59 protein-coding genes and 1 tRNA gene (2 of these 60 only partly in view) are annotated in these 57671 nt (G+C 43.6%); 34 read left to right on the forward strand and 26 right to left on the reverse strand.

What is annotated here, in order from left to right:
- Both POW22_RS04080 and POW22_RS04085 read left to right on the forward strand, forming a co-directional pair.
- Window positions 1-522: the end of an agmatine deiminase family protein gene (locus POW22_RS04080; RefSeq protein ID WP_272831347.1), read on the forward strand. Its footprint begins 1221 nt before the window's first position; only the last 522 of its 1743 coding nucleotides appear in the window; the start codon falls outside the window, past its left edge; it ends in the stop codon at window positions 520-522.
- A 198-nt stretch (window positions 523-720) separates the two neighbouring features.
- Window positions 721-1080, forward strand: a complete 360-nt coding sequence (locus POW22_RS04085) for a hypothetical protein (RefSeq protein ID WP_272831348.1) — start codon at window positions 721-723, stop codon at window positions 1078-1080.
- On the opposite strand, the gene POW22_RS04090 is transcribed toward POW22_RS04085, so the two are convergent.
- Window positions 1064-1651, reverse strand: a complete 588-nt coding sequence (locus POW22_RS04090; protein WP_272831349.1) for a DNA-3-methyladenine glycosylase I — start codon at window positions 1649-1651, stop codon at window positions 1064-1066. The two genes, POW22_RS04085 and POW22_RS04090, sit on opposite strands and share 17 nt — an antisense overlap.
- Before the next feature lie 74 nt (window positions 1652-1725).
- Here POW22_RS04090 and POW22_RS04095 point away from each other — a divergent pair, with 74 nt between their 5' ends.
- Window positions 1726-2340 (forward strand): thioredoxin family protein, encoded by a 615-nt coding sequence (locus tag POW22_RS04095; RefSeq protein WP_272831350.1) that lies wholly within the window; start codon window positions 1726-1728, stop codon window positions 2338-2340.
- On the opposite strand, the gene POW22_RS04100 is transcribed toward POW22_RS04095, so the two are convergent.
- From POW22_RS04100 to POW22_RS04130, 7 genes are all read right to left on the reverse strand, one after another.
- Window positions 2337-3014, reverse strand: coding sequence for an energy transducer TonB family protein (locus POW22_RS04100; protein WP_272831351.1), 678 nt, complete (start codon window positions 3012-3014; stop codon window positions 2337-2339). The two genes, POW22_RS04095 and POW22_RS04100, sit on opposite strands and share 4 nt — an antisense overlap.
- A gap of 105 nt (window positions 3015-3119) precedes the next feature.
- A complete protein-coding gene (locus POW22_RS04105) occupies window positions 3120-3893 on the reverse strand; it encodes a hypothetical protein (protein ID WP_272831352.1) in 774 nt (257 codons plus the stop codon).
- A 44-nt stretch (window positions 3894-3937) separates the two neighbouring features.
- Window positions 3938-4630, reverse strand: a complete 693-nt coding sequence (truB, locus tag POW22_RS04110; RefSeq protein WP_272831353.1) for a tRNA pseudouridine(55) synthase TruB — start codon at window positions 4628-4630, stop codon at window positions 3938-3940.
- 1 nt (window position 4631) lies between these two features.
- Entirely contained in the window at window positions 4632-5423 is a 792-nt protein-coding gene (locus POW22_RS04115; RefSeq protein ID WP_272831354.1) for an undecaprenyl-diphosphate phosphatase, read from the reverse strand.
- Between the two features lie 6 nt (window positions 5424-5429).
- Window positions 5430-5684 carry a DUF3098 domain-containing protein gene (locus POW22_RS04120; RefSeq protein ID WP_272831355.1) on the reverse strand — a complete coding sequence of 85 codons (255 nt, stop codon included), beginning with the start codon at window positions 5682-5684 and terminating at the stop codon, window positions 5430-5432.
- Entirely contained in the window at window positions 5685-6041 is a 357-nt protein-coding gene (locus POW22_RS04125; protein ID WP_272831356.1) for a hypothetical protein, read from the reverse strand.
- A 9-nt stretch (window positions 6042-6050) separates the two neighbouring features.
- On the reverse strand, window positions 6051-6929 hold the full coding sequence (locus POW22_RS04130; RefSeq protein WP_272831357.1) for a cell division protein FtsX: 879 nt from the start codon (window positions 6927-6929) through the stop codon (window positions 6051-6053).
- A 206-nt stretch (window positions 6930-7135) separates the two neighbouring features.
- Here POW22_RS04130 and leuS point away from each other — a divergent pair, with 206 nt between their 5' ends.
- From leuS to POW22_RS04145, 3 genes are all read left to right on the forward strand, one after another.
- Window positions 7136-9973: a leucine--tRNA ligase gene (gene leuS / locus POW22_RS04135; RefSeq protein WP_272831358.1), complete on the forward strand. Its 2838-nt coding sequence runs from the start codon at window positions 7136-7138 to the stop codon at window positions 9971-9973.
- Window positions 9973-10497, forward strand: coding sequence for a hypothetical protein (locus POW22_RS04140; protein ID WP_272831359.1), 525 nt, complete (start codon window positions 9973-9975; stop codon window positions 10495-10497). The genes leuS and POW22_RS04140 overlap by 1 nt, the downstream gene beginning before the upstream one ends.
- An 83-nt stretch (window positions 10498-10580) precedes the next feature.
- The gene (locus POW22_RS04145; RefSeq protein ID WP_272831360.1) at window positions 10581-11273 is read left to right on the forward strand and encodes a zinc metallopeptidase; all 693 of its coding nucleotides are present in this window, start codon (window positions 10581-10583) and stop codon (window positions 11271-11273) included.
- On the opposite strand, the gene POW22_RS04150 is transcribed toward POW22_RS04145, so the two are convergent.
- Complete coding sequence (locus POW22_RS04150; protein WP_272831361.1) at window positions 11270-12640, reverse strand: saccharopine dehydrogenase family protein; 1371 nt, start codon at window positions 12638-12640, stop codon at window positions 11270-11272. The two genes, POW22_RS04145 and POW22_RS04150, sit on opposite strands and share 4 nt — an antisense overlap.
- A 59-nt stretch (window positions 12641-12699) precedes the next feature.
- On the opposite strand from POW22_RS04150, the gene POW22_RS04155 reads away from it, so the two are divergent.
- Window positions 12700-13092 carry a DUF423 domain-containing protein gene (locus POW22_RS04155; protein WP_272831362.1) on the forward strand — a complete coding sequence of 131 codons (393 nt, stop codon included), beginning with the start codon at window positions 12700-12702 and terminating at the stop codon, window positions 13090-13092.
- 82 nt (window positions 13093-13174) lie between these two features.
- Complete coding sequence (gene pckA / locus POW22_RS04160) at window positions 13175-14782, forward strand: phosphoenolpyruvate carboxykinase (ATP) (protein WP_272831363.1); 1608 nt, start codon at window positions 13175-13177, stop codon at window positions 14780-14782.
- A gap of 48 nt (window positions 14783-14830) precedes the next feature.
- On the opposite strand, the gene POW22_RS04165 is transcribed toward pckA, so the two are convergent.
- Both POW22_RS04165 and POW22_RS04170 read right to left on the reverse strand, forming a co-directional pair.
- The gene (locus POW22_RS04165) at window positions 14831-15580 is read right to left on the reverse strand and encodes a uroporphyrinogen-III synthase (RefSeq protein ID WP_272831364.1); all 750 of its coding nucleotides are present in this window, start codon (window positions 15578-15580) and stop codon (window positions 14831-14833) included.
- A 27-nt stretch (window positions 15581-15607) separates the two neighbouring features.
- On the reverse strand, window positions 15608-16267 hold the full coding sequence (locus POW22_RS04170; protein ID WP_272831365.1) for a DUF4271 domain-containing protein: 660 nt from the start codon (window positions 16265-16267) through the stop codon (window positions 15608-15610).
- A 101-nt stretch (window positions 16268-16368) separates the two neighbouring features.
- Between POW22_RS04170 and POW22_RS04175 the strand changes: the two genes are divergently transcribed.
- The 3 genes from POW22_RS04175 to POW22_RS04185 are packed head-to-tail and all read left to right on the forward strand — an operon-like array spanning window position 16369 to window position 19018.
- Complete coding sequence (locus POW22_RS04175) at window positions 16369-17100, forward strand: polyprenol monophosphomannose synthase (RefSeq protein ID WP_272831366.1); 732 nt, start codon at window positions 16369-16371, stop codon at window positions 17098-17100.
- 23 nt (window positions 17101-17123) lie between these two features.
- Entirely contained in the window at window positions 17124-18464 is a 1341-nt protein-coding gene (locus POW22_RS04180) for a dihydroorotase (protein WP_272831367.1), read from the forward strand.
- Window positions 18464-19018: a DUF4296 domain-containing protein gene (locus POW22_RS04185; protein ID WP_272831368.1), complete on the forward strand. Its 555-nt coding sequence runs from the start codon at window positions 18464-18466 to the stop codon at window positions 19016-19018. Before POW22_RS04180 ends, POW22_RS04185 begins: the two co-directional genes overlap by 1 nt.
- Here POW22_RS04185 and POW22_RS04190 read toward each other — a convergent pair.
- Entirely contained in the window at window positions 18996-20009 is a 1014-nt protein-coding gene (locus POW22_RS04190; protein ID WP_272831369.1) for an NAD-dependent epimerase/dehydratase family protein, read from the reverse strand. The genes POW22_RS04185 and POW22_RS04190 overlap by 23 nt on opposite strands.
- A 99-nt stretch (window positions 20010-20108) precedes the next feature.
- Between POW22_RS04190 and tyrS the strand changes: the two genes are divergently transcribed.
- Complete coding sequence (tyrS, locus tag POW22_RS04195) at window positions 20109-21404, forward strand: tyrosine--tRNA ligase (protein WP_272831370.1); 1296 nt, start codon at window positions 20109-20111, stop codon at window positions 21402-21404.
- 227 nt (window positions 21405-21631) lie between these two features.
- On the opposite strand, the gene POW22_RS04200 is transcribed toward tyrS, so the two are convergent.
- From POW22_RS04200 to POW22_RS04220, 5 genes are all read right to left on the reverse strand, one after another.
- Window positions 21632-22144 carry a DUF350 domain-containing protein gene (locus POW22_RS04200; protein ID WP_272831371.1) on the reverse strand — a complete coding sequence of 171 codons (513 nt, stop codon included), beginning with the start codon at window positions 22142-22144 and terminating at the stop codon, window positions 21632-21634.
- A gap of 6 nt (window positions 22145-22150) precedes the next feature.
- Window positions 22151-23194, reverse strand: coding sequence for a hypothetical protein (locus POW22_RS04205; protein ID WP_272831372.1), 1044 nt, complete (start codon window positions 23192-23194; stop codon window positions 22151-22153).
- Window positions 23195-24169 carry a LuxE/PaaK family acyltransferase gene (locus POW22_RS04210; protein WP_272831373.1) on the reverse strand — a complete coding sequence of 325 codons (975 nt, stop codon included), beginning with the start codon at window positions 24167-24169 and terminating at the stop codon, window positions 23195-23197.
- A gap of 85 nt (window positions 24170-24254) precedes the next feature.
- The gene (locus POW22_RS04215) at window positions 24255-25217 is read right to left on the reverse strand and encodes a T9SS type A sorting domain-containing protein (protein WP_272831374.1); all 963 of its coding nucleotides are present in this window, start codon (window positions 25215-25217) and stop codon (window positions 24255-24257) included.
- 76 nt (window positions 25218-25293) lie between these two features.
- Complete coding sequence (locus POW22_RS04220) at window positions 25294-26250, reverse strand: T9SS type A sorting domain-containing protein (RefSeq protein ID WP_272831375.1); 957 nt, start codon at window positions 26248-26250, stop codon at window positions 25294-25296.
- 315 nt (window positions 26251-26565) lie between these two features.
- On the opposite strand from POW22_RS04220, the gene POW22_RS04225 reads away from it, so the two are divergent.
- Entirely contained in the window at window positions 26566-27249 is a 684-nt protein-coding gene (locus POW22_RS04225; RefSeq protein WP_272831376.1) for a response regulator transcription factor, read from the forward strand.
- A gap of 15 nt (window positions 27250-27264) precedes the next feature.
- Entirely contained in the window at window positions 27265-28305 is a 1041-nt protein-coding gene (locus tag POW22_RS04230; RefSeq protein ID WP_272831844.1) for a sensor histidine kinase, read from the forward strand.
- On the opposite strand, the gene POW22_RS04235 is transcribed toward POW22_RS04230, so the two are convergent.
- On the reverse strand, window positions 28288-29340 hold the full coding sequence (locus POW22_RS04235) for a glycosyltransferase (protein ID WP_272831377.1): 1053 nt from the start codon (window positions 29338-29340) through the stop codon (window positions 28288-28290). The two genes, POW22_RS04230 and POW22_RS04235, sit on opposite strands and share 18 nt — an antisense overlap.
- A gap of 76 nt (window positions 29341-29416) precedes the next feature.
- On the opposite strand from POW22_RS04235, the gene trmB reads away from it, so the two are divergent.
- The 7 genes from trmB to POW22_RS04270 all read left to right on the forward strand — a co-directional run bounded on the left by trmB (window position 29417) and on the right by POW22_RS04270 (window position 34052).
- Window positions 29417-30094: a tRNA (guanosine(46)-N7)-methyltransferase TrmB gene (trmB, locus tag POW22_RS04240; protein WP_272831378.1), complete on the forward strand. Its 678-nt coding sequence runs from the start codon at window positions 29417-29419 to the stop codon at window positions 30092-30094.
- A 31-nt stretch (window positions 30095-30125) separates the two neighbouring features.
- A complete protein-coding gene (locus POW22_RS04245) occupies window positions 30126-30755 on the forward strand; it encodes a lysine transporter LysE (RefSeq protein WP_272831379.1) in 630 nt (209 codons plus the stop codon).
- Window positions 30755-31090 carry an MGMT family protein gene (locus POW22_RS04250; RefSeq protein ID WP_272831380.1) on the forward strand — a complete coding sequence of 112 codons (336 nt, stop codon included), beginning with the start codon at window positions 30755-30757 and terminating at the stop codon, window positions 31088-31090. The genes POW22_RS04245 and POW22_RS04250 overlap by 1 nt, the downstream gene beginning before the upstream one ends.
- A 115-nt stretch (window positions 31091-31205) precedes the next feature.
- A complete protein-coding gene (locus POW22_RS04255; protein ID WP_272831381.1) occupies window positions 31206-32345 on the forward strand; it encodes an Mrp/NBP35 family ATP-binding protein in 1140 nt (379 codons plus the stop codon).
- Window positions 32346-32347: 2 nt separating this feature from the next.
- On the forward strand, window positions 32348-32584 hold the full coding sequence (locus POW22_RS04260; RefSeq protein ID WP_272831382.1) for a NifU family protein: 237 nt from the start codon (window positions 32348-32350) through the stop codon (window positions 32582-32584).
- 71 nt (window positions 32585-32655) lie between these two features.
- Complete coding sequence (locus POW22_RS04265) at window positions 32656-33714, forward strand: NAD(P)/FAD-dependent oxidoreductase (RefSeq protein WP_272831383.1); 1059 nt, start codon at window positions 32656-32658, stop codon at window positions 33712-33714.
- A gap of 5 nt (window positions 33715-33719) precedes the next feature.
- The gene (locus tag POW22_RS04270) at window positions 33720-34052 is read left to right on the forward strand and encodes a 2Fe-2S iron-sulfur cluster-binding family protein (protein WP_272831384.1); all 333 of its coding nucleotides are present in this window, start codon (window positions 33720-33722) and stop codon (window positions 34050-34052) included.
- Here POW22_RS04270 and POW22_RS04275 read toward each other — a convergent pair.
- The 3 genes from POW22_RS04275 to POW22_RS04285 form a co-directional block, all read right to left on the reverse strand.
- Window positions 34049-34945: a metallophosphoesterase family protein gene (locus POW22_RS04275; RefSeq protein WP_272831385.1), complete on the reverse strand. Its 897-nt coding sequence runs from the start codon at window positions 34943-34945 to the stop codon at window positions 34049-34051. The genes POW22_RS04270 and POW22_RS04275 overlap by 4 nt on opposite strands.
- Window positions 34946-35031: 86 nt before the next feature.
- On the reverse strand, window positions 35032-36210 hold the full coding sequence (locus tag POW22_RS04280) for an acyl-CoA dehydrogenase family protein (RefSeq protein WP_272831386.1): 1179 nt from the start codon (window positions 36208-36210) through the stop codon (window positions 35032-35034).
- Between the two features lie 86 nt (window positions 36211-36296).
- Complete coding sequence (locus POW22_RS04285; protein WP_272831387.1) at window positions 36297-37388, reverse strand: aromatic ring-hydroxylating oxygenase subunit alpha; 1092 nt, start codon at window positions 37386-37388, stop codon at window positions 36297-36299.
- A gap of 72 nt (window positions 37389-37460) precedes the next feature.
- On the opposite strand from POW22_RS04285, the gene POW22_RS04290 reads away from it, so the two are divergent.
- Entirely contained in the window at window positions 37461-38771 is a 1311-nt protein-coding gene (locus tag POW22_RS04290) for an amino acid permease (RefSeq protein ID WP_272831388.1), read from the forward strand.
- A gap of 2 nt (window positions 38772-38773) precedes the next feature.
- On the opposite strand, the gene POW22_RS04295 is transcribed toward POW22_RS04290, so the two are convergent.
- From POW22_RS04295 to POW22_RS04305, 3 genes are read right to left on the reverse strand one after another with little or no spacing between them, the layout of a single operon-like run.
- Window positions 38774-39484: a tRNA1(Val) (adenine(37)-N6)-methyltransferase gene (locus tag POW22_RS04295; RefSeq protein WP_272831389.1), complete on the reverse strand. Its 711-nt coding sequence runs from the start codon at window positions 39482-39484 to the stop codon at window positions 38774-38776.
- On the reverse strand, window positions 39484-40014 hold the full coding sequence (gene rimM / locus POW22_RS04300) for a ribosome maturation factor RimM (protein WP_272831390.1): 531 nt from the start codon (window positions 40012-40014) through the stop codon (window positions 39484-39486). Before rimM ends, POW22_RS04295 begins: the two co-directional genes overlap by 1 nt.
- Before the next feature lie 19 nt (window positions 40015-40033).
- Window positions 40034-40546, reverse strand: a complete 513-nt coding sequence (locus tag POW22_RS04305) for a 30S ribosomal protein S16 (RefSeq protein ID WP_272831391.1) — start codon at window positions 40544-40546, stop codon at window positions 40034-40036.
- 128 nt (window positions 40547-40674) lie between these two features.
- Here POW22_RS04305 and POW22_RS04310 point away from each other — a divergent pair, with 128 nt between their 5' ends.
- From POW22_RS04310 to POW22_RS04335, 6 genes are all read left to right on the forward strand, one after another.
- Window positions 40675-41478 (forward strand): DUF6252 domain-containing protein, encoded by an 804-nt coding sequence (locus POW22_RS04310; protein WP_272831392.1) that lies wholly within the window; start codon window positions 40675-40677, stop codon window positions 41476-41478.
- A gap of 145 nt (window positions 41479-41623) precedes the next feature.
- On the forward strand, window positions 41624-45970 hold the full coding sequence (gene dnaE, locus POW22_RS04315) for a DNA polymerase III subunit alpha (protein WP_272831393.1): 4347 nt from the start codon (window positions 41624-41626) through the stop codon (window positions 45968-45970).
- Complete coding sequence (locus POW22_RS04320) at window positions 45970-46344, forward strand: VOC family protein (RefSeq protein ID WP_272831394.1); 375 nt, start codon at window positions 45970-45972, stop codon at window positions 46342-46344. The genes dnaE and POW22_RS04320 overlap by 1 nt, the downstream gene beginning before the upstream one ends.
- A 114-nt stretch (window positions 46345-46458) precedes the next feature.
- Window positions 46459-46779 carry a thioredoxin gene (gene trxA, locus POW22_RS04325; protein WP_272831395.1) on the forward strand — a complete coding sequence of 107 codons (321 nt, stop codon included), beginning with the start codon at window positions 46459-46461 and terminating at the stop codon, window positions 46777-46779.
- A gap of 63 nt (window positions 46780-46842) precedes the next feature.
- Window positions 46843-47772 (forward strand): DUF58 domain-containing protein, encoded by a 930-nt coding sequence (locus tag POW22_RS04330; protein ID WP_272831396.1) that lies wholly within the window; start codon window positions 46843-46845, stop codon window positions 47770-47772.
- Between the two features lie 156 nt (window positions 47773-47928).
- A tRNA-Asp gene (locus POW22_RS04335) sits at window positions 47929-48002 on the forward strand.
- 266 nt (window positions 48003-48268) lie between these two features.
- Here POW22_RS04335 and POW22_RS04340 read toward each other — a convergent pair.
- Complete coding sequence (locus tag POW22_RS04340) at window positions 48269-48532, reverse strand: hypothetical protein (RefSeq protein ID WP_272831397.1); 264 nt, start codon at window positions 48530-48532, stop codon at window positions 48269-48271.
- A 619-nt stretch (window positions 48533-49151) separates the two neighbouring features.
- Here POW22_RS04340 and POW22_RS04345 point away from each other — a divergent pair.
- The 5 genes from POW22_RS04345 to POW22_RS04365 all read left to right on the forward strand — a co-directional run bounded on the left by POW22_RS04345 (window position 49152) and on the right by POW22_RS04365 (window position 54976).
- Entirely contained in the window at window positions 49152-49346 is a 195-nt protein-coding gene (locus POW22_RS04345) for a cold-shock protein (protein WP_272831845.1), read from the forward strand.
- A gap of 391 nt (window positions 49347-49737) precedes the next feature.
- Entirely contained in the window at window positions 49738-52839 is a 3102-nt protein-coding gene (locus POW22_RS04350; RefSeq protein ID WP_272831398.1) for a sigma 54-interacting transcriptional regulator, read from the forward strand.
- A gap of 187 nt (window positions 52840-53026) precedes the next feature.
- Window positions 53027-53443 (forward strand): DUF7793 family protein, encoded by a 417-nt coding sequence (locus tag POW22_RS04355; RefSeq protein WP_272831399.1) that lies wholly within the window; start codon window positions 53027-53029, stop codon window positions 53441-53443.
- 20 nt (window positions 53444-53463) lie between these two features.
- Window positions 53464-54618, forward strand: coding sequence for a PAS domain-containing protein (locus tag POW22_RS04360; protein ID WP_272831400.1), 1155 nt, complete (start codon window positions 53464-53466; stop codon window positions 54616-54618).
- A complete protein-coding gene (locus POW22_RS04365; protein ID WP_272831401.1) occupies window positions 54545-54976 on the forward strand; it encodes a response regulator in 432 nt (143 codons plus the stop codon). The genes POW22_RS04360 and POW22_RS04365 overlap by 74 nt, the downstream gene beginning before the upstream one ends.
- Before the next feature lie 147 nt (window positions 54977-55123).
- Here the strand turns inward: POW22_RS04365 and POW22_RS04370 are convergent, their stop codons facing one another.
- On the reverse strand, window positions 55124-56455 hold the full coding sequence (locus POW22_RS04370) for a M24 family metallopeptidase (protein ID WP_272831402.1): 1332 nt from the start codon (window positions 56453-56455) through the stop codon (window positions 55124-55126).
- Between the two features lie 119 nt (window positions 56456-56574).
- On the opposite strand from POW22_RS04370, the gene POW22_RS04375 reads away from it, so the two are divergent.
- Window positions 56575-57671, forward strand: the 5' portion of a protein-coding gene (locus POW22_RS04375) for an MFS transporter (protein WP_272831403.1). The gene runs 76 nt beyond the window's last position; 1097 of the gene's 1173 nt are visible here — the first part of the coding sequence; it begins with the start codon at window positions 56575-56577; its stop codon lies beyond the right edge, outside the window.

Here is a 57671-nt window from a genome sequence, read left to right on the forward strand (position 1 = left end):
AATGTCAGTTTTGATGCTATGATCAAGCACAACTCCGGAGTGAGTCAAGCTAAGGTATTCTGGCGAGAAGTGGGAGCAGGATCTTATAATGAGATCGACATGACTGCTGCTGGCGGAGATGATTGGACAGCGAGTTTGACCATCCCATCAGACCTAGATATTGAATATTACATCTGGGCCGAGGCTAATTCTGGAAAGGAAATTACACGACCAATCGTGGCACCAGAAGGCTATTGGACCATTGACGTGAGCACATTATCTACGTCAGAATGGGCAGAGAACAACATCATTGGACCTTACCCGAACCCTGCTGATGATCGCGTAAACTTCAGACTCAACAATATTGGCGGACCTGTAACTGTAGAGATCCACAATATTTATGGACAGCGTTTGTATACCACTCAGGTGCAAAACAGCAACGGAGTGATTCAATTGGATCTAAATCCAATTTGGAGCGGAACATTGATCGTTAGTTTTAAAGGCAACTTTGGTTCTGTGCAACGCAAGCTCATCAAACAATAGCACACTTATTTAACCGCTGAGGCCCTTTGTATTACGCATAGGGCCTACGGTTTTCCCGTAATTAATAGCAGGCGGGTACCCCTAGGATTTTTGAATAAAATTCATATATTGCAGAAAATTCCTACAAAACTGTTCAGAGGACGTTTTGTTATGGCTTTCTGAAACAGATGCTGGAATTTTGTTTAAAATTCATCCCCGATGCAAAAGTATTTGTGTGTTCTAGCCCTCTCTCTGGTGGCATTCAGCGGAGCGGCTCAATCCGGCGACCGCGATCTAGCCGTAAATTCAAATGTACAGATTGATGTTTTAGCTGTCTATGAAGACGTAGTGGCTCAGGGCTATCATTCTGCCCAAGTATACCGCAAATTGGCTAATGGCCGCTACTTAGAACAGAAATTTGACGAGGCCAAGAAGTGGTATTCAAAACTTTTTGAGATGGATGAAGCTCCAGAGGCAATTGAATATTTGCGTTATGCAGAGACCCTTGAGGCCTTAGAGGAATTTGATTTGGCGCAATCTTACAAAGCCCAGTACGATCAACTCAAAGATCAGGATTAAGTTCTAGCAACTCTTTATACCGGAAACAAGAGGTGATGTGGTCATTGACCATGCCAGTGGCTTGCATATGGGCATAAACTACAGTGGTGCCCACAAATTTAAATCCGCGTTTCTTTAGATCCTTACTTATTTTATCACTTAATGGGGTATTGGCGGGAACCTCACTCAACTTTTCAAAGCTGTTTACTATCGGTTTGCCTCCAGTAAACCCCCAAATGTATTTGCTAAAACTTCCGAACTCCTCCTGCACTTTCATAAAAGCCTGAGCGTTACTGACCGTAGCCCGAACTTTCAATTTATTGCGGATGATGCCCGGGTCAAGCAACAACTCTTGAATTTTATTCTCGCTGTATTGGGCAATCTTTTGATAATCAAAGTTGTCAAACGCCCGTCTGAAGTTTTCGCGCTTGCGCAAGACTGTGATCCAACTCAATCCGGCTTGAAAGGTCTCCAAGATCAGAAATTCAAACAAGGTGGCATCGTCATAGACGGGAGTTCCCCATTCTTTATCATGATAGTCAACATAAAGCGGATCATCTCCACACCACGAACACCTATTGATTTTATCCATGCTGCAATAATTAAGGAATTTCTAATGCAGCTTCAAGGTAGTAAGTTTTTTGTTTTATTTGCGTCTTAAAGGCTATGGAAGCAACTATGGAAACCCCAACACTAAATTTGATCAAAGAAGGTCTTAAAGAGGCCATGTCTTATCAAGAATATAAAGAACTGGTTGATAAACACGCTGCAGAAGGATCAAACACGGGTCCTGAAGTGACGGAAGCTTTGGCGCAATACACACTGCTCAATCAACGCCGAATGAAGCGTTGGGCCAAGACCTTTAAATTAGATGCTGCTGCTCAAGAAGCAATTGCTGATCGCGATCAACCCCTTACTTGGTTGGTGCTCACAGAAAGCTGGTGTGGAGATGCGGCTCATGCCACACCCATTATGGATGCCTTTGCCCAAGCCAATCCTAATATTGAGCTAAAGGTTTTGTTACGTGATGAACATTTAGCCTTGATGGATGCTTTTTTGACCAATGGAGCGCGTTCTATTCCAAAGCTCATCGCCTTTGATGCAAAGCAGGAAACCGTTGTTGGGACCTGGGGACCACGGCCAACTCCGGCCACTGCTATGGTCAATATCTACAAGGCAGAGCACGGAAAACTAACTCCCGAGTTTAAACAAGATCTTCAAGTTTGGTATAACAAGGATAAAGGAAAGGCCATTGCGGCAGATCTTTTAGAGTTGCTCTAACCCTGTCCGGGAAAGTAGTAGGTAATGCTACCCAATTGAGAAGCACGCTGTGCTTTTGAAAAGCGGGTTTGAGAGGCGTACTCCAAAGCGGCATCCCAAAGACAACCGTCTGTGGTATCGCTTGAGTTCTCATTGATCTGCTGGCCAATTACTCGTCCCTGATTATCCACAGTAATGTTCACTACCACGGTTCCCGACTTAGAACAGGTGTAAACCGGGTTTGGGACATAAAGCGCATTGCGGTCTACCAAACGGTAACGTATGCTAGTATTGCCATCATTGCCATCAACAGCTTTTTGTTCAGCTGCTTCATAAGGGTCTGCTTTTTCAATGCTTGGATTATCCTTAGCGGCTTCGACATCTTTGATAGCCTCGTCAAGAGCCTTTAGTCTTTGATCAAAATCATCTTGATCCTCTTGACTATCATTGTTTAGTGCGGTTAGTTCTTTACGAGTCTCGTTAAAGGCCTTGTGTGTGGTAGTTTGCGAGCTGCTTTGTGCTAATTCCTCTTGCAGTTCTTCTTCGAGCAAGTCTGCGAGAACTTCAATGTCGTATTCAGTTTCTGTTTCTAACGTTTCCCTTTTACCGATCTGATATCCCCAAAGCAATAGCGCCAAATTCCCAGTGATGAGAAATGATAAAATGAACGCTTTTATGGAGGTGTTGAACTTCATGGGGCTGAATTCGTATTGCGAATATACACCGAAAAAGATTAGTTACTTTATTGTGTATGAGGATCTTCGGAAGAAAAAGCAGAAATACAAAAGAGCAACTAGCTATTAATTGCTACAATCTATAGATTTTGTAATGATATTTTTCTTTTCAAAACCGATTAGAACTATACCAACGGCTTCTTTAAAGTCCCATCCTTGTAAATCTGTAGGGGTTGCAACAATCTTATAATATCCGGGTTTTAGCACTTTAAATGTGAGAACGTCTGTTGTGCCACTAGACGTTTGAGTTTCGACTAGTTCCCATACGTCTTCCGAATCTGATGTATTCACTTTATGGTATAAGTTTACATCAGACTCAGGGCATAATGCAGAGATCTCTAAAAGTCTATATTTCACTTCATACTCATTGTCTAGTAGGTTTTCGATTTCTTTATAGAGTTCATTCAATGTATCTATATCACTTCTAAGCAAGGAATAGTTTTTTCTTATTTCCGTCACCCTACCTTCTTTGGAAGAAGAGTCTCCATTACATAAAGCTTTTGAATTTTCAACGATCTTTCTGGATTTATGATAACTTGAAGCTAAATAGTCACCAAAAGTGTTGTACAGAGAGATCTTCTGTTTTTGTTTTGGATCATTCGAATCAAAAGTGCCCAAGGCTTTATACAATTCGTTTCCACAATTATCAATGCGGGATAGGATTCTTTCAGAGTATTCTTGAATTTTACAAAATTCTCCCCTGCCTATTGCATCCACAGGCTCACCAAGAGAACCCATTAAATTCTCTTGAGAAATCATCTTAAAATCATCAAACTCATTCTGAGCATAATTCAACTGAGTTGTTCCAAACAGTAGAATTAGGATAATTAGCTTTTGCATGTGTTTCATTTTTATTGGTGTTTACCAAGGGGATCAGAGTCTAATTACAAGCCTTTTATGAAGGCTTCAAAAGTATCTATATCCATTGCATCTTCAACGCTGTAGTCCCCAATTTTAGTACGTCTTAGGGCAGAAAGATAGGCGCCGTTATCCAAAGCTTTTCCAAAGTCATTGGCCAAAGAACGGATGTAGGTTCCTTTGCTGCAGGCTACAAGAAAATCAACCTCAGGCAGTTCAATACGTGTGAGTTCAAACTTTAAGATGTTTACCTGTCGGGATTTGATTTCGGTTTGCTGTCCTTTACGCGCCAATTCATAAAGGCGTTTTCCGTCTTGTTTTACGGCGGAGAAGATCGGCGGGTATTGAGTGATCTCGCCTTGAAATTGTTTTGTGGCCTCTTCAATCATGGTGGAGGTCAATCCGCTGAGGTCAAACTCTTGATCGATCTCCGTTTCCATATCAAAGCTCGGGCGTGTAGCCCCCAAGGTGAAGGTCCCGGTATATTCTTTGTGTTGCGCCTGGAACTCATTGATGCGTTTGGTGAACTTTCCGGTGCAGATTAAAAGCAATCCTGTGGCCAATGGGTCTAGCGTTCCGGCATGTCCCACTTTGATCTTTTTAAACCCAAATTGTTTCTTAATGAGCCATCGTACTTTATTGACGGCCTGAAAGGAGCTCCATTCCAAAGGCTTGTCAATGAGTAATAATTGTCCGTCTAAAAAATCTTGTCCTGTCATCTTAGAAGTAACTCACGGCAATAGCAATAAGGCCGACGATCAAACAGTAGATCGCAAAATAGGAGAGTTTGGATTTTTTAACCAATTGGATCATCCACGTACAGGCAATGATTCCGCAGACAAAGGCTGTGATAAAACCTGCGCTTAGCGGTATTATGGGTGTGTCTGGACTACTCAGAGCGCCGTCCAAAATGTCTTTAGCGATCTTTCCAAAGATCAGCGGGATCACCATCAGAAATGAAAAACGCGCGGCTTTTCCTTTGTCATTTCCTAGTAAAACAGAGGTGGCAATGGTGGAGCCAGATCGAGATATCCCTGGCAACATAGCCACGGCTTGGGCCACTCCAATTACAAAGGCATTGCTATAGGAAACTGGCTTTAAGGTGTTTTTGGCTCTGTCGGCTAACCAGAGTAGCGCCGCTGTACATATGAGCATAGCGCCTACAAAGGCAATACTTCCTCCAAAGAAGGCTTCTAACTCGGACTCAAAGAAAAACCCGATCAAGGCCGCTGGGATCATGGAGATCACAATTTTTAGAGAAAACTGCGTTTGCTCATTCCACTTAAAGGAAAATAAACCTGTAATGATTTCCAGAATGTCTTTTCTAAATACTACAATAGTACTCAGGGCTGTAGCAAAATGAAGCACAACTGTAAAAAGCAGGCTTTCTTCTGGGACAGCATTACCACCTAGAATGGCTTTCCCCAGCTCTAAATGTCCACTAGAGGAAACGGGTAAAAATTCTGTAAATCCTTGGATGATACCCAGAATAATAGCATCGAGAAGTTCCATGGCTGATTACTTCTTATCTGTTTTGAGTAAGATGGCGTAAACCTCAATTCCGAAGCCTAGCAAAACTAAGAACGGTGCCAAACGAATGCGGCGCCAATGGTAGATGTCTGGGTTAAAAACGTTTGGGTCGTCACTGCCACCGCCGGCCATAAGGATAAACCCTAATGCGATGCAGGCAAGACCGATCAGCATGAAGCGATAATTCTTCTTGTTAAACACAAACTGAGGCTTGGACTGTTGTTTTCGTTTTTGTTCTCCCATCTAATCGAATTCAGTAAAAATAATAGAGTCTCCAACCTGCAATTGTGCAATATGATTGGACACGCCTATGGCAAATTTAGCTAAATGTACGCTAGCGGTCCGATTCAAGGCAATCTTTTTCAAAGAATTTAACGTCAATCCCTGTTCCAGCCCGCGATTGATGTAGTAGCGCTCTCCATCATCTGCCGTAAAAAATATGTCGTAACTGCTGCCTTCATTTATGGCAGTGATCTTGATTTCTTTCACCACGCAGTCTTCAGGCTGGGTGTCTTCAATCACAAATAATTTTAAAGCTAAATAGCCCAAAAGGATCAAAAGGGCAAAGAATCCGAGTAGTGTGAGTAAGGTCTTTCGCATCTCAAAGAGTTAATTGTATAACTCATCGATGCGTAAATTTAAAAAGCGTTGCGTTGCAAAATAGGTGCTGGCCCAAGAGATCAAAAACCCAAAGAGCAGTACGCCGGCAAATAATCCACCGAGCAAGACCTTGTCATCCAGGAGGTTTAATTCTGCAAAACTCTTCTGTAAATAGTACAGCACTCCAACCATACCACCCATAGCCAGTAGGGCGCTGAGCAGTCCCAGTTTTATGTTTTGCCAAATGAACGGGCGACGAATAAAGGCCTTTGTAGCCCCCACCATTTGCATCGTTTTAATGGTAAAGCGCTTGGCGTAAACAGAGAGTCTGATGGAGCTGTTGATAAGTAGCACAGCGATCACCAAGAAGATTCCGGTGATGACCAGCATCCACAAACTGATCCGTTTTACATTGCTTTCCAGCTTTTCCACTAAGGGTTTATCGTATTCCACCTCTTCTACAAAAGGCTTGTCTAAAAGTTCGTTGGTGATCTCTTCAAAGGTGTCAGCCGTGACATAATCGGCATTGAGGTATACGTCAATGCTGTTCTGAAGTGGGTTGTAACCCAAGTAGTCCATAAAGTCTTCTCCAATGGCTTCTGAGTGCGCCTCGGCTGCTTGTTGCTTGGAGACGTAAGTGGCCGATTTCACGTAAGCTGCCATAGCTAAGCCTTGGCGAAGCTGAGTGACATCGGCCTCTTTGGCATCGTCCTTTAAATACACCGAGAAAGGGATCTGTTCCTTAAAGTAGTCGCCAACTTGCTTGGAGTTCAACACGATCAATCCCAACATGCCCAAAAGGAAAAGCACCAAAGTGATACTCAAAACCACAGAGAAGTAGGAGGAGATCAGGCGTCTTTTTTGAAACTTTTCGTACTTGGAACTCATAAATGATCGGCTTTGCAAGGATAAAAATACACCCTTTTTTGTGTTGTGCCTTAATAACGTCCAAAGAATTGATTTTCGTCTGTTTAATTTTCAAAAACCCCAATAATGTTGCTCACCCACTATAGCCTATTGGCACAATAATTTTTACCTTTGCGGCTGTTGTTTACTCAACGTTCAGAATACAAATCAGTCCACAGAATCAGGCAATGAGCAGTTATCATTTTAATGCTATTGAGAAAAAATGGCAAGACTATTGGGCCACCGAGCAGTCCTTTAAGGCTTCTAACAATTCAGAAGATCCCAAATACTATGTTTTGGATATGTTCCCTTACCCTTCTGGGGCGGGACTTCACGTAGGACACCCGCTGGGCTATATTGCTAGTGATATCTACTCGCGTTATAAAAGACACCAAGGATTCAATGTCTTGCATCCTCAAGGGTATGATTCCTTCGGATTGCCTGCAGAGCAGTACGCCATACAGACGGGGCAGCATCCTGCCATAACTACCAAAGACAATATTGCGCGATACCGTGAACAATTGGACAAAATGGGCTTCTCTTTTGATTGGTCCCGAGAGGTGCGTACTTCAGATCCGGAGTACTACCGTTGGACCCAATGGATCTTCCAACAGTTGTATGAAAGCTGGTATTGTGAGGCCCATGAGCAAGCCTATGGCATTGCAGAATTGGTGAAAGTATTTGAAGAAGAAGGTAATATAGGTATTAACGCCCGTTGTGATAGTGAAGTGGTGCCTTTTACCGCCGAGACTTGGAACAATTATAGCGACGAACGCAAACAAAAGGTGCTTTTGCAGTACCGTTTGGCCTATTTGGCAGAGACCGAAGTGAACTGGTGTCCTGGTTTAGGAACCGTTTTGGCCAATGATGAGATCGTTAACGGAGTAAGTGAGCGCGGTGGATTCCCGGTGATCCGTAAAAAGATGCTCCAATGGAGTATGCGAATCTCTGCCTATGCAGAACGCTTGCTGCAAGGATTGGAGGCCATTGATTGGACGGATTCTCTAAAAGAGTCACAACGCAATTGGATCGGTAAATCGGTTGGAGCTTCTGTGATCTTTAAAGTGATCTCTGAGGATGTGAATATTGCCGATGCGCCAATCGAGGTATTTACTACCCGTCCTGATACCATTTTTGGAGCCACCTTTATCACCTTGGCTCCAGAGCATGATCTGGTTGGAAAGATCACCACCCATCAGCAGCGCAAAGCTGTTGCAGAATATATAGAGGCTACTGCCAAGCGCTCTGAGCGCGACCGTATGGCCGATGTAAAAAATATTACTGGTGTATTCACGGGAGCTTATGCCAAGCATCCATTGACTGAGGAGCCAGTACCGATCTGGATTGGAGATTACGTTCTCGCAGGTTACGGGACTGGAGCGGTTATGGCCGTTCCTTGTGGAGACCAGCGCGATTGGGACTTTGCCCGTCATTTTGATATCCCAATCACCAATATCTTTGAAGGTGTTGATATTTCAGAAGAAGCACACACGGACAAAGAAGGTACCGTGATCGCCAATAGCGACTTTGTAAGTGGTATGCCTTATAAAGAAGCTTTTAATGCGGTTATAGAAAAATTAGAAGCTTTGGGCAGCGGGAAACGCAAGGTGAATTACCGTCTGCGCGATGCTGTTTTCTCTAGACAGCGTTATTGGGGAGAACCTTTCCCGGTCTACTATGTAAAAGGATTGCCACAAATGATCCCGAGCGAGCATTTACCGCTTGTTTTACCAGAGGTTGAAAAATATTTACCCACAGAAGATGGAGACCCGCCATTAGGCCGTGCCGATATCTGGGCTTGGGATACTGAAAACAATACCGTAGTTCCAAATGACAAGGTCGATCATATGACGGTCTTTCCTTTGGAATTGAATACCATGCCGGGTTGGGCAGGAAGTAGCTGGTACTTCTTCCGTTATATGGATGCTCAAAATTCAGGAGCCTTTGCAAGTGAAGAAGCACTTGACTATTGGCAAAACGTGGACCTCTACATTGGAGGGAGCGAGCATGCTACAGGTCACTTGCTCTACAGTCGTTTTTGGGTGAAATTCCTGTATGACCGCGGTTTCATTAAAGTAGATGAGCCTTTTAAAAAGCTGATCAATCAAGGAATGATCTTAGGGACCAGTGCTTTGGTTTATCGTAAGAAAGGAACGAACACTTATCTGTCTGCAGGTTTAACCAAAGAGGCCGATACAGATGCCTTGCGCGTTGATGTGAATCTGGTCAATGCTTCAGACGAATTGGACGTGGAGGCTTTAAAGAAATGGCAGCCGCAGTTCCAAGACGCCGAATTTGAGTTAGAAAACGGTAAATATGTAGTTGGACGTGAGGTAGAGAAGATGTCCAAGCGTTGGTTTAACGTAGTCAACCCAGACGATATCTGCGAGCAATACGGAGCCGATACCTTGCGTATGTATGAAATGTTCTTAGGGCCGTTGGAGCAAGCCAAACCCTGGAACACTGCTGGAATCACTGGAGTCCACAGTTTCTTGAAAAAGCTCTGGAAGCTCTACCACTCTGGACCAGAAGGCAGTTTCAATGCTACAGATGCAGAACCGACTGCGGAGCAACTTAAGACCTTGCATAAAACCATCAAAAAGGTAACAGAGGACATTGAGGCCTTTAGCTTTAATACCTCGGTTTCTACCTTTATGATTGCCGTGAATGAGCTTACCGCTTCTAAATGCAACAGCCGTGCAATTTTGGAACCTTTAGCTGTATTGATTTCGCCTTATGCGCCGCATATTGCAGAGGAACTTTGGGAGAAATTGGGTCACGAAGGCGGTGTCTCTAAAGTGAAGTATCCAGAGTTCAAGCCAGAGTATTTGGTGGAGAGCACCAAGGCTTATCCTATTTCCTTTAACGGAAAGATGCGTTTTACTATGGAGTTGCCAATGGATATGGACAAGGCGGAGATAGAAGCTACAGTATTGGCCGATGAAAAAACACAACAGTATCTAGAAGGCCGCACACCAAAACGTGTGATCGTGGTACCCGGAAAGATCGTAAACATTGTGGGATAATGAGAATCTTGTTTGTTTTTCTGCTCATGAGCGCTGCGGTCTTTGGACAAGACGAGCCGGCCGATTCGGTGGTATTTCCAGACGACTTTTTTGGGCGATACACGGGAAAGCTGACCATAGATAACGGCAACAATGTTCAGGAGATCGACATGAGTTTTGAGCTTTCTGCTACAGATCAAGAAGGCGTATACAATTATGTATTGGGTTATCAAGGGCAACCGCCAAGACAGTATTTGCTAAAAACAGTGAATGCGGAGAAGGGCTTGTATCAAGTGGATGAACAGAATGACATCATCTTGGATGCTCGACTTAACGATTGGACCCTGACAAGCATCTTTGAAGTACAGGGCAATTTGATCACTACACGAGAAGAGTTCTTTACCGATGGACGAATGATCTTCGAGATCACTATGGTTCAAACAGCTGCTCCGGTTTTGACTGGAGGAACGTCAGACGAAATCCCAGAAGTGAAGAGCTATCCCATCCGTGTGGTGCAAAAAGCATTTCTGACGCGTCGCGACTAAAAATCTGACAAAATTTCCCCTTTTTTATTTGGCAGACATTTTGTGGTCTCTTTGTATATTTAATTAGTTAAAAAAGACAACAGATGTTTGGATACTATATATTGGGTGGAATCATCTTCTTGGTGAGTGCCTATGTGAGCAACACCCTCAAAAGCAAGTTCAAGAAATACTCAAAGGTCCGTTTGCAAAATGGTATGAGTGGAGCGGAGATCGCTCAAAAAATGCTCGATGACCACGGCATTCGTGATGTGCAAGTTATTTCTACCCCTGGAATGCTTACGGATCATTATAATCCAATGAAGAAAACGGTTAACCTCAGTGAAGGAGTGTATAATCAGCGTAACGCTGCAGCTGCGGCAGTGGCAGCCCATGAAGTGGGTCACGCCGTGCAACACGCCACTGCCTATTCTTGGCTAACCATGCGTTCTAAGATTGTACCCGCGGTTGGCATTGCGAGTAAGCTTTCCAATATTGTGATCATTGCAGGAATTGTTTTGGCGTCCATGGGGAATGCATTAGGAACGCCTGTTTTTGGAATTGGGATTGGCCTTTTTGCGGTAACTACACTTTTCGCCTTTATCACTTTACCTGTTGAGTTTGACGCTTCAAACCGTGCTTTGGCTTGGTTGGAGCGTGAAAACATGGTAACCCAACAAGAATACGCAGGTTCTAAAGACGCTTTGAAATGGGCTGCTCGTACCTATGTGGTAGCGGCACTAGGATCATTAGCGACCTTGGTATACTTTATTATGATGTTTATGGGAAGCAGAGACTAACCGATGATATTGTCTGGGTTGTATCCTAGATAATCGGCAAAGTTCTCCTTAAAGATGATCCCGTAATCCTCCAGTTCTTTAAGAATGGGTTCATAGACTTCCTTTGCGATAGGAATTTGAACTCCTGGAGTAGTGATCTCACCATTTAAGATCTTTAAAGCGGCTATGGCTACCGGCAGTCCCACTGTTTTGGCCATGGCCGTTTCTACAGTATCTTCTCCAATAATGACCATATTGGAATCGATCTGTTTGCGTTTGCCATTGAGTTCGTAACCAAACTTATGGTACATCACAATCATGTCCTTGTCATTTTCATCCAAGGTCCATTTGTCCATTAATATCTTTTGAAGCGCCTGCGCAGGAGTAGCGTTTTCAATGCCGATTGTCTTTTTGTTGTTGAACAGATCCAGTTCCATGAGTTTGTCCCACATCACATCGTCTTGATCAATTTTCAAATTGTGACGCATTTTGAGCTCCACGGAATCAGTGGGCGAATAGGGTAGAAAACAATTCACAAATTCCCGATAGGTCATATCTTCCGTGTTTTGCAACTGATAACTATCGTCTGTCATTCCAAGCTGCACAAACATATTCCAAGCGCGTGAGTACCCCACACGTCTTATGGTTCCACGGTAAAGCGTTAAAACATCTTCCAAACCATAGGCCTCACGATACTTCAGTGAATTTCGGTTCGCGTAGGCTTCAAATCGCCCATAACCTTCAATGTCCAAGAATTCAGTCCTTCTAAACAATCGGTGGTAAGGAATGTATTTATAGGTGCCTTCTTGAATGAACTCCGCAGCGCCTCCCTGACCTGCTACAACTACGTTACGTGGATTCCAGGTGAACTTATAATGCCAAAGGTTGTTGTCGCTTTCTGGGGCGATCAAACCACCAGTAAAGGATTCAAACAAAAGCATCTTCCCACCGCCATCTCTAATGCGGTCAATGACCTGCATGGCACTCATGTGATCAATCCCAGGGTCCAATCCAATCTCATTCATAAAGACCAAACCTTTGGATTTTACCTTGGTGTCTAAACTCAACATTTCATCACTCACATAAGATGCAGTAACCATATGTTTGCCAAATTCTAGGCAGTCTTTAGCCACCTCAATATGAAAGCGTGCAGGCAACATGGAAATCACAAGATCTGCACTCTCAACGGCTGCTCTTCGGTCTTCTTCATTAAAAACATCGAGCAAGATTGCACGTGCATTAGGATGCCCTTCGGTAAACTTTTGAGCTGCTTGTATAGACTGATCGCCTATAGTAATGCTTAAATTTTCTGAGGCTGATTTGTCCAGCAAATAGTTGATCAAACTGCTGGCAGAACGACCAGCTCCAATAATTAAAATTTCACGCATGGCGGCTTAATTTTGTACCTTCGTAGTGGTGCGAAAATACAAATTGTACCTCTTAGCTCATGCGCATTGAACACAAAAATTTCGCTCTCGCGGGAATAATCTTCACCGCCCTTTCTATTGTTTTAGGCGCCTTTGGGGCTCACGCTCTTGAGGCTGTGCTATCTACCGATAAACTCGCGAACTTTGAGGTTGGTGTGCGCTATCAGGTCTATCAAGGCTTAGCCATGCTTTGGCTTTCGTTGGTCAGTTTAAAGAGTCAAAAAGCGCAAAAGCAGGTTTATTGGCTCTGGGTCATCGGTGTTGTTTTCTTTTCAGGGTCCCTGTATATCTTGGCTATGAATGAGTATTGGGATTTTAAGCCCGGCCCCTTGGTTTTTATTACGCCTTTAGGCGGTACCTTATTGATAATCGGCTGGCTGCGACTGCTGTTCGCGGTATGGCGTAAATCCTAAGTAAAAAGGCAGATTTCATGCCTTGTTTGCGCATTAATTTCTATTTTTGTAATCGAATTAGACATCTAATAAATTAAAAATAATGGTCGACAACACTCCTTCCACGAAAACGATTTCGTTAGACAACTACGGAATAAAGAACGCGAAGGTTAACTACCAACTAACGCCAGAACAATTACACGACATTACCATTGCCAAGGGCATGGGTCGCGAAGCCTATAACGGCGCACTTGCGGTAAATACAGGAGAATTCACAGGACGGTCCCCCATGGACCGTTTTATCGTTAAGGACGATATTACCCGCGATAAGATCTGGTGGGGTCCTATCAATATTCCTTTTGATTCCGATAAGTTTGATGCGCTCTACGATAAGCTTGCAGCCTATTTGAGCGACAAGGAGATCTATGTGCGTGATTGTTACGCTTGTGCAGATCCCAACTACCGAACAGACATCCGTGTGATCAATGAATATCCTTGGTCCAATATGTTTGTATACAATATGTTTTTGCGTCCAGAAGCTAATGAGCTAGAAGGCTTTACTCCAGAATGGACTGTGATCAATGCGCCTGGATTCATGGCAGAAGCAGAACTAGACGGAACGCGTCAGCATAACTTCGCCATTTTGAACTTTACCAGAAAGACTGCCATTGTAGGGGGTACTGCTTATACTGGAGAGATCAAAAAAGGAATTTTTAGCTCTTTGAACTTTACATTGCCTGTATTTGAGAACACCTTGCCAATGCACTGTTCTGCAAACGTGGGGAAAGAAGGAGATACCTCTATTTTCTTCGGACTTTCGGGTACCGGTAAAACTACGCTTTCTGCAGATCCGAATAGAAAACTTATCGGAGACGACGAGCACGGCTGGACAGCAGAGAACACGATCTTCAACTTTGAGGGTGGATGTTACGCTAAGGTGATCAATATGTCTCGTGAAAGCGAGCCAGAGATCTATGATGCGATCAAAAAAGGAGCGATCCTTGAGAACGTGATTATGGACGATGAAGGAGTTGTGGATTACACAGACTCTTCAATCACACAGAACACGCGTGTAAGCTATCCGATCTATCATATTGAAAATATTCAGGTTCCTTCCATCGGAAAGAATCCTAAAAACATCTTCTTTTTAACGGCCGATGCTTTTGGTGTGCTGCCTCCAATTTCAAAACTGACTCCAGGTCAAGCCGCATACCACTTTATTAGTGGATACACCGCTAAGGTTGCTGGAACGGAAGCGGGGATTGATGAACCAGTACCGAGTTTCTCAGCTTGTTTTGGGGCGCCATTTATGCCATTGCACCCAACCAAGTACGCAGAAATGCTGAGCAAGAAGATGCAAGAAGCAGGAGTGAATGTTTGGCTGGTCAATACGGGATGGACCGGAGGACCTTATGGTGTTGGTAAGCGCATGAAGCTTAAATACACTCGTGCAATGATCACCGCGGCTATGGACGGAAGTCTAGAAGCCGCCAATAAGGACAACTACCACATCCACTCGGTATTTGGAGTGCATCAGCCTAGAACCTGTCCAAATGTTCCTGATGAGGTATTGAGCCCTCGTAAGACTTGGAACAACGATGAAGGGTATTACAAAACAGCAGCTAAACTGACCACAAGCTTTAGAGAGAACTTTAAGCAGTTTGAAGATATGGCGAGTGAAGAAATTCTAGCTGGAGGTCCTTTGAAATAATGAAGGACTACGATAAAACAAAAAAGCTCCGCAATGGCGGAGCTTTTTTTATTTCTTTTTGTTGACTTCGGCGATGTACTTTTCAAGCGCCATGGTCATGGAAGGCGTTTCTGGAGTCGGGGCTTGGATGTTGATGTCCAATCCGCGTTCTGAAGCCGCTTTCACTGTGGTATTACCAAATACAGCAATACGTGTATCGTTTTGTTCAAAGTCTGGGAAGTTCTCAAATAGTGACTTAATCCCACTCGGACTAAAGAACACTAAAATGTCGTAGTATACATTGCGCAGGTCTGACAGATCACTCACTACCGTTTTGTAAAAAGTAGCTTGCTTCCAGGTCACACCAAGATCGTTAAGCAAAGCAGGAACCGTTGGCTTCAACATATCTGAAGAAGGCAATAGGAAAGATTCGTTCTTGTACTTTTTGATCAACGGAGTTAATTCTGCGAAAGTTCGTTTACCAACATAGATCTTACGCTTGCGGTAAACAACATATTTTTGAAGGTAGTAGGCAACGGCCTCAGACTGGCAGAAGTATTTCAAAGTGTCGGGCACTTTAAAACGCATTTCCTCGGCAATTCTAAAGAAATGGTCTACAGCATTACGGCTCGTCAATATAATTGCAGTATAACTGGCAAGATCTACCTTTTGGGAACGTACATCTTTAGCAGATACACCTTCCACGTGGATAAAAGGTCTAAAGTCTATTTTAACCTTGTGCTTATCAACCAAGTTGAAGTATGGAGAATTCTCCACTTTAGGCTCTGGTTGAGACACCAAAATTGTTTTCACTTTCATATCCCCGTTTTTTTCTTTTTCGTCCCTTTAATTCAGCGCTTTAAACAGCAGAATAAAGGGTGAAATTTCAAGTGCGCAAAGATATAAAATAAAATAGAAGAAATTGCGAAAAATGAGGTTTTCGTTGTTTTTGTAGCTGTAAATCAGTCCCATGAGGTAACCGAGGCCAGCAAGCCCTGCAGCGACATACAGAACCCAAGTATTTCTAAGGGGTCCAAAATAGTACAATACGCTAGCCAATAACAGGCCAAGTCCAATCAGGTTGAGGAAATTCAATTTTTCAAAGACATAGGCCTGAACCAAATTTTCCAATTTAAAAACGATCCCGATCAAACGAGTCAAAATCATTTTAATGCTAAAAAAAGCGAAGATCCCTGCGGTCATTTGCAAAAACAGGGCAATTCCTAGAGATTTTTGCGGTTGCGTACCGGCGCTTATCAATGCCGCAAACAAGCCGGCGCCAATCAAACCCACAAAGAATAATAAGATGCTAAATGGGTTTGCCGTATTCTGATGTTTACCCGAGAGTATAAAATAGCGATTGGTATAGGGAAGTTGCAAAAAGCTCCTAAAGCTTTCGCGATAATTATAAGCCGCCACGGACATCACGACCAAACAGCCTACAACCAGGCTGATGATCCAAGTGTCGGAATTGATTTCGCGTAGATTGAGCTGGCTTATTTCCACGAGTTAAAGGTAGGTTAAATGCGGCTTTTTTAGGACTCATCAATTACAAAAATCTTCACATTTCTTTAGTCGAAAACAACTACATTTGCCTCAAAACAGGCATGTCAGACGGACTTGTAGTCATACCCACCTATAATGAGGCCGAGAATATCTCGCGCCTGCTGCGCAATGTGTTCTCGCTGCAACGAGCGCTAGATGTGTTGGTGGTAGATGACAATTCTCCAGACGGTACCGCTCAAATCGTAAAGGATCTTCAAAAAGAGTACGAGGGTCGTTTGTTCTTGGAGCAGCGCGAAGGCAAGCAAGGTTTGGGTACAGCCTATATCCACGGTTTTAAATGGGCATTGTCTCATGATTACGCGTATATTTTTGAGATGGATGCCGATTTCTCCCACAATCCCAACGACCTATTGCGCCTGTACAACGCCTGTGCGAAGCAGGGTGCTGATCTGGCTGTCGGATCTCGTTATAAAACGGGAGTAAATGTGGTCAATTGGCCTATGAGTCGGGTGCTTTTGAGCTGGATCGCCTCTAAATACGTACGATTCATAACCCGAATGAATGTTTGTGATACCACTGCAGGCTTTGTGTGCTACAAGCGCGAAGTCTTGGAAGCAATTCAATTGGATAAAATACGCTTTGTGGGCTATGCGTTTCAGATTGAAATGAAGTACAAAGCTTACTTATTAAATTTTAAAATCACAGAGGTTCCCGTTATCTTTACCGACCGAACTCAGGGGGAGTCTAAGATGAGTAAGGGAATTATTTCTGAAGCCATATTTGGCGTGATAGGGATGCGGCTCAAACGCCTATTTGGACGTTTAGAACTCTAGTCGCTCCTCAATAATACCAAACAATGAGAGATATACTGATAAAGAACGCCCAGATTGTCAACGAGGGGCAGGTAACCAAAGGCGACGTACTTATACAAGGAGAACGCATTGCTGAAGTTGCTGATAGTATAAGTGTAAAATCTGCAGATACTAAAGTGATTGATGCTGACGGTTCTTTCTTAATTCCTGGGATGATAGATGATCAGGTGCATTTTAGAGAGCCTGGACTTACGCATAAAGCAGATATTGAGAGTGAATCCAAAGCCGCTGTTGCTGGAGGGATCACCACTTTTATAGAACAACCTAATACCATTCCGCAGGCAACCACTATTAAGTTATTGGAAGAGAAATTCAGCCGAGCCGCTGAGGTTTCTTGGGCCAACTACTCCTTTATGTTTGGTGGTACCAATGACAATTTGGAAGAATTGAAGCAGGTAGATCCGCAGAAGGTTGCAGGAATCAAACTCTTTTTAGGTTCTTCTACAGGAAATATGTTGGTAGATGACCCTGAGGTTTTAGAGGCTATCTTTTCGAGTACTGATCTTAGAATTTCCTTGCACTGTGAAGACGAAGACACCATCAGAGAAAATCTAAGAAAGCATGTTGAGATCTACGGAGACGATATCCCCATGGAGCTCCACCCAAAGATCCGTAGCGAAGAAGCTTGTTATATCTCTTCGAGTCAGGCTGTGGCTTTGGCAAAGAAAACAGGAGCACGTATACACGTGTTTCATTTGTCTACAGCGAAAGAGACCAAACTCTTCAGCAATAAAAAGTCCTTAAAGGATAAGCAGATTACGGCAGAAGTGTGTGTACACCACTTGCACTTTACCGATGAAGACTACAAGACCAAAGGTTCCAAAATCAAATGGAATCCAGCGGTGAAAACGGCTAAAGACAAAGAAGGACTTTGGAAGGCCCTACTCAATGACAAGATAGACGTGATCGCTACAGATCATGCGCCACATACTATAGAAGAAAAGGCCAATCCTTATACTTCTGCGCCTTCTGGTGGACCCTTAGTGCAACACGCCGTTGTAGCTCTTATGGAGTACGTGCACCAAGGCGTGATTTCTATTGAAAAGTTGGTGGAGAAAATGTGTCACAACCCTGCTATTCTCTTTGAGATCTCAGAGCGTGGGTATATTCGTGAGGGGTATAAGGCGGATTTGGTTTTGATCGATCCAAGCGCACCTTGGACGGTGAACAAGGACAATATCATGTACAAATGCGGTTGGTCTCCTTTTGAAGGAACCAGTTTCAAATCTCGAGTGACGCACACCTTTGTCAACGGTACCTTGGCTTATGAGAACTTCCACCTTTTGGAGAAACCCAAAGCAGAACGTTTGACCTTTGATCGTTAATGAAAAGAATCGGTTACATAGCATTGGCTTTAGTTTTGTGGCAGTGCCAGGATATCAAATATCCGGAGGCTCCAGATAACCTGATTGATCGGGCCACAATGATCGAGGTCTATACCGATGCTTATTTGGCCAATGCCTCTAAGAATTTCAACCGAACCGTCTTGCTAAGAGAACAAGTTGCTCTCACAGAATACGTCTACAAAAAGTATGGGATTGACAGTTTGCAATACGAACAAAGCAACGCCTACTACAGCGCAGACTTGGACAATTACAAAAAGATGTTTGAGCAGGTTCAGCTAAATATCAATGAACGATTTGCAGTGGTAGATTCCATAGTTACCCTGGAAGAGGAACGCAAGAAACGCGAGCGCGATTCCATGCGCGAGCTTAATAAACGTCGCAGAGACAGCTTAGGTTTAGGCGGTAAGGATACTTTGGATGTGGATTTGGACAAACCAGAGCATCCTGCAGATTCTATCACAAAACCCCAGGCTGCCAAACGCACGCTACAAGGAGAGATCACGCCACGATCTAAGGACGATTCTCAGCGTTAAACGCTGCGCAGATCCGATCTAAACTCTGCTCAATAGGCGTAAAAGTGAAGTCCAGTTCTGATTTGATCTTTTCATTTGAATAATTCGATACGGAATACAAGGATGGTATTAGGGCATAGGACAGCTTTTGCTCCGTGCCGAGTAATCGACTTTTAAGTCCGTCTAGAAATGCAAGAACGTACATCACAAATTTTGGAACGACACGTTTTGGAGGTTTTTTACCAAGTCGACTTCCGAGTAAACCAAAAAACTCTTTATACCTGAGATTTTCGGCTACAAGCAGGTACTTCTGTCCATTGGCCTTGGGATCATTCGCAACAAGAATGCTGGCCCGCACCACATCTTTAACATCAACAAAACCAGAACCTCCAGGGGTATAAAATGGGATTCCCTTTGCAGCGCGCTTTATTATGCTGCCACTGGCGGAATTCCAATGCCCTTCTCCTAAAATAACAGCTGGGAGCACCATACTTACTTGCAGTCCTTCTTGCCCACCTCGCCAAACTTCCATTTCGGCTCCGTATTTAGAAATGGCATAACCGCTTCCGGGTTGCTGCGGATTCCATTCGGTCTTTTCCGTGGTTGGGTGGTTCCCAAGGGGTGTGCCTAATGTGGCGACAGAACTAATATGACATAAGCTTTTAACACCTTCTGCTAGTGCCACGTTGACCAAGTTAGCGGTCCCCTCAATGTTTATTTTTCTGAGTGTTTTTCGCTGCCGCGGATCAAAACTGATGTAGGCTGCGCAGTGATAGATATGAGAAATCCCTTTGCAGGCTTTTTGCAGCGCGATCAGATCGAGTAGATCTGCTTGTACCCATTCTAGTTGGTGCTGTTGGGCTTTGGCTTTTGGGTTGTTTTCCAGTAATTCTAAAACCTGAGTTTTGCTAGCCTCTGTTCTAAAGAGGGCGCGTACTGACTCTTGCTGCTCTAATAATTGACACAGCAAGTGACTCCCAACCAAACCTGTAGCTCCTGTCACTAGAATCATATTGCGAATTTACTGCAATATGGTCGAATACCGCTAAAAATGCGGTTGTGACTTTCATATTGAAAAGTGGACGGCTATCTTTGCCCAAAATTTAACGCGATGCCGAGCAATTTTGTAGCAGAACTGCAATGGAGAGGGATGATTCACGACGTGATGCCCGATACAGAAGAACACCTTAATGAGGCCATGAGAGCGGCCTACGTAGGCTTTGATCCTACCGCAGATTCTCTGCATATTGGAAACTTGGTTCCCATTATGCTTTTGGCGCACTTTCAACGTGCTGGGCATAAGCCAGTAGCTTTGGTTGGAGGTGCAACGGGAATGATCGGTGATCCTTCGGGAAAATCGAGCGAGCGTAATCTATTAGACGAGGCTACGCTGCGTCACAATCAAGAATGTGTTCGTGCGCAATTGTCACACTTTTTAGATTTTGATTCTGGAGCTGAGAATCAGGCGGTGATGGTAAACAACTACGACTGGATGAAAGAATTTTCCTTTTTGGATTTCATCCGCGATGTAGGGAAGCACATCACCGTAAACTATATGATGGCCAAAGATTCTGTGAAGAATCGTCTCACGGGAGAAGGCGCGCAAGGAATGTCCTTTACTGAGTTTACCTATCAGCTCGTTCAAGGTTATGATTTTTTACACCTTTACCAGAACGAGGACTGCACTCTACAAATGGGCGGTAGTGATCAGTGGGGAAATATTACCACGGGAACGGAATTGATCCGCAGAATCGGCGGTGGAAAAGGTTTTGCTTTAACCTGTCCTTTGATCACCAAGAGTGATGGAAGCAAATTTGGAAAGAGTGAAGGCGGAAACGTTTGGTTGGATCCAAAGAGAACTTCTCCTTATAAATTTTACCAGTACTGGATCAACTCCGCAGACGAGGACGCAGAAAAATACATCAAGATCTTTACCTTCTTGGATCAGCAGACGGTAGAGTCTTTAATTGCTGAGCACAAAGAGCAGCCACATATGCGTTTGTTGCAAAAGCGTTTGGCAGAAGAGGTGACCACTACCGTTCACGGCAAAGAGGCCTTAGAGCAGGCCGTTGCAGCATCAAATATTCTATTTGGAAAATCTACGGCAGATAGTCTTCGCGCTTTGGATGAACAAACCTTCTTGGATGTGTTCTCTGGAGTGCCTCAGGCGGAACTTTCTCGTGCTAGCTTAGAAAGTGGAGTTGATATGATCGCGGCTTTGGTAGTGCATTCAGGTTTTCTAAAATCCAACGGCGAGGCGCGCCGCGCCCTTAAAGAAAATTCCATTTCTGTGAATAAGGAAAAGGTGAATGAATCTAAGACCCTAAACGCATCGGACTTAATAAACAACAAGTTCATACTGCTGCAACGCGGAAGACGAAATTATTTTGTTTTACACGTGAACTAAGTACTTCTTATAAATAATAAAGTCCTCAATATGAAATAAGGATGATAATCCGAATTGCAATAAGAAAAGCCCGCTCCTAACGAAGCGGGCTTTTTTCTAACCAACTAATTAACTAACCAAATTATGAAGATTAACTTTTTCTAATTCATAGTAAACGCGTCTTAGCAGCGCGATTTAAAAAGTTACTTTCTCATTCTTGAGTATTCAGTCGGATATAATTTTATTCCTTACAAAAAATTTGAAACCTCTGGAAACGGGACCATTGTACTGATCAAAACGGCAATGGAATTTTTCACGATAAGGGTAATGGATACCAGCAAACTGGCCACCATGGTTGCTACGGAGGCGTTGTTGTTTTTGATGGATTCGAACTCATTGATTCCTTTGGTTAAGGCAGAAAACAAGAGGAAAACAGCCCCATTGATTAAAACTGCAATGATAAAACCCACCGTCAAACTCAAGCCTGCATAGGTCAAAACCTGTCCGGTGCTCAGGCCTGGGTCTTGGACTACTGCCGTGCGAATTACGTTGGTTATTGAAGGAACCAACTCGCTCAGAATTAATCCGATGGAAATAAAGATCCCTGCGCAGAAAATGGCGAAGGCCTGGTTGGAAGCTTCTAAGACTTCATTGCGAAAGAAAAACAGTTTGAGCAGTTTAAAGCTCATAAAAAAGATACCTACAGAGAGGATCAGACCAATAACGATCTCTAAAACGGATAGATAAAACAAGTTGTCCATAACCAATTATTTACTTCTTAATACGATGTTCCAATGCGAAAGGTCATTCATGCTTGCGCCCATTTGACCAATTCGGAAATATTTTGAGGTGGTCTCCCACACATAATAGCGTTTGCCACGCCAGACCTTGTATTGACCACTGGCGGGTATGTTTAATCCAAGTACGGAGTGGCGGTAAAAATTACTGTTCAAGATCGCCACGTCATAATCAAAATGTTTGAGGATGCTGTAGATCAAAACGGTACGCGTATCACAGTCTCCCTTCAACGTAGCGATAAATTCTACAGGAGCTTGAATGCCGTATTGTTTGTTGCCAATGCAACATTCGGGGCATTTTTCAAGAACTTCAGATATAGTTTCATCACTGTATTGATCAGCAGATAAACAAGCCCCTGAGAAAACCAGAGCATAGGGGATGTCTTGGATACAAGTGGTCACCATCTGCGCAAATTCCATTTGGTTGAGTTGATGCTCCTTTTGCAAAAGCGCAAAGGTTTCAAATAGCAGTTCCAGACTGTCTTCATTGCGACTTTCTAAAAAAGCATAGAGTTCCCCCCAGAAGAGCTCCGGGTCACCGCGGTGTTGGTATTGGGCAGATAGGTCTTTAAGGTGGGTGTAATCTTCTTGAGTCACACGCAGTGGGCCTTCATAGGCGTTCCCTGAATTGTCTCTCCAGCTTCTGTAGGAACTCCAGATGGGAACTGCCTCATCATTAACAAAGAGGGTGTCTGCAGTAACAAGGTTCTCTTCTGAATTATCAAAACTATAGCTTTGGGTGTGTTCGGCCACTTTATTTAAGAAACCTGCAAAACAGAACACCACTACCAAAATAAAGAGGAGTCTGTAGCGGATCCGTGAATTAAGACTTAGTTCGTCTTTGGGTTTGAGCATTTGCTTGACCAACCAGCTGCAGGCAACAACAGCAATAAAGTAGATGATGCCCGGACGTACGCCAAAGGCATACAGGAAGCCAAATACTGCTACGGTGATCAGTAGTAAAAGTACCAGCCACAAACAGCCTCTAGCTAGATTGTCGCTTGTTTTACTCATTTAAAGTACCATTAGATTGCATCCGCGGAGATCACTTTGATCAAATCTACCCAAAATTTCGAAACTTCCGTCTGAATAAATTTTACCCAAGTCCTGAGTGGCCAAAAAGCTGCAGGAATAATAGTTGGCCAGATCAATAATGGAGATGCCTCCTGTGACTCCTTGGGTGTATTCAAAAGGATCATTGGGTTGCCGCGTGAGTACCTTCATCCAAGGTGGGGTAGTGAATCGTCCGGTCTCACCAGAATAGGCTTGGGAAAGGAGTTCGGTCATGCCGTATTCGGAATGGATGGCCTTTGGGCCAAAAGAGGCTTTGAGTTCGGTGTGAAGTTCACTGCGGATGAGTTCCTTCCTGCGTCCTTTCATGCCTCCGGTTTCCATGACGATGCCGTGCTCAATTTTAAGTGGCCCCAGCGCTGCTAAATCTAAAAGGGCAAAGGAAACTCCAATGAGCAAATATTTTTGTGCCTTTGCTTCAAGGCCTTCAATGGTAGTGCGTAATTTCTCCAGATCGTCAAGATAGAAGCCGCTTTGCGGGCTTCCGCTTTTTTTGATCCAATGGTCAACCATATAGACTAGTGAGGCGTCTTGTCGCTCCAGATAACTCGGCAGTAATCCTAAGATCACATAATCTTCTAAAGAGCCGTAATGCTGCTGAAAACCCAAAGTAAAACTCAGCTCATAAAGGCTGGGATCGGCAACATAATGCGTGCTGGGAACGCTTCCGGTAGTTCCACTGCTTCTAAAGATGAGTTCGGGAGATTTTTCTGAAGCGATGAGTTTATGATCTTTAAAAAGCGAAACAGGCAAAAAAGGAATGTCCTCTAAGCGGTTTGCATTATCAGGATTACGCTTTAGATGATCACAAAATTCTCGGTAGGGACCACAATGCTCATACTGGTAGGCAAAGACCCGCAGGGCCGATTCCAAAAAATTGGCGGCTGTGGTGTTTAACAACAGTTCTTTGGGATTCATACCGGCGGATTTGCTCGGTAAAATTAGGTAAAAAAAAAGCGCTTCCCTAAAGGGAAACGCCTTTCCTGTAAATGATAAGTTCGAATTAACGAACCACTAATTTTTCTGTGGATGTATAGCCATCTTCAGTCACCTGGATCATGTAGACTCCAGACTTTAAAGACCCGATATTAAGCTTAGCGTTTACTACTTGAGTTTGCAGTACAGTTTGACCGAGCATATTGTAAACCACAACATCTTTCCTTTGATTGGTGGCCGATGAGATGGTAATGATTTCTCCCTGCGTAGGATTGGGATAGATAGTAAAACCTTTGTTTGTGAAGTCATCTACTCCAATCACGCTGTCTGCAATAACACGAACATTGTCTATAAACATGGCTTCGCTTCCGGAATTGGATCTGAATTCAATGAACAATTGAGCGTTTACTCCATCCCATAAACTCGTATTAAGAGATAACCAACTGCCTTCAATACCCAATTCATCAATGTCAAAGCCGTTGGTGTTGAGCAGATCGAACTCTTCGTCAGTAATTGAGTTTTTTGCATAAATGCGGATGACATCATTGCTGGAATTATTAGCGCCATCGCTGTATTCCCAACCGGTTTCTTGAATAAAAACGTCTACGCTCAATACGATATCACCCAGACCTCCTAATTCGAATTCGTCAAAAGTGAGGATCATATTACCGTCTGCATCGCTGAACTGATATCCTTGAGTTCCGTCTGTGTAAGCACCTACGGTACCTGTGAAATTAGTTATGCCGACAAAGTCTCCGTCGGTGAGTCCATCACCGGGAGTGTCATAAGGGACATAAGAGGCGGAGTAGCCTAAAGGGAATGGGCCTGTTCCGGCTGCGTTGACAGGAGTTTGCCCGTCATTATTGATCAAATCGTGAGCTGCTGCAGCATCTCCGGTATCGACATATTGGCCGTCGTTCACGCCGGCTTCAATGGTCACTTCTTCAAAACTGGTTATGGCCACTTCAAATTGCGCTTGCGTATTCCAGGCCAGGCACAAGAAGAAAGAAAAGAGTAATAGTTTTTTCATAGTTAGTTGATTTACTTAAAGGTATAAAAAAAAGCCCTCTGTGAAAGAGGGCTTTTCCTGTATGTGAAAGTTCGAATTAACGAACCACTAATTTCTTAGTAGAAGTGAAACCGTTCTCAGTTACTTGAACCAAGTAGATTCCTGAGCTAAGTGCTCCAATGTTCAAACGTGAGTTTGTCACTTGTGATTGCAATACACGCTGTCCTAGTACGTCATAAACTACAACGTCTTTAGTTTGGTTTGTAGCAGAAACAATGTTCAATACATCTCCGTTTGCAGGGTTTGGATACATACTGAATCCGTTGTTGTCTTGGGTGTCAACACTCAATACTTCTTCTCCTTCAACAAGAATGTTATCAATGAACATGGCCTCAGAACCAGAGTTAGAACGGAATTCGATCACCAATTGGATAGTAGATCCTGCAGGTACGCTAGCAGATCCGTTGATCCATGAACCTTCAATACCAAGGTCATTGATGTCACTTCCAAAAGTATTCAAGATATCAATCTCAGAAGATCCAGTGATATCTCTAACAAAAATACGGATCACGTCGTTTCCGCTGCTGTTAGAACCATCTGAATACTCGTATCCCGTTTCTTGGATGAAGTAGTCTAGGCTTACTGTTACGTTCTCAAAATCGGTTAGGTCGATCTCTTCAAACTCAACGATCATGTTTCCGTCAGAGTCTTGGAATTGGTATCCTTGAACTCCATCAGTAAAGGCACCTACAGTTCCTGTAAAGTTGGTTACCCCAACAAAGTCACCGTCTGTCAAACCAGAACCTGGCTCATCGTATGGCTCGTAACGAGCGTCTACCTCCATTTCTGTTCCTCCAGACTGATCTACAGGAGTCTCTCCAGCGTTGTTGATCAAATCGTGAGCTACAGTTGCATCTCCAGTGTCATTGTATTGACCGTCGTTAACTCCGGCTTCAATAACTTCCTCTTCAAAACTTGTACTTGAAATTACTACCGTCTGCGCTTGCATAATTCCTGCGAGCATAAGGGTTGCAATTAGTGTAATTTTCTTCATTATTAATTTAGTTAAAATTGATTGGTTCAAAGATACAAAGATTGCCATAACGGCTTCTTAAATAATCTCTAAATATCCGCTCTTAACTATATAATAACACGGGCTTTAGAGCTTATGGCAGAGTCAATTAGCCGCTCTTTGCTATGTTAACCGAATGTTTTGATTGCTTTACATAAAGTTTATATCTTGTAATCAAGCTAGAGAAGCGCATTTAAATAACATTATCTTTGGGTCAAGCAGATGTGTTTTAATTGTATCTGACCAAAGAATGACCGCCAAGACCGCTGAGTCCTCTGGCCGATAAATTTGAAATCGATGAAAAAAAAGGATATGAAGATCCTCCTGGTTGACGACGAGCCAGACATCTTAGAAATCGTTGGGTATAACCTCTCCAATGAGGGATATCAATTGACCACCGCAGAAAACGGTCTTGAAGCTATTGAAGTAGCTAAAAAGATCAACCCACACCTAATTATCCTTGATGTTATGATGCCAGAGATGGACGGTATGGAAGCTTGCGAGAAATTGCGCGCCATTCCAGCCCTGTCAGACACCATCATTACGTTCTTGACTGCCCGAGGAGAGGATTATTCTCAGGTTGCTGGCTTTGAGGCTGGAGCCGATGATTATATCACCAAACCAATCAAACCAAAAGTTTTGGTCAGTAAAGTAAAGGCTTTGTTGCGTCGCTTTAAAGATGCTGATGAATCGGGTGCTGCTGTGAGTTTGGGAGACCTGGTGATCAATAGAGAAGAATACAAGATCATCAAAAAAGGCAAGGAGTTGTTCTTGCCGCGTAAAGAGTTTGAACTCTTGGCGCTTTTGGCCTCTAAACCGGGGAAAGTTTTTAAGCGAGAAGAGATCTTAGAGAAGGTTTGGGGAAATGAAGTGATTGTTGGGGGAAGAACCATTGACGTACACATCAGAAAACTCCGAGAGAAAATTGGAGACAACAGCTTTAAAACAGTTAAGGGCGTAGGCTATAAATTCATTGTCTAAATCCTATCTTTGGCTGTGTCCAAGTCTGATTCAAAATATTCTTTTGCCGTAGTTACCGCACTTTATTTGTCTATCGTGCTGAGCTCCGGCTTTTTTCTTTTCCTAAAATATACCGATCAGCTCAAGCTGTGGTATGTGGCAGTAGCCTTTGTCTCTATTTGGCTTATTGGTATTCTGGTGGTAGAACTGCGGACTAGAAAGTTCATTTTACGTCAGATCAAAAACATCTACGATGAGGTGAACTCCTTAGAAGAAACCACCTTAGAGAACGATAGCATCACCACAGATCTCGCCACCTTTTCAAAAAGTGTGGAGCGCTTTACACGAGAAAAGCGTTTGGAGATTGAAGCCATGCAGATCCGTGAGAATTACAGAAAGGAATTCATGGGCAATGTGTCCCACGAGCTCAAAACACCGCTGTTTACGGTTCAGAGTTATATCCTCACCTTGTTAGATGGCGCCTTGAAGGACAAAAGTGTTCGTAAAAAGTACTTGGAACGCGCCAGCAAAGGGGTAGAACGACTCATTGTCATTGTACAAGATCTGGATATGATCTCTAAATTGGAGGTAGGCGATCTGAACCTGCACAAGGAGAATTTTGACATTATTGAGCTCTTGCAGAACGTCTTTGATCTCTTTGAGATGCGCGCTCAAAAGAAAGGTATTACCCTCACTTTTGATACCCAATATGAAAAACCCATCATGGTGCATGCAGATCGTGAACGCATCCAACAGGTCATCACTAATTTGATCGTTAATTCAATCAAATACGGCAAGCAAGACGGTACTACAGAAGTCAGTGTGGAAGACCTCATTCAAAATAAGGTCATTATTCGTGTGACCGATAACGGTGAAGGAATCGAACAAGAAAATCTTACCAGACTCTTCGAACGTTTCTTTAGAGTAGATAAAAGTGGTTCGCGCAAGGAGGGTGGCTCGGGACTCGGTTTGGCCATTGTAAAACACATCCTTGAAGCCCACGGAGAAAAGATCTACGTAGAAAGTGAATTGGGCGTGGGTTCTGAATTCTCCTTTACCCTAGAAATGAGCGAATAGCTCCTTGAAGTCCACGGCTTCATGTCCTAAGCGCAAGCCTGCATACAAAGGAACCTTTCTCAAAGCCTGTTGGGTAAAACGCTGCTGGGTGACATAAGGCACCAGACCTTGGGCCGATAATTTTTTAGCTAGGTATTCCTGCTCGTATTGACCCGGTGTTGGAATGAATAAAGCCTTCTTTTCCAAAGCTGCTAGATCCATAATTGTGGTGTAACCTGATCTAGAAATGATCAACTCGCTGCTGTTTATTGCCTCTTCCAGTGCATCAGAGGTCATAAAACTCACCACTTCTATATTCCCGTGTTTGTAACGGCTTTGCGGCTGATCTGTCTTCCCCAGAACACATAGTATTTTTTTATCGGTGTCTTTGAATGCTTCTAAAAGCAATTCTTCAAGGAGTGTTCGCTGCGGTTCCGGACCCGAAAGTAAGATCAGGTAATCGTATTTAGGCGGTACGTCTTTTTTTTCAAAGCGACTCAAGGCGCCGATATAGGTAGTATTTTTAGGAGGCTTCGCCGGATGTCCCAGTCTGCCGGAAAGATTCGGTTTTGCTTTGTGATCTGGCACCCAACAAGCATCAAAGCGTTTGATGATCTGCTTGTGAAGCTTAGAACTGATCCCGGTGGTGGTGCCGCTTAAAACTTCTAATTGATGCGTTATAAAAACCGAATACACCTTTTTACTTCGCACTCCTAATCGGTTGTCTGAGATGATTCCATCCACCAAACCTTCAGAAACCCATTGATCTACCAATTTGCGTTCTTGTTTTGCCGCTTTGAGCATCCGCGGACTCTGTAAAAGCATTTGTGCCTTGAACAGGTGTTTCTTCTTAGAATAGCTGATATTGTATCCCGGAAGCTCTTTATAGGGCAGGTCTGGGAATTCTTCTCTCAGTAAGGCTAGGGCAACACCGTCGCTGGCCATGAGCACTTTAAAATTGCTCTCCAAGAGCGCTTTGATAATTGGGATGCACCGAGTGGCGTGACCTAATCCCCAGTTCAAGGGTGCGACTAATATGGTTTTGTTCGGTTTCATTGGGGGTAATAATGTGCAAAAATAGCAATATGGAGCCGTATTTTATTTCCTTAATTTTACCAAAAATTAAAATTCATTGGGCAGCAAGAACAAACTGAAACGGTTCCGGGAGAACGAGACCTTTGAAAACGTGATCCAACCCTCGCGAGAAGAGGTGATCAATGACGCCTTAAAACTCAAAGGCAATTGGAACGAACAGGTCTTTAAAAATGATAAACCTTTAGTATTGGAGCTCGGTTGTGGTAAGGGTGAATACAGTGTGGGTCTAGCCCAGGCCAGTCCAGATAAGAACTTTATCGGAATCGATATTAAAGGGGCTCGCTTTTGGCGTGGCGCTAAAACTGCTTTAGAAGAAGGGTTGGACAATGTCCGTTTTCTGCGCACGCAGATCGAATTGATCAACTACCTCTTTGACACTGATGAGGTCTCTGAGATCTGGATCACCTTCCCAGATCCGCAGCTAAAATACAAGCGCACCAAACACCGCATGACCAATCCAGAGTTCTTGGATAAGTATCGTAAAATCCTCGGTAATCCGGGGTATTTGCACCTTAAAACCGATTCGGAATTCATGCACGGCTACACTCTAGGTTTGCTTCAAGGAATAGGGGCCGATATCGTTTATGCCCATCACGATGTTTACGGAAATGAATACACGCCCAAAGAAGTGACCAGCATTCAAACCTATTACGAAAAGACGTATTTGGAGCAAGGCAAAAAGATTACTTACCTCAAATGTCATTTGGGGGAATAATTTTTTATCTTCCCTGTTGTAAAGAAGCTGTATGGGGCTATTTCCACATTTGATCTTCGGTTTTGTTGCGGCTTTTGTAGGCGTGATTCCTCCTGGTTTATTGAACATTTCTGCGGCTAAGATCAGCATGCATGAAGGGCGCAAAAGCGCAGCTACCTTTGCCGTTGGGGTTGGCGTAACGGTCTTGATTCAGACCTATATAGCACTCCTGTTTGCGCGTTACTTAGAGATGCATCCAGAGGTCATTCAACTCTTGCGCCAAATTGGTTTAGGGATCTTTATTTGCTTGACGATCTACTTCTTTTTTGTCGCGAAGGATACCAGAAGAAAACCCGCGGATGAGGTCACGAAAACTGGGAAGAATCGATTCTTTTTGGGTATGCTCTTGGCAGCTTTAAATCTATTGCCCTTGCCGTATTGGGTGTATATCAGTATTACTTTTAACGCCTTCGGATGGTTTGAGTTCAGTCCAAACGCTATTTTGTTCTGTGTGCTCGGTTCTGTTTTGGGAACCCTAGCCATGCTGGGAATTTACATACAGTTCTTCAAACACCTCAAGAAAAAGCAAGGGGCATCTAAAGTAAATATGAACTACGTTATTGGTGCTATTACCGGGATCGTCTCCATATTGACCCTGATTAAAATCCTAAACAACCTCTAATGGGTGAAGCTTCTTTTTTTGATCGCGTTTACGATGTGGTGCGTCAAATTCCAGACGGTCGTGTGACCAGTTATGGTGCTATTGCCAAATACCTCGCTGCTCCACGCAGCGCGCGTATGGTTGGTTGGGCTATGAATGCTTCTCATGGAAAAGATGTTCCAGCGCATCGCGTGGTGAATCGCAAGGGTTTACTCACCGGGAAACATCATTTTCAAGGAACCAATTTGATGCAACAGCTTTTGGAGAATGAAGGGGTTGTGATCATTGACAATCAGATTCAAGAACTCGACAAGCACTTTTGGGATCCGCAGCAAGAGTTACCTCCTCCCTTTTAGAGCACTATTCAATGCCCTGATTTTCACATCAATCATTTTGATGACGCCCTTTTATTTTATGGGGCTTTAGTGGTATCTTTGTACTACAGAAAGTTTCTAAAAACGGAACTGTTTCATGAAGATAAAAAAACAAGACGTACTGGATGCCTTAGCGACTATTTCTGTTGCGGGAGCTGGTCAAAATATGGTAGAGAGCGGGGCGGTCAAAAACGTGATCGTCTTTGCCAATGAGGTTGTAGTGGATTTACTGCTGACCACACCTGCCATGCATATAAAGAAACGCGCTGAGGCCGACGTGATCAAAACCATTCAAGAGAAGATCAGTCCAGACGCCAAGGTACAAGTGAACATTAAAGTTGAGGCTCCGGTGCAAACCCAAAAGCCCAATTTGATCAAAGGGAAGCCCATCCCAGGAATTCAGAACATCGTTGCGGTGGCCTCTGGAAAGGGTGGGGTTGGAAAATCTACCGTAACTGCTAATATCGCGGTGAGCCTCCAGAAAATGGGCTTTAAGGTGGGTATTTTAGATGCTGATATTTACGGACCTTCAATTCCAATAATGTTTGATGTAGCTGAAGAGCGTCCTCTTTCTGTCAATGTAGACGGTAAAAGTAAGATGCGCCCAGTGGAGAGTTATGGCGTAAAGATCCTTTCTATCGGTTTCTTTACTCAGCCGAACCAAGCGGTGATCTGGAGAGGACCTATGGCCGCCAAAGCACTAAATCAACTGATCTTTGATGCAGCCTGGGGTGACTTAGATTTTATGCTGATTGACCTTCCGCCAGGAACGGGTGATATCCATTTGAGTATCATGCAGAGTTTGCCGATTACGGGTGCCGTAGTAGTGAGTACTCCGCAGAATGTGGCCTTGGCGGACGCTCGTAAAGGAGTAGCAATGTTCCAGCAAGAGAATATTGACGTCCCTGTATTGGGCATCGTTGAGAATATGGCTTATTTCACTCCGGCGGAACTGCCTGACAACAAATACTATATCTTTGGTGATTCTGGAGCTAAGCATTTAGCAGAGGACTTGGATGTACCTCTATTGGGAGAAATTCCTTTGGTACAAGGCATCAGAGAAGCTGGAGATGTTGGACGCCCTGCGGCCCTACAGACAGAAACAGCAACAGAGCAGGCTTTTGAGGCGCTTACCCGTAATGTGGTAGAGCAGACCGTAAAGCGCAATGAAAATTTACCGCCAACAGAGGCGATCAAGATTACGACTATGGCTGGATGTTCAGCTGTAAACAAATAAAAATGACACAAGCAGAGGTAAAACAAAATGTAGAAAAGGCTTTGGATGAGATCCGTCCTTTTCTGGTAAGTGATGGAGGAGATATCTCCTTGATCGAAATTGCAGACGATATAGTTACCGTGAAGCTTCACGGAAACTGTGTGGCTTGTAGTGTAAACCAAATGACCTTGAAGAGCGGCGTGGAAATGACCATTAAAAAGTACGTGCCGCAAATACAAAAAGTGGTAAACATCGATTAAAATGATAAGGGTCATGGCCTGAGCGTCCTTTGCCCTTTAAATTTGACCGCCTGAAGTAGCGCATTCGATTTATGATAAAAACCGATATACTGATCATTGGAGCCGGCCCCACTGGATTGTTCGCAGTTTTTGAAGCGGGTCTACTAAAGTTAAAGTGTCATTTGATAGATGCACTGCCGCAACCTGGCGGGCAATGTGCGGAGATCTATCCTAAAAAACCCATCTACGATATTCCAGCTTTTCCGGAAGTTCTCGCAGGAGACTTAGTAGATAATTTAATGAAGCAGATTGAGCCGTTTCAGCCTGGATTTACGCTAGGTGAACGTGCAGATACCATTGAAAAACAAGAAGACGGCAGTTTCATTGTAACCACAAATAAGGGCACCAAACACCATGCGCCTATTGTTGCGATTGCAGGTGGTTTGGGAAGTTTTGAACCGCGCAAACCTATCCTGGAAGGTCTAGATACCTTTGAAGACAACGGCATTGCCTATATCATCCGTGATCCTGAGGTCTATCGTGACAAAAAAGTGTTGATCGCAGGTGGAGGGGATTCTGCTTTGGATTGGAGTATTTTTCTAACGGACGTAGCCTCTGAGGTGACTTTGGTTCACCGCCGTAATGAGTTTAGAGGTGCTTTAGATTCTGTAGAGAAAGTTCAGGAATTGAAGAATCAAGGAAAGATTAAACTCATCACTCCTGCAGAGGTAACTGCTTTACACGGCACCGATACGCTAGAAGCGGTGACCGTGACCAATTCCAGCACCAAAGAAGAAACTAGAATTGATATTGACAATTTCATCCCGCTATTTGGTTTATCTCCTAAGCTTGGGCCTATTGCCAACTGGGGCTTGGAGATTGAAAAGAATGCTATCAAGGTAGATAACAGTCTAGACTATCAAACCAATATTCCAGGCATTTATGCTATTGGTGATGTTAACACCTATCCCGGAAAACTCAAATTGATCCTTTGTGGATTCCACGAGGCGACCTTGATGTGTCAAAGCGCATACAAACGCATCTTCCCAGATAAGCGTTATGTGATGAAATACACTACCGTAGGCGGTGTAGAAGGTTTTGATGGGACTAAAAAAGAAGCGCCTAAAGCCGTTGTAAAAGCGATTGAGTAACCTCTATGAGTGATATTACTCTTCATATTACCGATCGTGATGGAACCACGCATGAAGTGCAGGCTCCAACGGATATGAATATGAACCTCATGGAAGTGGTTAGATCTTATGAGCTCGCTCCAGAAGGAACAATTGGTATCTGTGGAGGAATGGCCATGTGTGCCTCGTGTCAGTGTTATATTGAGAGTGATCACCAGCTTTCAGAAATGGGCGATGATGAAGACGCCATGCTGGGTCAAGCCTATTTTGTGCAAGACAACAGCCGTTTGGGCTGCCAATTGCACATTCATCCAGACATGGACGGTTTGGCCGTGACCTTAGCTCCAGAAGAACCTTAGGCTTTCATATAATCCGTTAGTTTCTGCGGACCTTCTAGTAATACCCTTTCAATTTTTAATACTCCGGTTTCATCTGTGGCGAGTTGCCATTTGATAAGCGAGATGCTGCCATTTTCAATCTCTATCCCAGTAATACTGCGTGGATGAACGCAGCTACCGTCATTGAAGTAGGGCGTCTCTCCAGGTTCTGGAAATCTAGGTCTGTGGGTGTGTCCGCAAATGGTCATTAAATTGTCCTTTTCACGAATCCATTTTTTGGTGCGCTTCTCTACTTTGATCAGCTCCTTATAATTCTTCGCAGGACTTGTCGGGTCATAAATACCGACCACTTGCAAAGGCTTCCAAAGTACACGGACCAAGAAACGTCCCCATTTCCAAAACAGATAATTCCACCAATCGGCTTGATGGCCGTGAGCCATAAAGATCTCCTGTCCTGTGGTCTGGTGCTTTAAAATGATAGCCTCGTGATAAGTGATCCCTGGGAATAAAGGCACTTCCTCTCCAGTCTTAGGGTCAAAATAGTGGGAGAGGTGCTTTTCTACGTAACTCTTGTTCTTGTAGACCATGTCGTGGTTTCCGTATATTGGGTGGAAACGACACTCCTTGTGCATTTCTTTGAGCAGTTTATAGACGTTGGTGTGGGCGGGATAGATGTCCTCAAATTGTCGGTTCTCCCACAATTCATCGCCATCTCCTAACTCACAATAGCTGAATCCACTTTTATAGTAGTGCTTCATGGCGTGGAAATACATATGCCTGTTTCGAGCAAAATCGTCTGCAAAACTATTGTCCCCGCGGTGGCAATCGCTAAATAGAATGAATTTGGAAGTATCGTCAAAAGGAACGACTAGCGCATTCTTGTAGGCGCGATCAAAACGGGTTTTGGTAGACATAGTGGTATTTCTCTCGAATAAATATCCACAAAAAAACCGAGGAATTAAAAACTCCTCGGTCTCGATATTTTAAAGGCGCTTCTTTTTTATTTGAAAGCGTTCTCTCCTGTAATGTCTAAACCGGTGATCAATAGGTGGATGTCATGCGTTCCTTCATAGGTGATCACACTTTCTAAGTTCATGGAGTGACGCATGATGCTGTACTCTCCAGTGATACCCATTCCTCCGAGCATTTGACGTGCTTCACGCGCAATATTGATGGCCATGTCCACATTGTTTCTTTTAGCCATAGAGATCTGAGCAGAAGTAGCTCTTCCCTCATTTCTCAACACACCCAAACGCCAAGTTAATAGTTGTGCCTTGGTGATCTCGGTGATCATTTCTGCCAATTTCTTTTGTTGCAATTGGAATGCAGCAATCGGCTTCCCAAACTGGATGCGCTCTTTGGAATAACGAAGCGCCGTGTCATAACAATCCATGGCGGCTCCAATAGCACCCCAAGCGATTCCGTAACGCGCAGAGTCCAAACATCCAAGTGGTGCTCCAAGTCCTGTTTTGTTTGGCAACAGGTTTTCTTTAGGCACTTTTACGTTGTCAAAGATCAATTCTCCAGTGGCACTAGCTCTTAGAGACCATTTGTTGTGCGTTTCTGGAGTGCTGAATCCTTCCATTCCGCGTTCCACAATCAATCCGTGGATGCGGCCTTCTTCATTCTTAGCCCAAACTACCGCTACATCTGCAAAAGGAGCATTAGAGATCCACATTTTAGCTCCGTTGAGCAGGTAGTGGTCTCCCATGTCTTTGTAGTTGGTGGTCATTCCACCAGGGTTAGAACCATGATCAGGCTCAGTCAATCCAAAACAGCCCATGAATTCTCCAGAGGCCAATTTTGGCAAATACTTTTTGCGTTGCTCCTCAGTTCCGTATTTGAAGATCGGATACATCACCAGTGATGATTGAACAGATGCTGTAGAGCGCACTCCACTATCACCGCGTTCAATCTCTTGCATGATCAAACCGTAAGAGATCTGATCCAAGCCGGCTCCGCCGTACTCTTCAGGAATATAAGGGCCAAAAGCACCAATTTCTGCCAAACCGCCGATGATTTGGTTTGGGAACTCAGCGCGCTGGGCGTAATCCTCAATAATTGGTGAAACATCGCGCTTAACCCATTCACGGGCAGCGTCACGTACAAGCTTGTGCTCTTCTGTTAGTAAATCGTCGATTTGATAATAATCCGGAGCTTCAAAAAGATCGGGCTTCATTGCTTTGAATTTGGTTGTGCCAAAGTTAATTATTGCCCCGCAGAAGCGAAAAGGATTTCGATAAAAATTAAGCGGCTAAAATTGAGTTATTTCCGCGAGAGAAAATCAGCCAACAAACGGTGAAAATGATGAACTCCTTGTTCTCTTGTGGGAGAAAAACGACCGGCTTTGTAGAATTTAGATCTTAAGCCGTTGTGAACGTTTTCAACCACAAATTCGTCTTCGCGTTCCACTTTTTCCAATTCTGCTCCAGCGCCTTTGTTGAGTTTATCCGGATCCCAAACGTAACTTATAAAGGAAACTTTGGTGCGGTTCTCACTAATGGGTTTTACCACATTTACCGAACAGCCCCAGGGATAAAAATTGAACATCATATTGGGAAATACCCAGTAGTAATAGGCAGCCACCTTTTTGCCGTGATCTATGTGCCCTTCAGGCAGCTCAAAGACCTCTGTAGCCTCATCCGTATAGCCAATTTGAAGATTGCAGTGGTCGTAACAAATGGTTTTATAAGTTCCGTAATCCAAGACCTCATTCAGCCCTTTATGTACAAATGGAATGTGAAATCCTTCCAGATAGTTGTCGCAATACAAAGCCCAGTGCGCGTGCACTAAAAAGTCCTTGGAAAGGGTAGGGTCCAGCTTGAATTCGTCCAAAGGCAAAAATCCGACCCGCTCATTCATCACATCCAAAACCTCTTGAATATCAAAACTCGGCTCTAATCCTCCAAAAAGGAAAGGTCCCCATTGCTTGAGCGGAAAACGATGCAAATTGTCACAGGGTCTGGGAAAGTCTTCTGTCTGCTCAAATTCTGGCATATGCTCAAAATTCCCTGCTAGATCAAATCTACGCCCGTGATAAAAACAACTCAGCTTTTTGGCTTTGCCTGGATGCAGTGCCACAAGATTGCCTCGATGTGTGCACACATTGCTGAGTAAATGAAGTTCTTCCTTGCCGTCTTTGGTCAGGACCATAGGCTCAGTCAAAAAGCCGTCCAACATCACAAAAGGATACACAGATTGCGGTAGAGCAACCAAAGAAGTATCACCCAACCACTGCCATCCTTTGTAAAAGACTTGGTCCTTCAAGGCTTCAAAAACCGCAGGGTCCTTATAAAAGGTAGCGGGTAGCGTTTCTGCTTTTTTTATATCCGAATCTACGTGAAAATTAAATGCCACAATTGTGTATCTTGACCTTTGTACGCCCTAATGTAAGGATTTAAAAGCAACTGCCCTTAGCGCATTTTCTCAATGGCCACATCTTCTCAGAAAATTGGATTGATCACAACCACCGCTCTAGTGGTGGGTAATATGATCGGATCGGGCATCTTTGTTTTGCCGGCTACGCTTTCCAAGTACGGAAGCATAAGTCTAGTAGGCTGGATTTTTACAGCTGCTGGAGCCTTGATCTTGGCTAAGATCTTTGCCAATTTGAGTAAAATAGTCCACAACAAGAGCGGCGGACCCTATATTTTTGCGCGAGCTGGTTTTGGAGATTTTATTGGGTTTATAGTGGCTTGGGGTTATTGGATCTCGGTTTGGGTGGTCAATGCCGGAATCGCCGTTGCGATCATTGGAGCGCTATCGGTTTTCTTTCCTTCTTTAGAAGATAATGCTTTAGTTTCTGTGGCGATTGGGTTGGCATTTATCTGGTTTTTTACTTGGGTCAATATTAGAGGGATCAAACTCTCGGGCAAGTTTGCTGTGGTAACTACTGCGCTTAAACTTTTGCCCTTAGTACTGGTAATAGTTTGCGGTATCTTCTTTTTTGATGCCGACAATTTCCCCGCTTTTAACAGCTCTTCAGCAAGTGATTTCGATGCCTTTTCTGCTGTAGCCACCTTAACCCTTTTCGCCTTTTTAGGGATAGAAACTGCAACGATTCCTTCTGAGAATATCGAACAACCCCAAAAAACTATTGCTAAAGCAACCATGCTTGGAACGGCCATTGCAACCTTAGTTTACGTACTGAGCACAGTAGTTTTGTTTGGCCTGTTGCCTGTAGGTCGGTTGGCCAGTTCTCCGGCGCCTTTTGCAGAAGCTGGAGCCATAATTGCAGGTAATACGGGGTCTTATTTTGTTGCGGCAGGCGCGTTGATAGCTGCCATTGGAGCCTTGAACGGCTGGACGTTGGTCGTAGGGCAATTGCCCATGGCTATGGCTCGAGATCAGGTTCTCCCAGCCAGTTTTGCCAAAAAGAATAGACAAGATGCTCCCGTTTTGGGGCTGCTCTTAGGTGGGGCTTTAAGTTCTGGTATTATGCTGATGAACTTCACCGAGTCTCTGGTAGATCAGTTTGAATTCATTGCCTTACTGACCACATTGTGCTGCCTTGTGCCTTATTTATTCGTAGCGGCTGCCTACATTTTGATCACCAGAGAAAAAGGAATTTTCAGCCAACAGAAAGTTCAAGTAGCAACTTTATCAGTTCTCGGAGTGATCTATTCGCTGTGGGCTATTTATGGCTCAGGTGCAGAGACGGTTCTCTATGGAACAATTTTACTGTTTGCGGGTTTACCGCTCTTTGCTTGGATGAAATATCGGCAAAAACGAAAAGGCTAGCTTTACATTTTGAGGTAAAAATCCTGAACTAATTCTGTGTACTGCGGCGTGTATTGATGCCTTTCTATTTCAATGATCAGAGTCTGGGTTTCCAGTTCCTGCTCGTTTTTTGAGAATTGGAGTAAACTTCTTTTTGCAGCAACTTCCGGTCGGCCTTTAACCTCACAACGCCTATACGGGAACAAACCCACCTGCTCTGCTAGCTCGATAAACTCGTCCGTAGCTTCCGAAGGGATGACCACAGCAAAACTTCCGTCTTCCGCTAAAAGTTTAGACGCGCAAACCACTAAATGCTCAAAGGGCAATGCATCCTCAAAACGCGCCCGGTCACGTTGGGAATCTCCTGATTTGAATTCTGCGGTATAGAAAGGAGGATTGCTAATAATCAAATCGTACTCATCGTCGATTTCTTGGGCAAACTCTAAAAGACCAGCGTGATAGCAAAACAATCGATCTGCCCAGGGAGAAGCTTCAAAATTCTCCGTGCACTGCTCATAGGCATCTGCGTCGATCTCAATAGCATCAATGGTCATGGCTGCAGAACGTTGTGCCATTTGCAAGGCAATGACTCCGGTGCCCGCGCCAATATCTAAAATGGAATTAACCTCAGGGTCTATTTGCGCCCAAGCTCCCAAGAGTACTCCGTCGGTACCAATTTTCATGGCCGCTCGGTCTTGAGCTACGGTAAATTGTTTGAATTGGAAGGGTTGCATCAGCCTTCTAAATAAAGATCGATGAGACCAGGAGGAGTCTCCAAAAGAATAAATTGCTGCTCGCGGTTCACTTCCTTAATAAAGGTGTCGTTGATCGGGATCAAAACCTCAGTGCCATCAGCATCAATGATAAAAAGATCCTGAGCTGTTTGGTCATTTACCGCAGTGATCTTTCCCACTTCGCCGTGGTTGATATCCTTAATGGTAAAACCTATGATCTCGTGGAAATAGAATTTATTGCCTTCAAGGGGCGGTAGTAAGTCCAGTGGAAGGTAAAGCTCGCATCCTAAAAGCGCATCGGCTTCCTCTTCACTGTAGCAGTCTTCAAATTGAATGCGCAGCATTCTGGACTTATGCAGACTGATGGACTCAATAAAAAATGGAACCAGATTGTGGTTAATCTCCACAAATGCTGATTCCATTTGAGTATACGTTTCAGGTTCGTCGGTGTCTAAAGTGACTAAGAGCTCGCCCTTAAAACTGTACTTTTTTACGATCTTACCTAGAAAGAAACAGTCTTCCTTGTGCATCTCGTAAAATTAAGAAGGTTTATTCTTCTTCTTTAGCAGCGTCGGCTTCTGCAGCAGCCTCTTCGGCAGCTTCTTCACCTTCTACTTCTGCAGAGGCAGCAATACGCGCTTCATTCACAGCTTTCTCAGCAGCAAGAGCTTCTGCTTTGGCCTTGGCCTTAGCGTCTGCGATGCTCGCTTCTTTTTGGCTTACCGCTTTGGCTTTTTCTTCTACCCAAGCGTTGAATTTAGCTTCTGCTTGCTCTTCAGTCAAAGCTCCTTTAGCTACACCACCCATAAGGTGATTCTTTAGCATGGCGCCTTTGTAAGAAAGAATAGCACGTGCCGTATCGGTTGGTTGAGCACCGTTCTGCAACCACTGTACTGCTCCATCAACATTAAGGTTGATCTCTGCAGGGTTTACATTCGGGTTGTAAGTTCCCAACTTTTCCAAAAAACGTCCGTCTCTTTTTGCGCGAGAATCCGCGGCTACGATCCAGTAAAAAGGCTTTCCTTTCTTACCGTGTCTCTGTAATCTGATTTTAACAGGCATAAAAATTAATTTTTGAGGTGCACGACCTCGGTTATAATTAAGGGCGCAAAGATAGGATAAATTTTAGTTGAAACTCAAGAGATTATATTTTTTCTTTTACATTTGTGCAAATGCTAAAAACGCCTACTATGCAAAGGATTGCCCTATTCGCCCTGCTGGTTTTCGCTCTTTTTTCTTGTGAAGACGTACGGGACAACAATGCTATCATTCAAGGAAATGCCAATGACGTCTTCTTAAAAGGAGGTGCAGTTGCGACTCGTTTTGACGACGGAACGGTAGTGATCAATGGTTCTGCCGACGGTGAAGAACTTACCATTACGCTTACTTCTGCTGCGGTAGGTACCTACGCTTTTGGCCCGGGTAGCGCTAATGGAGCTGTCTTTATGGATGCCAGCGGAGAATCTTACTCTACGGCGACAGCCTTAGGGAACGGAGAAGCTAATATCTCTGAGAGCAGTTCTACAGACAATACCATTACAGGAACATTCAATTTCAACGCACACACTTTTGCGCTGCAAGACACCTTAAACTTCTCACGCGGGGTATTTTTTAAAGTCCCAGTGATCGGTGGTACGGGAACAGCAGATGATCCTGGTTTTTCTCAAGGAATGTCCGCAACGGTTGATGGTGCTTCCTTTGAAGCAGTAACTCTTGAAGGGATCAATCTTACCGGAAACATCGTAGTGACTGGAGTTGATGGAACCAGAACCATCAATATGCGATTCCCCAATACAGTAACGCCAGGCGACTATGATTTGGCCTTAGGTGAATTTGAGGCGACTTATGGTATAGATGGGGTGGCCACAGCAGGAACTAGCGGTACCTTAACCATTATTTCAAACAACGTGGGTACTGGAGAGATTCAAGGAACCTTCTCTTATTCAGGAGATGCTTTTGAGATCACAGACGGAGCGTTTGCAGTGATCTACTAATCACTCCCAAAAACGAATTTGAGGCCCGCTTTTTGCGGGTCTTTTTTTATGCACAATTTTGACTTTGGTGTTGATAAGTTCAGCAGCTATTTCAAGCGAAATTGTGTACTTTTAAAATTCACTTTTTGAGCGTTCAAGCAACCTTATGTATTTAATATTTGACACGGAAACCACTGGTCTTCCCAAGCGATGGGATGCACCTGTAAGTGACTCTGATAACTGGCCTAGAGCCATACAGATCGCTTGGCAGTTGCATGATGCTATGGGAAATCTCATAGAGCAGAAAGACTATCTGATCAATCCAGAGGGTTTCAATATTCCTTTTGAAGCAGAGTCTATCCACGGAATTTCCACGGAGTTGGCTGCAACAGAAGGCGTGTCTTTAAACCAAGTACTTGAAGAGTTTAATGACGTTTTGGCGCGCTCTCAATTTGTAGTGGGACAAAACGTCGGTTTTGACCTCAATATCATGGGGGCAGAATTCTACCGCAGATCGGTAGATACTTCGCTGCTTTCACTACCTGTATTAGACACCTGTACAGAAACCACAGCAGAACTGTGCAAAATACCGGGAGGTCGTGGAGGAAAATTCAAGCTTCCTACGCTTACGGAACTTCACGAGCACCTCTTTGGTGATGGATTTGCCGAGGCACACAACGCCACCGCAGATGTTGAGGCTACCACGCGTTGCTTCTTGGAGTTATTGCGACAAGGAATTTACAGCACAACGGAGCTCAAGGCGCAGCCAGATTATATTGAAGAATTCAAAAAGGTCAATCAGGCTCCTATTCAGGTCATTGGGCTGCAACACGTCAACCTCAAGGAAGCTTCTGCTAAGCTAAGAGGGCAGAAGCAAGAGGAACAGACCTCCATAAGCAAGGAGGAGCAAAATCAGAACATTTCTGCACTCGCTGAGGTTCCCTTTGCGCATCTGCACAATCACAGTCAGTTTTCCGTACTGCAATCTACTGCGTCCATTCAAGATCTCGTGAATGCTGCGGCCAAGCATGAGATGAATGCAGTTGCCTTAACGGATCGCGGGAATATGATGGGGGCTTTTCACTTTGTGAGCGCGGTAGAGAAGTTCAATAAATCCTTGGAGGAAGATCAGCAGGATAAAAAGATCAAGCCTATTATTGGGTGTGAATTCTTTGTTTGTGAGGATCGACTGAACAAATCTCAAAAAGACAACGGCTACCAAGTGGTATTCTTGGCCAAGAACAAAGCTGGATACCACAATCTTGCTAAAATGGCGAGTATTGCCTATACCGAAGGGTTTTACTACGTTCCGCGAATTGACAAGGCTGTGGTGCAACAGTACAAGGATGATCTCATCGTCCTTACGGGAAATCTCTACGGAGAAGTTCCCAACAAATTGCTCAACGTTGGTGAAAAGCAGGCAGAAGAAGCCCTGTTGTGGTGGAAGCAAGAGTTTCCGAATGATCTTTATGTAGAAGTGGTACGTCACGGGCAGGAAGATGAAGATCGTGTGAACCCCGATCTGATTGCTTTAGCGCGCAAACACGATTTACCGCTTGTAGCCTGTAACGACACCTATTATATTGATCAAGAAGATGCCAATGCACACGATATCCTTCTGTGTGTAAAGGACGGAGAAAAGCAAGCTACGCCTATAGGACGTGGTCGTGGTTATCGTTATGGTTTGCCCAATCAGGAGTACTTTTTCAAGGATGCTGAGGCCATGAAATCCCTCTTTGCAGATCTGCCGGAGGCCATTGAGAATGTGGCGAAGATCGTAGACCAAATTGAAGCCTATACCTTGGCTCGGGAAGTATTGCTGCCTAAGTTTGATATCCCAGAGCAGTTTCAGGTTGCTGAAGATGAAACCGATGGAGGAAAACGCGGGGAGAACAAATATTTGAGACACCTCACTTATGAAGGTGCTAAAAGGCGCTACCAAGAGATCACTCCGGAAATTGAAGAGCGCTTGGATTTTGAGTTGGATGTAATTGCCAACACAGGGTATCCGGGTTACTTCTTGATTGTACAAGACTTTATTGCTGAGGCGCGGAACATGGATGTTTCCGTAGGGCCTGGGCGTGGATCTGCAGCTGGATCTGCGGTTGCATATTGTCTCGGAATTACGAACATTGACCCTATTAAGTACGATCTGCTTTTTGAGCGTTTCTTGAATCCGGATCGTGTGAGTATGCCTGATATTGATATCGACTTTGATGATGAAGGTCGCGGGCGTGTGATGGACTATGTGATCGAGAAATACGGGGCCAATCAGGTGGCGCAGATCATTACCTACGGAACGATGGCTGCTAAATCATCCATCCGTGATACGGCGCGTGTTTTGGACTTGCCCTTGGGTGATGCCGATAGAATCGCGAAGCTCATCCCAACGATGGGGAAACTCGGAAAGATCTTCAATATGGAGGCTTCCAAACTCAAAAAAAGCTTTAGGGCAGACGAGCTGCAAAAGGTCAACGAACTGCTCAACCTATCTGAGGGAGAAGATCTGGAAGCTCAAACGATCAATCAGGCAAGGATGCTTGAAGGTTCCCTGAGAAACACCGGAATTCACGCTTGCGGGGTGATCATTACCCCAGACGACATTACCAACTTTGTCCCTGTTGCCACGGCCAAAGATTCTGAGTTGTATGTGACGCAGTTTGACAACGCAGTAGTTGAGAGTGCCGGTTTGCTTAAGATGGATTTCTTAGGACTCAAAACGCTAACCTTGATCAAGGACACTGTCAAGTTGGTGAAGATCAAGCACGGAGTGGAATTGGATCCAGACAGTTTTCCTTTGGATGATGAAAAGACCTATGAGTTGTTCCAACGCGGAGAAACAGTGGGGATCTTTCAGTATGAATCCGTAGGAATGCAAAAACACATGAAAGACCTCAAACCGACGGTCTTTGATGATTTGATTGCCATGAATGCTCTATACAGACCAGGGCCTATGGAATACATCCCGAGTTTCATCCGCAGAAAACACGGGGAAGAAGAGATCAGTTACGACCTCCCAGACATGGAGGAGTATCTAAAAGAAACCTACGGGATCACGGTTTACCAAGAGCAGGTGATGTTGCTCTCTCAAAAGTTGGCAAACTTTACCAAGGGTGAGGCAGATGTCTTGCGTAAGGCCATGGGTAAAAAGCAAAAGGCCGTACTGGATAAAATGAAGCCCAAGTTCTTGGAACAGGCGGCAACCAATGGTCACGATAAGGAGATGTTGGAGAAAGTTTGGAAAGACTGGGAAGCCTTTGCGAGTTATGCCTTTAACAAATCGCACTCTACCTGTTATGCTTGGATCGCCTATCAGACCGCATATTTAAAAGCACATTATCCGGCAGAATATATGGCTGCGGTGCTTTCTAACAATATGAATGACATTAAGCAGGTGACCTTCTTTATGGAAGAGTGTCGCCGCATGGGCTTGCCTGTTTTGGGGCCAGATGTGAATGAATCCTTCTACAAATTCACCGTAAATGATGAAGGTGCTATTCGTTTTGGAATGGGAGCTATTAAAGGTGTTGGAGGAAATGCCGTAAAGACCATTGTTGAGCATCGACAAGACGGGAAATATAAGTCGGTCTTTGATCTTGCGAAACGCATTGACCTAAGAGCTGCCAACAAAAAAGCATTTGAAAATCTAGCTCTGGCAGGAGGTTTTGACGGTTTTGATACCCACCGCGCTCAGTATTTTCATGAAGAGGGTGATGGCGTTACCTTTTTAGAAAAGGTGATCAAATACGCTCAAAAGTTCCAAGAAAATGAGAATTCTGCTCAAGTGAGTTTGTTTGGAGATTCTTCTGAGGTTCAAATTCCTGAACCTACCGTACCTCCCTGTGAGGAATGGGGGACCATGAAAAAACTCAAACAAGAGAAAGAAGTGGTTGGAATTTATATTTCAGGGCATCCTTTGGATGATTTTAAAACCGAACTCAAGACCTTTTGCAACAGCACCACACGAAATTTCAGTGATCTGGAGAGCTATGTCAATAAAGAATTGACCTTTGGAGGGGTGGTGAGTGATGTGCAGCATCGTGTTTCTAAGAATGGAAAAGGCTGGGCATTGTTTACCGTTGAGGATTATGACGACGCTTTTGAGTTTAGAATCTTTGGAGAGGAATACCTCAAATATCGTCATTTCTTGGTGCCTAACTCTTTTATCTATGCGCGTATATTTGTCAAAGAAGGCTGGGTGAATCGCGATACGGGTAAAAAGGGTGATCCGCGTATGCAGTTCAACCAAATCCAAATGCTGCACGATGTCATGGATCAATACGCCAAGAAGTTGACCATTCAGCTTAAAATTGATGAATTGCAAGAGGAGCGTATCAGAACGCTCAAAGATCTGATGGTCTCACATCAAGGCGATCAGCAATTACATTTCATAGTCTATGAGATGAATGAAAAACTCAAACTTCAAATGCCTTCGCGCAAGCAAAAGGTGAAAATATCTAATGAACTCTTAGAGGCTTTGGATGAAGCTTCCGTCTATTACAAGCTTAACTGATGCCAGCACGTATTCCACACAAACAGACCGTTGCTGTTCTGCCTTCTGCAGATCTGGATCGGGATGTAAAGTGGTATTCAGAATACACTGGCTTTGCCAAACGCTTTGCCAATGATGGTTATGTAGGATTGTATCGCGACGGAATGGAAATCCACTTGCAATGGCATGCGGATACTGCAGAAGATCCCGTAAACGGCGGTAGCGTGGTCAAGTTCTTTGTAGAAAGTATTGAAGGGGTATTTAAGGAGTACTTGGAGCGGGGAACCGTAAAGGCATCGGCACTTCATTTGAACAGTCCTTGGGGGACGCATGAATTCGGCTTTTTTGACCTGAATAACAACGCGGTCTTCTTTGTGCAAGACTTAGATCCCTAGTGCCTTAAGTGTTTATAAGTTAACTCAATGCGCTGATAGGGTTTTCTAATGTATGCCCTGTAAGGTTCAGGATAAAAAAAGACTACTTTTGTGTAACATAAAATTTAAAATACCATGGCTTTAGAAATAACAGATGCAACCTTTGAAGAAACCGTTCTTAAGAGTGACAAACCAGTAATGGTTGACTTTTGGGCTGCTTGGTGCGGACCTTGTCGTATGGTAGGTCCTATCATTGATGAACTGAGTACGGAATTCGAAGGAAAGGCCGTAGTTGGAAAAGTAGACGTAGATGCACACCAAGAGTTTGCTGCAAAGTACGGCGTACGTAACATCCCAACTGTTTTGGTTTTCCAAAATGGGGAGGTAGTAGGGCGCCAAGTTGGTGTAGCCCCTAAGAATGTTTATGCTGAGGCGATCGAGTCTTTGCTGAACTAATTTATAGAACTATTAACTTGAAAAGGTTGGCCTTATGGTCAACCTTTTTTAGTTTAGCCATATATGGACATTCAAAAGGAGATCAACGAGATATCGGGCTTTAAGAATTTAGAGCTTTTGGCCGCTCAAGTGGTTGAGGGTTTTATCTCCGGATTACATAAAAGTCCATTTCACGGGTTCTCTGCGGAATTTGCCGAACACAAGATCTACAACCCGGGAGAGTCCACAAAACACATCGATTGGAAGCTCTATGCAAAGACCGATAAGCTCTACACCAAGCGCTACGAAGAGGAAACGAATTTACGATGCCATTTGATCGTCGACAATTCCAGTTCCATGCATTATCCGGAGCTCAAAGAGTACGCCATAGATTCTTTGAACAAAATCTCTTTTTCGGCACTGGCTGCTGCTGCGATCATGAATCTGCTCAAAAGACAGCGAGATGCTGTGGGTATGAGTATTTATTCAGACAGCTATGAGTACTACGCCAATGAGAAGGGGAGTGAGCGCCACCATCAGCAATTGTTGCATCAGCTCAATTCAGCTATAGTAAAGCCGGGCAGATCCAAACAAACCCAAACCTATACTTTTTTGCATCAGATCGCGGAGAAGATGAAACGCCGCTCCTTGGTATTCCTCTTTACCGATATGTTTCAAACAGAAGCTTCTCGGGACGCCTTGTTTGAGGCATTGCAGCATTTGAAATATAACAAACACGAGGTAGTGCTCTTTCATGTTTTTGATAAGGAGTTGGAATGGAATTTTGATTTCAACAATCGTCCCAAGCGTTTTGTGGATGTGGAAACAGGAGATCATATTAATCTATATGCGGATTCAGTTCGTGATGATTATCAGGCAGCTATAACGGATTATTTTGAGGCCATTAAACTCAAATGTGGGCAGTACAGAATCAAATATGTAGAAGCCGATGTCCGCAAGGCTTTTGACACTATTTTGACGACCTATTTGGTAGAGCGACAAAAGTTCGCTTAGGCTTAAAATTTCTTAAATTTATATTTGTCACATTGAAATGGAACTGTATATTTGCATTCGCTATTACAGCCTGGGGCGTTAAAACTCCAAAAAGTATGGTAACAATTTCTAGTAAAGTTAGCTGTCGCTAACGCCTTTTAAAAGGTTTAGAAAATTGGTCTGGTAGTTCAGTTGGTTAGAATACCTGCCTGTCACGCAGGGGGTCGCGGGTTCGAGTCCCGTCCAGACCGCAGAGAATTAAAACCCTTCACGATTAAGTGAAGGGTTTTTTTGTTTCCAAGCCCAAAAGCTTGCTTTTGAGGCATAGGAAACAAAAAAGACCTCTCCTGCTGTAAGCAGGAGAAGGGTTTCATAATTCTTTGCAGGACCACCCCTGCGGCCCATTTTTGCGAAGCAAAAATGAATCCCGTCTATTAATTAAAGTCGGCCTCTACAAGCTCGCTTTTGAAGTGCAGGAAATAAAAAACACTACTGCCGCAGGCAGTAAGGGTCCACTTTATTGCAGGACCACCCCTGCGGACGTTTTTTCACGAAGTGAAAAAACAATCCCGTCCTCGTCTTTATGAATCAATTTTTCACGATAGTGATGCGCTTTTTTGTTTTGATCGTGAGAACTTGTTTTCCACGAAGAAAAACAAAACGGGGCGCTAACGGCCACAGGTCGTAAAATTGATTCGTTATTAGACTCCTTTCCCAGGATGTTTTTTGCATCGCAAAAAACAATCCCGCTCTTTTTGAGCAAAGCAATTGTCTCAACCATAAATAGAGACTCATTGAATATTATCCGCTCGAGGCCATTGTCCCAAAGAAAAAAAGAACCCCATATCAACAAATCCCGAACAGAGTTTGTTAGTTATCATAAGTGTATTTATATTTGCCGCGTTGTGTAAGGCCGGTAAAACGGTCGAAGTGGTCAAATTAGACCGATGAAGAGCTTATCCTTTTTGGATGGGCTTTTTTTGTTTTCTTACGTTTTACATTTGTAGTGCGTTCAATTTATAGGAAGGGAAATGACATTTTTCTACCGGTATTGACAATGCTTATTTTTTAATTAATAATTAATAACCATTGTTTATAATAAAATAAGGTGTACCTTGCCGCTATTATTGGCGATGTGCTATTATGCATCGCAACTTATTGAGGACAAGTTTTTAATGTTCCCAAGGATTTATTGACAAGCAGTATTTTCTTCTAGCCGCAAGTTTTCTTTCACTAGTATTTAGTATCCTTTCTTTCTTCCTTTATCATTTATTACTACTCGTATGGTTTACTTTCTAAGTTTTTCTGACTTAGACGTTGCCGATAATCAATTAAACGCAATCAGTATGAAATTGATTCAAATTATTAAACAGGCATTCCTTGCCAAAACAACAAACAACATGAAAAAAGGAACTGTAAAATTTTTTAACGAAACTAAAGGGTTCGGATTTATCTCACCAGAAGACAATAATGAAGATTTATTCGTTCATATGAGTGGACTTATAGATAATATAAGAGAGAACGACAAGGTGCAATTCGAGGTAGCTCAAGGCAGACAAGGCCTAAACGCCGTCAATGTTGCATTGGTAGAATAATTACGACATTAGTCCAGCTTGTGCTGGAATACTTTGATAAGCCTATCCACTTGGATGGGCTTTTTTTGTTTTTAGCACATAGATTTAGGCTGTGTAATTGTTGGCTATCCTTTAAAATCAGCATGTTTTCCCACACCTAATGTGTTGAATTGACAATTGTTAGGGATATGTTAAAATTGAGATTCAAGAGTGTCTTAATTCCGCTTTTTAAGCTGATTTGTTCAGAATAAAGTATCTTTAACTAACTTAATTCATCCCCCCCCAACGCTTTCAATCCAATCCTGGTTGAAATCATTTGTTAAGTTATCCTTTGCGTTTTAGCCGCAAGGCAACTGTTTATTCCCCGTTTGGTAGGGATGATTTAAGCTGCTTTAAACCAAACCAATGCGTTATGGCCTATTTTTTAAAGAGGGCTGAGGAAGATCAATTCGTCAAGCAGGTTAAACCGCAAATTGTCCTAGAGACTCAAACGGCAAGGATCGTTGCGGTGAATCCGGCATTTGAGATGCTGACAGGATATACCTCTCAAGTCTTAATAGAAAAACAGTGGAGTGTACTCTTTGCTTTCCGAAACGGGCAGCAGGACTCCTTTGCCAAATCAATCTCTGCACATTCGGGTGATATCAACAAACTGCTTTCTTTGACCTTTAAGGACGGCCGGAAGGTATTTGCAAGTTTAGAGATCAAACCCACCTCCGACAAAGACTATGCACTAGCATCGCTCAGTTATAACCTCGGTCCTAAAGATATTATCGACCTGTTCAATAAGGAACAGCGTTTTAAGGAGCAGTTTATTCAAAACCTCAAGGATGGGGTTGTGATCACCAACAAAGACATGATGGTGATTGATGTGAATGATGCCTATCTGAAAATGACGGGTATAGAGCGTGATGAGATCCTCGGAACCATTCCACCCTATCATTGGCCCAAACAATTCTTCAATGAATTGATAGACGCACGCGTTTCCGGAAAAGAAGATGACAGTCGTTTTTTTGAAGCAACATTTATTCATAAGGATGGAAGCCCATTTCCTGTATCGATCTCTATTTCTGTACTTCGGAATGATGAAGGAGAGGTTAGCTCTGTGGTGACCGTGGTTCGCGATCGTTCTGCCATAAAGCAGTCCGAGCGACTCTTAGAAAACGAACGGGAATTTAGCAGCAGAATCATCAATGGGCTTCAAGAAGGTTTGATCATTATAGATCCCACAGGTCTGTTTATGGATGCCAATCCTGCCTTTTTGGATATGATTGGATTCACCAGAGAAGAGATCATTGGGATACGCCCGCCTTTTCCCTATTGGCCGCCTGAGCATATGGACGCCATAGTGGACTCGTTCAAAAATATTATGGACAAAACCAATAAGGCTGTTCAATTGACGTTCATGAGAAAGAATGGTGAGCGTTTTCCTGCCTTGGTGTCTGTAACTCATTTGCGTGATGAACACGGAGAGATTACGGCACATGTGGGTTCCATTTCAGACATTACAGAACGATATCAGTTTGAAAATAAACTCAGACTCGCTAATGAATTCTCAGAATCCTTGATCAACTCCTTGCATGAAGGCTTGTTGGTTATGGATTTGGAATCTATCATTATTGACGTGAATCCTGCTTTTTGTAGAATGATAGGTGTAGATTCTGAAGATTTGATAGGAACGGCCATGCCGTTTAAATTCATCAGCGAATCCTCATTAAAAGACTTTGAATCCTGTGCTTTTCAGGTGCAACAAGGTATAAGTTACCCACGATTTGACGCACAATTGAAACGTATGAACGGAAGTAGTTTTCCGGTCTCTGTTCAAAACGCGATCATTCGTGATAAGGATGGTGCCGTGATCGCTCACTTTTTCACCATTCAAGATATTTCAGATCAGGTTCGACTCATTGAAAGTCAAAAAATGTTGGCGGTTAGTTCCAGAAGGAAGAAAGATGCAGTTTTGGAATTGGCTGGTTTGGTTGGAATCGATTTTAATCACGCTTTAAAACGCATAACTTCTTTAGCTGCAGATGTGGTTAATGTAGAACGCGTAAGCATTTGGCGATTGAACAAAGACCAGTCAGAGGCTTGGTGTGAGAATCTATATACAGCCTCTACGGGGGAACACACCAATGGCGGTGTACTATTAGCCAAAGATCACAAGGCTTATTTTGAGTCTTTACAGCGATACAAGACCATTACGGTGACCAACTCGCAAAATCACGAGTTTACCAAGAGTTTTGCCGAGGATTATCTCAAACCCAACGGCATCACTTCCTGTATGGACGTTTTGGTGCAAGGGACAGATACAGAATACGGAATCTTGGTCTTTGAACATGTAGGTCCTATGCGAATCTGGAGTTCTGAAGAAGAACACTTCGCCACTTCTATTGCCAGTCTGGTTTCAATGATCATCCAAAGTGATCAACGTAAAAAGGCGGAAGTTAAATTACAGGCCGTGAATTTAATGTTGAGCACTACGGTAGATGAGCTCAATCAGCTTAAAGATCAATTACAAGATCAAAACGTTTATTTGAGAAACGAAATTGAAATGCGCTTCAATTTTGAAGATATGATCTATTCAAGTGCTGTGTTTAGTGATGTTTTGACCACTATTGAACAGGTGGCTCCCACAACGGCAACTGTGCTATTACTAGGAGAAACAGGAACCGGTAAGGAATTGTTGGCGCGTGCCGTACACAACTTAAGTGATCGAAAAGATGCACCATTGATCAAGGTTAACTGTGGGGCCATTCCAAACGAGCTTATAGAAAGTGAGCTTTTTGGGCATAAAAAAGGAGCCTTTACGGGCGCTACATCTGATAAACAAGGTAAAGTAGAGCTGGCCAACGGCGGAACGATCTTTTTGGATGAGATAGGCGAATTGCCTATGAATATGCAGCCTAAATTATTACGATTCTTGCAAGAAGGTGAAATTGAGGTAGTGGGCGACCCTAAAGTGCGCAAGGTTGATGTGCGTGTAATAGCGGCCACCAACAAAAACCTCAAAGAAGAGGTCGCCAACAACCGTTTTAGAGAAGATCTTTACTTTAGACTAAACGTATTCCCTATTAAGGTACCGGCGTTGCGAGATCGTCCGGAAGATATTCCTGTACTTATTGAACACTTTGTGAATCGATTCAGTAAAAAGTACCGCAAGGAAATTGAATATATCTCTGACGCTACCATGCGGAAGCTACGTGCTTACGGATGGCCTGGTAACGTACGCGAGCTAGAGAATCTTATGGAACGCGCCGTTATTTTATCCAATTCTGAAACCCTACGCATTGTTGAGTTTGAAACACCACAAGAAAATCTAGACAAATCCCGCAGTATTTCACAGCATACGGGGATAGTTTCTTTAGATGATGCCCAGCGTACACATATTATCAAAGCATTAGAGCAATGCGATTGGAAGATCAATGGTGATGATGGTGCGGCTAGTTTGCTGCAAATTAAACCCAGTACGCTTCGTGATCGCATGAAGAAACTGGATATAAAACGCCCTGCGTAAAGTGACGGAATACCGTCACCGACACCTTTTGTATATTCTTCCCGACGGTATTCCGTCACTGTAAAAACAGGATTTTTCCCCTTTCGTATTTTTTAAAACACTGATAATCAGAAATATATATTTTTTGGCACGGCAGTCATAGAGTTTGGTACGCCAATGGCATATAAAAGAACAATCGATGGCAGTTATGAGTCAACATATCGTTCTAGAGAAAGCAGAGTTCCAATATGAAGATGGAGTTTTGTTGATCACTTTTAATACAGTTGAAAGTGATAGAGTGGTTTCTGTAGATACCCTAGAGCGTTATGCTGATACAATAATAGAACTATGCGATAATAGACGCACCCCGTTTTTGATCGATGTTTCCGAGGCATGGGGAAGTTATTCTGTAGCTGCTGCTCGATATTTTGCCAAAAGCGAGAGACTTTACAGTGTAAGACTCGCAGACGCATTTGTAGCAAAAGATACAAGATCGGTATTGTCTATACGTTCATTCAAACGTATTTACGACCCGTTCACACCATATCAGATTTGCAAGACCCACGATGAAGCACGAGAGTTTTGCGACAGATATGTTGGAGATTATAGCAAGACTTTTGGATGATTGTTTAAGAGAGAAGGATTATGATTACAGGAGAGTATAATAACAAAAGTCTGCTAGAGATTGGCAAGGTGGTTCTCGTGACCTTGGATGCACAGGGGAGAATTACAGGATGGAACAAAGGCGCTGAGCGCCTGTTCGGAACTAACACATCTGAAGTTATCGGGAAGCCACTTGCCAATTTTTTAGAAACGAATAAGAATTCAACTTCAAATATGGAGTTGGTCACTATGTTGCAAAAGTCTATGGGGGTAGACCATAGCGAAATCAATGAGTTCACAGGATTGAAAAGTAATGGGTCGCGGTTCCCATTAGAACTCGAGCTTCGCGCGCAGCAGACCGATTCTGGGCCCGTTTACACCGTTGTGATGGTAGATATTTCACGTAGACGGGCTCTTGAAGTTGATTTACAAAATAAATCGATGACCTTGGAATTGATGTTAGATCAATGCAAGAATAATCTAAAAGCCCCCTATTGTTTTTCCCAAGGCTTGATCCAGCTTTTAAAACTTCAACCTTTAAATGAAGAGTCTCAGCACCTTCTAAATATGTTGTGTGAAAGTTTAACTGGAGGCAAGCAGCTCTTGGATGATCTGACAACCGTGTCGATATTTTCGACAGATTACAATACCGATGACAAAATAGAATTAAACTCCTTTTTACGACAATTAAATAAAGAACTGAAGGAGTGTGAAAAATATGAAAATCTCTCTCTGCATTTAGACGTTGATGCCGAGCGCCCCTATCTGACTAATGAAGCGCTACTTAAAGCGCTGATCAAGGCAGTTATTCGCTACGTGATCAAGTTTGAATATCTTGAACATCCAGAGGATGGACCTTCAGTATCCCTCAAAGCAGAGAATCAATCCGAACAGTTAATCCTGACTTTTACCGTGAGTCACTTGATCCCAGACTTGGTGTTGAGTGACAGTCCACTACCGTACAAAACTTTAAATGATCACGAATTATCGCGTATCGATATGAGTGTTTATTTGATGAAAACCATCATCAAGCTGTTTAACGGCAGCTTAGATATTGAAGTTAGTAGAGATAATTGTTCGGAAGTTCGTATAAGTCTTCCGAATCAAAATAGGAAGACGGCGAATGAAAAACATTCAACATATCGTTCTCATAGACGACAACAGGACCACTCATTGTTTGAGTCAGCATCTGATTAAGAATTTTGATCCGTGTATTAAGATTTCTCCATTTATAAATGGAGGGAGTGCTTTAGCTTATTTTAAAGGCTTAAGTAATTCTTTGAACCGAAGATTCTGTTCAATTCCAGATTTGGTCATCTTGGACATTAATATGCCAGATATGAATGGATGGGAGGTCTTAGAAGAATTTGAGAATATGGATCTCTTTAAAAAATATCAGATAGATGTCTTGATGTTGACATCATCTGAGTGCGCGCATGATTTAGCCAAGAGCATAGAATACAGTTTGTGTAAAGGTTATCTGACCAAACCACTTTCATCAGAAAAATTAAGTACCCAATTTACCAATTTACGAAACGGGGTTTTGACAGGTTAATACAGCTAAAATTCGAAATGTTCGTCCCCGCGCCCAGCAGCTTCTTTTCCTACGTTATTTAAGATTAGTGAACTAAAAGAAGCAACAGCTGATCAGCAAGCCCATCCCCGTAGATGGGCTTTTTGATTTTTAGGCCATTAGCGAGGGTTAATTCCCTATTAAAACCATCTCCTCTTGAGGGGAAATCAGATACTGAGCACCGTCGGCCTCTACTACAGCCATCTCTTCTACGGAGATGGTCTTGATATTATCTGCATCTAAATTCCAAGCGTGAAATCCGTCAAAGGCAAAGGTCATCCCTTCTTTTAACTCCTTTTGAGAGGCAGGTCTTACAGAAGGAGCTTGCGATCCGCCTAAATTGGGTCCCACATCATGGGCTACATAACCTACAGGATGCCCTGTGCTCCACATCACGTACTCAGAACCCGCTTTTTCCATAAGAACCCGTTGTGCGCGATCCACATCAATTCCTTTCACTCCAGGAGCCATGGCCGCTAAAGCTGCACGATTCCCTGCTTTAGCGCTTTCCCAATAATGAGCAATGTCCTCAGGTAATTCTGTTTCTCCATCTTTTAATACATAAGCAAAGCGTTGAATGTCGCTCACCCAACGGTCATAAACTTTTATGCCAAAATCGATCTGAATTACATCCCCAGGCATGATCACCTTATCTGTGGCATGGGAATGTCCGCGGTCAGGGCCGGAGTTCACATTGGGATTTTGATCTGGGGCCCAACCGTCTGTCACTCCGTATTCAGCCATTTTAGCTTTCAAAAAGGCCGCTATGTCAGCATCTGTTGAGACGCCTGGCATCACTTGTTGATACGCTTCAATTTGCCAATCGGCGGTCAATTGTGCTGCTTTTCTAAGGATGTCAACTTCTTGTGGCAATTTTATGGAAAGCCATTGATAGACCAATTCGGTTGAAGACACCAAACGGTTACTTTGATCGCCCAAGAGCCCCTCCAATTCTTTGCGCTGGGTGTATGAGAGTCCGTCTGCTGTAGAATTGGTCTCGGAAGAATTCACCGCGATCGTTTTGAAATCTTGTGCTTTAATAAAATCAGCGGCTTGTGCTAAAGCAGAGGCACCTCTATCTACGGGTACCACTTCGTCATGAATCTTTAGATCGGCCAAGGCTGTAGATTCTCCAGATGGCGAGTACACCTTAGAGTGGAAGCCATCGGCATCCAAATAAAACAAAAAGGCAGCAGTTCCGCCTGCATTTTCTCCTCCGATATGGTCGGCAATGGGGTCGTTGTTGTTCTCTCTGCAAACCACGATCCAACAGTCAACTCCTGCGGCTTTCATAGCCTCCGGAAGTAGTTTGTCAATGCGGTCTTTACGTATTTCGGGCCAAGGATTTTCTCCCCAATAGGCTGCGGTATCTATACGCTCGGCAGTTTCATTTTGAACGGGATTTTCTTTGCAGCTGATCAGCAGGAGTAAACACAGACAGCTGAGGAATATTCTTTGCATGGTTGGTGTACTTAGTTTGTTTAAAAATACTGCAGAATTATTCAAAGACCTAGAGAAGCCTATTCAATTCTAAGAGGCCTCTTGTCATATGTACAATTCGTGTATCTTTAGAAGATCTGATGCAGGTTCCCAAGCACATTTTACCAGTCATAGTTATTGCTCAATTCTGTTGCACCAGCCTATGGTTTGCCAGCAATGGAGTGTTGTCAGATCTCGCTGCGGCCTTTAATTTAGGTGCTAATGCCGTAGGGTCTTTAACGGCCGCGGTGCAGTTAGGCTTTATTTCAGGAACCTTGGTCTTTGCAATTCTTACCCTTGCAGACCGTTACTCCCCTTCTAAAGTATTTTTTGTTAGTGCGATGCTGGGCGCTTTGTTTAATCTAGCTCTTATTTGGGAAACCAACAGCCTGTACAGCATTCTGAGTTTGCGTTTTTGCACGGGCTTTTTTTTGGCAGGAATTTACCCTGTTGGGATGAAGATCGCCGCAGATTACTTTAATACTGGCCTCGGAAGATCCTTGGGCTACTTGGTAGGAGCTCTTGTCTTGGGTACTGCTTTGCCACACGGTATAAAAACCATGTCTGTAGGCTATTCCTTTGAGCTGGTTTTGATAAGTATTTCTGCCCTCGCAGTGCTGGGCGGGCTACTTATCTTTTTTTTAGTGCCTGATGGTCCGTATAGGAAGCCCAGTATCAAACCCGATTTTTCGGCTTTCTTTGGTGTTTTTAAGCGGGCAGATTTCAGGGCGGCGGCCTTTGGCTACTTTGGGCATATGTGGGAGCTTTATGCGTTTTGGGCCTTTGTGCCGATCATGATCGAAACTTATAATCAGTTGCATCCCAGTGCCGATTTAAATATCACTGCCTTTTCATTTGCCGTAATAGGAATTGGCAGCTTGGCCTGTGTGGCTGCGGGATATTATTCTCAGCGTTTCGGTTTAAGAAAAACTGCGTTTACCGCTCTGATGGGATCTGGTATTTTCTGTTTGCTCTCTCCTGTATTTTTTAAGGTCGGACCGGCATTCTTTCTGCTGTTCTTACTTGTTTGGGGCATGCTGGTCATTGCAGATTCACCTTTATTTTCGACTATGGTGGCACTTAGTGCCGCTGGTGCGCATAAAGCGACAGCACTAACCATTGTGAATTGTATAGGATTTGCGATAACCATCTTTAGCATTCAACTGCTCAGCGACATGATCTTGAAGTACAGTCCTAC

The sequence above is a fragment of the Gilvibacter sediminis genome, from assembly GCF_028561565.1.
GTDB lineage: Bacteria > Bacteroidota > Bacteroidia > Flavobacteriales > Flavobacteriaceae > Gilvibacter > Gilvibacter sediminis.

Coding starts and splice junctions, on each gene's coding strand:
- POW22_RS04220 (WP_272831375.1), bottom strand. CDS start 26,250: ATGAAGAAAATTACACTAATTGCAACCCTTATGCTCGCAGGAATTATG.
- POW22_RS04270 (WP_272831384.1), top strand. CDS start 33,720: ATGAGTGATATTACTCTTCATATTACCGATCGTGATGGAACCACGCAT.
- POW22_RS04200 (WP_272831371.1), bottom strand. CDS start 22,144: ATGGACAACTTGTTTTATCTATCCGTTTTAGAGATCGTTATTGGTCTG.
- POW22_RS04310 (WP_272831392.1), top strand. CDS start 40,675: ATGCAAAGGATTGCCCTATTCGCCCTGCTGGTTTTCGCTCTTTTTTCT.
- rimM (WP_272831390.1), bottom strand. CDS start 40,014: ATGCACAAGGAAGACTGTTTCTTTCTAGGTAAGATCGTAAAAAAGTAC.
- POW22_RS04155 (WP_272831362.1), top strand. CDS start 12,700: ATGCGCATTGAACACAAAAATTTCGCTCTCGCGGGAATAATCTTCACC.
- truB (WP_272831353.1), bottom strand. CDS start 4,630: ATGACAGGACAAGATTTTTTAGACGGACAATTATTACTCATTGACAAG.
- POW22_RS04260 (WP_272831382.1), top strand. CDS start 32,348: ATGACACAAGCAGAGGTAAAACAAAATGTAGAAAAGGCTTTGGATGAG.
- POW22_RS04355 (WP_272831399.1), top strand. CDS start 53,027: ATGAGTCAACATATCGTTCTAGAGAAAGCAGAGTTCCAATATGAAGAT.
- POW22_RS04105 (WP_272831352.1), bottom strand. CDS start 3,893: ATGCAAAAGCTAATTATCCTAATTCTACTGTTTGGAACAACTCAGTTG.
- POW22_RS04280 (WP_272831386.1), bottom strand. CDS start 36,210: ATGAAGCCCGATCTTTTTGAAGCTCCGGATTATTATCAAATCGACGAT.
- POW22_RS04120 (WP_272831355.1), bottom strand. CDS start 5,684: ATGGGAGAACAAAAACGAAAACAACAGTCCAAGCCTCAGTTTGTGTTT.
- POW22_RS04090 (WP_272831349.1), bottom strand. CDS start 1,651: ATGGATAAAATCAATAGGTGTTCGTGGTGTGGAGATGATCCGCTTTAT.
- POW22_RS04165 (WP_272831364.1), bottom strand. CDS start 15,580: ATGAAAGTGAAAACAATTTTGGTGTCTCAACCAGAGCCTAAAGTGGAG.
- POW22_RS04215 (WP_272831374.1), bottom strand. CDS start 25,217: ATGAAAAAACTATTACTCTTTTCTTTCTTCTTGTGCCTGGCCTGGAAT.
- POW22_RS04095 (WP_272831350.1), top strand. CDS start 1,726: ATGGAAGCAACTATGGAAACCCCAACACTAAATTTGATCAAAGAAGGT.
- dnaE (WP_272831393.1), top strand. CDS start 41,624: ATGTATTTAATATTTGACACGGAAACCACTGGTCTTCCCAAGCGATGG.
- POW22_RS04255 (WP_272831381.1), top strand. CDS start 31,206: ATGAAGATAAAAAAACAAGACGTACTGGATGCCTTAGCGACTATTTCT.
- POW22_RS04330 (WP_272831396.1), top strand. CDS start 46,843: ATGGACATTCAAAAGGAGATCAACGAGATATCGGGCTTTAAGAATTTA.
- POW22_RS04245 (WP_272831379.1), top strand. CDS start 30,126: ATGGGGCTATTTCCACATTTGATCTTCGGTTTTGTTGCGGCTTTTGTA.
- tyrS (WP_272831370.1), top strand. CDS start 20,109: ATGCCGAGCAATTTTGTAGCAGAACTGCAATGGAGAGGGATGATTCAC.
- POW22_RS04225 (WP_272831376.1), top strand. CDS start 26,566: ATGAAAAAAAAGGATATGAAGATCCTCCTGGTTGACGACGAGCCAGAC.
- POW22_RS04265 (WP_272831383.1), top strand. CDS start 32,656: ATGATAAAAACCGATATACTGATCATTGGAGCCGGCCCCACTGGATTG.
- POW22_RS04125 (WP_272831356.1), bottom strand. CDS start 6,041: ATGCGAAAGACCTTACTCACACTACTCGGATTCTTTGCCCTTTTGATC.
- POW22_RS04180 (WP_272831367.1), top strand. CDS start 17,124: ATGAGAGATATACTGATAAAGAACGCCCAGATTGTCAACGAGGGGCAG.
- POW22_RS04150 (WP_272831361.1), bottom strand. CDS start 12,640: ATGCGTGAAATTTTAATTATTGGAGCTGGTCGTTCTGCCAGCAGTTTG.
- POW22_RS04140 (WP_272831359.1), top strand. CDS start 9,973: ATGAGAATCTTGTTTGTTTTTCTGCTCATGAGCGCTGCGGTCTTTGGA.
- POW22_RS04350 (WP_272831398.1), top strand. CDS start 49,738: ATGGCCTATTTTTTAAAGAGGGCTGAGGAAGATCAATTCGTCAAGCAG.
- POW22_RS04290 (WP_272831388.1), top strand. CDS start 37,461: ATGGCCACATCTTCTCAGAAAATTGGATTGATCACAACCACCGCTCTA.
- POW22_RS04370 (WP_272831402.1), bottom strand. CDS start 56,455: ATGCAAAGAATATTCCTCAGCTGTCTGTGTTTACTCCTGCTGATCAGC.
- POW22_RS04175 (WP_272831366.1), top strand. CDS start 16,369: ATGTCAGACGGACTTGTAGTCATACCCACCTATAATGAGGCCGAGAAT.
- POW22_RS04085 (WP_272831348.1), top strand. CDS start 721: ATGCAAAAGTATTTGTGTGTTCTAGCCCTCTCTCTGGTGGCATTCAGC.
- trxA (WP_272831395.1), top strand. CDS start 46,459: ATGGCTTTAGAAATAACAGATGCAACCTTTGAAGAAACCGTTCTTAAG.
- POW22_RS04250 (WP_272831380.1), top strand. CDS start 30,755: ATGGGTGAAGCTTCTTTTTTTGATCGCGTTTACGATGTGGTGCGTCAA.
- POW22_RS04115 (WP_272831354.1), bottom strand. CDS start 5,423: ATGGAACTTCTCGATGCTATTATTCTGGGTATCATCCAAGGATTTACA.
- POW22_RS04340 (WP_272831397.1), bottom strand. CDS start 48,532: ATGGTTGAGACAATTGCTTTGCTCAAAAAGAGCGGGATTGTTTTTTGC.
- pckA (WP_272831363.1), top strand. CDS start 13,175: ATGGTCGACAACACTCCTTCCACGAAAACGATTTCGTTAGACAACTAC.
- leuS (WP_272831358.1), top strand. CDS start 7,136: ATGAGCAGTTATCATTTTAATGCTATTGAGAAAAAATGGCAAGACTAT.
- POW22_RS04320 (WP_272831394.1), top strand. CDS start 45,970: ATGCCAGCACGTATTCCACACAAACAGACCGTTGCTGTTCTGCCTTCT.
- POW22_RS04275 (WP_272831385.1), bottom strand. CDS start 34,945: ATGTCTACCAAAACCCGTTTTGATCGCGCCTACAAGAATGCGCTAGTC.
- POW22_RS04190 (WP_272831369.1), bottom strand. CDS start 20,009: ATGATTCTAGTGACAGGAGCTACAGGTTTGGTTGGGAGTCACTTGCTG.
- POW22_RS04130 (WP_272831357.1), bottom strand. CDS start 6,929: ATGAGTTCCAAGTACGAAAAGTTTCAAAAAAGACGCCTGATCTCCTCC.
- POW22_RS04345 (WP_272831845.1), top strand. CDS start 49,152: ATGAAAAAAGGAACTGTAAAATTTTTTAACGAAACTAAAGGGTTCGGA.
- POW22_RS04100 (WP_272831351.1), bottom strand. CDS start 3,014: ATGAAGTTCAACACCTCCATAAAAGCGTTCATTTTATCATTTCTCATC.
- POW22_RS04185 (WP_272831368.1), top strand. CDS start 18,464: ATGAAAAGAATCGGTTACATAGCATTGGCTTTAGTTTTGTGGCAGTGC.
- POW22_RS04235 (WP_272831377.1), bottom strand. CDS start 29,340: ATGAAACCGAACAAAACCATATTAGTCGCACCCTTGAACTGGGGATTA.
- POW22_RS04205 (WP_272831372.1), bottom strand. CDS start 23,194: ATGAGTAAAACAAGCGACAATCTAGCTAGAGGCTGTTTGTGGCTGGTA.
- POW22_RS04360 (WP_272831400.1), top strand. CDS start 53,464: ATGATTACAGGAGAGTATAATAACAAAAGTCTGCTAGAGATTGGCAAG.
- POW22_RS04295 (WP_272831389.1), bottom strand. CDS start 39,484: ATGCAACCCTTCCAATTCAAACAATTTACCGTAGCTCAAGACCGAGCG.
- POW22_RS04210 (WP_272831373.1), bottom strand. CDS start 24,169: ATGAATCCCAAAGAACTGTTGTTAAACACCACAGCCGCCAATTTTTTG.
- POW22_RS04305 (WP_272831391.1), bottom strand. CDS start 40,546: ATGCCTGTTAAAATCAGATTACAGAGACACGGTAAGAAAGGAAAGCCT.
- POW22_RS04365 (WP_272831401.1), top strand. CDS start 54,545: ATGAAAAACATTCAACATATCGTTCTCATAGACGACAACAGGACCACT.
- POW22_RS04145 (WP_272831360.1), top strand. CDS start 10,581: ATGTTTGGATACTATATATTGGGTGGAATCATCTTCTTGGTGAGTGCC.